Here is a 57,671-nt window from a genome sequence, read left to right on the forward strand (position 1 = left end):
GAGTCGGTCGCGCTCAGGCTGAGAGTGGTGGTGCTCGCGGTATCAGTCACCGAGGTGTCCGCCGACTTGCCGTCGACGTCCAGCTTCTCGTAGTTGCCGCCCGTAGCGCCGTCAATTTTGACGCTCAAGGAGCCGCCGCCGGCCAACGCATCATTTGGCGCAACGAAGTTGACAGAACCGCTACTCGAACCGACCGGGATGGTGATGGTCTGGCCATTGGACAGGGTCACAACCACCGGCGAACCGGTCACCGGCGCCGACACGGACGCGGTGTAAACCACGGTGCCGCCTTCGGCCACAGTGCTGGTCGCGGTGAGGTTCACGGTCGAGGTGTCGATGGTATCGGTCACGTCGGTGACCGCCGCCGCTGGATTGGTCGCCAGGTTTTCGAAGTTGCCGCCCGCAGCGTCCTTGATCGTGACTTCAACCTGGCCGGCGTCCTTGTAGACGTCGTCCTTCGGTGCGTCGACGGTCACGGAGCCGGTAGTTTTACCCGCTTCGATGGTGATCACGGCGCCGTTGCTCAGCGTCACGGTGACCGGAGTGCCGGCGGCGTTGGTCAGGGTCGCGGTGTAGGTGATCTGGCCACCCTCATCCACGGCACCGGTCGCAGTCAGCGACAGGTTGGTGGTGTCCGCAGTGTCGGTCACCGAGGTATCCGCCGACTTGCCGTCGACGTCCAACTTCTCGTAATTACCGCCCGTTGCACCGTCAATCTTGACGCTCAGCGAGCTGCCGCCCGCGAGGGGGCTGTTTGGTGCGACAAAGTTCACGCTGCCGGTGGTTTCGCCGACCGGGATGGTGATGCTCTGACCGTTGGACAGGGTGACGACCACTGGCGAACCGGTGACCGGGGCGCTGACGGACGCGGTGTAGACCACGGTTTCGCCTTCGGCGACATTCGCGGTGGCTGTCAGCGAAACGGTGCTGGTGTCGATGGTGTCATTGACGGTGGTCACCGCAGGCGTATTGCTGGTGACCAGGTTCTCAAAGTTGCCGCCGGTCGCGCCTTTGATGGTCGCTTCGACGGTGCCGTTGTCTTTATAGACGTCGTCCTTCGGTGCATCGATGGTCACGGAACCGGTAGTTTTACCCGCTTCGATGGTGATGACGGCGCCGTTGCTGAGTGTGACGGTTACTGGTGTGCCGGCGGCGTTGGTCAGGGTCGCGGTGTAGGTGATCTGGCCGCCTTCATCCACGGTGCCGGTCGCGGTCAGCGACAGGTTGGTGGTGTCCGCGGTGTCGGTGACCGAGGTGTCGGCCGACTTGCCGTCGACTTCCAGCTTCTCGTAATTACCGCCCTTGGCGTCGTCGATCTTGACGCTCAGGGATGTGCCACCGGCCAGGGCATCATTTGGCGCAGTGAAGTTGACACTGGCGCTGCTTGAGCCGACCGGAATGGTGATGGTCTGGCCGTTGGACAGGGTGACGACGACTGGCGAACCGGTGACCGGTGCCGACACGGACGCGGTGTAAACCACGGTGCCGCCTTCGGCCACAGTGCTGGTCGCGGTGAGGTTCACGGTCGAGGTGTCGATGGTGTCAGTCACCTCGGTGACCGCTGCCGCCGGGTTGGTCGCCAGGTTTTCGAAGTTGCCGCCCGCAGCGTCCTTGATGGTCACTTCAACTTGGCCGGCGTCTTTGTAGACGTCGTCCTTCGGCGCGTCGACGGTCACGGAACCGCTGGTGGCACCGGCGGCGATGGTGATCACGGCGCCGTTGCTCAGCGTGACGGTGACCGGAGTGCCGGCGGCGTTGGTCAGGGTCGCGGTGTAAACGATGGAGCCGCCTTCAGCCACGGAGTCGGTCGCGCTCAGGCTGAGAGTGGTGGTGTCCGCGGTATCAGTTACCGAGGTGTCCGCCGACTTGCCGTCAACTTCCAGCTTCTCGTAGTTGCCGCCGGTAGCGCCGTCAATTTTGACGCTCAGGGAGCTGCCGCCCGCCAGCGGGCTGTTTGGCGCGACAAAGTTCACGCTGCCAGTGGTTTCGCCGATCGGGATGGTGATGATTTGACCGTTCGACAGGGTCACGACCACTGGCGAACCGGTGACAGGAGCGCTGACGGAGGCGGTGTAAACCACGGTGCCGCCTTCGGCGACGCTCGCAGTGGCTGTCAGCGAAACGGTGCTGGTATCAATGGTGTCGTTGACGGTGGTCACCGCCGGTGTATCGCTGGCGACCAGGTTCTCGAAATTGCCGCCGGTCGCGCCTTTGATGGTCGCTTCAACGGTGCCGGCATCTTTATAGACGTCGTCCTTCGGTGCGTCGACGGTCACGGAGCCGGTGGTTTTGCCCGCTTCGATGGTAATCACGGCACCATTCGACAAGGTCACGGTGACCGGTGTACCGGCCGCGTTGGTCAGGGTCGCGGTGTAGGTGATCTGGCCGCCCTCATCCACGGCACCGGTCGCAGTCAGTGACAGGTTGGTGGTGTCAGCGGTGTCGGTCACCGAGGTGTCCGCCGACTTGCCGTCGACTTCCAGCTTCTCGTAGTTGCCGCCCGTAGCGCCGTCGATCTTGACGCTCAAGGAGCCGCCACCGGCCAACGCATCATTTGGCGCAACGAAGTTGACAGAACCGCTATTCGAACCGACCGGAATGGTGATGGTCTGGCCATTGGACAGGGTCACAACCACTGGCGAACCGGTCACCGGCGCCGACACGGACGCGGTGTAAACCACGGTGCCGCCTTCGGCGACGCTCGAAGTGGCAGTCAGCGAAACGGTGCTGGTATCAATGGTGTCGTTGACGGTGGTCACCGCCGGTGTATCGCTGGCAACCAAATTCTCGAAATTGCCGCCGGTCGCAGCTTGGATGGTTGCTTCGACAGTGCCGGCGTCTTTGTAGACATCGTCCTTCGGTGCATCGACGGTCACGGAACCGGTGGTTTTACCCGCTTCGATGGTGATCACTGCACCATTCGACAAAGTTACGGTGACCGGTGTACCGGCCGCATTGGTCAGGGTCGCCGTGTAGGTAATCTGGCCGCCTTCATCCACGGCACCGGTCGCGGTCAGCGACAGTTTGGTGGTGTCCGCGGTGTCAGTCACCGAGGTGTCCGCCGACTTGCCGTCGACTTCCAGCTTCTCGTAGTTACCGCCCTTGGCATCGTCGATCTTGACGCTCAGCGAGCTGCCACCGGCCAGCGCATCGTTCGGCGCGGTGAAGTTTACAGAACCGCTGCTCGACCCGACCGGGATGGTAATGGTCTGGCCGTTGGACAGGGTGACAACCACTGGCGAGCCGGTGACCGGCGCTGACACGGACGCGGTGTAAACCACGGTCCCGCCCTCAGCGACGGTAGACGTCGCGGTCAGGTTCACGGTCGAAGTGTCGAGGGTGTCGGTCACCTCGGTGACCGCCGCCGCCGGGTCAGTCACCAGGTTTTCAAAGTTGCCACCGTCGGCGTCCGTGATGGTCACTTCAACCTTGCCGGCATCTTTATAAACATCATCGGCAGGCGCATCGACGCTCACGCTGCCGGTGGTCGCGCCAGCGGCGATGGTGATCACTGCACCGTTGCTCAGCGTCACCGTGACCGGCGTACCGGCTGGATTGGTCAACGTCGCGGTGTACAGAATCTGACCACCTTCGGCCACTTCGGTGGACGCCGACAGGCTCAGGCCAGTGTCGTCTTTCGAATCGGTAATGGTAGTGAGTGCCGGTTCGATGCTCGGGGTCAGTTGCTCGAAATTGCCGCCGGTGGTGCCGGTGATCGTAGTGCTGACGGTGCTGCCATTGTTGTAGACGTCGTTGGCCGCGGTGTCGACAGTCACGCTGCCGGTGGTCTTGCCCGCTTCGATGGTAATGACCGAGCCGTTGCTCAAGGTCACGGTCATCGGCGTGCCGGCCGGGTTGGTCAGGGTGGCGGTGTAGGTGATCTGGCCACCTTCGACGACGCTGCCGGTGGCGCTGAGGCTCAGGCCGGTGTTGTCGATCGAGTCGGTGATGGTGGTGACGGCCGGCGTGGTGTTCGGTACGAGGTTCTCGAAGTTGCCGCCGGTAGCGCCAGTGATCGTGGTGCTGACGGTGCTGCCGTTGTTGTAGACGTCATTGGCCGGGGTGTCGACGCTCACGGAACCGGTGGTTTTACCGGCTTCGATGGTAATGGTCGAACCGTTGGACAGGGTCACGGTGACCGGTGTCTGCGCCGGGTTGGTCAGGGTCGCGGTGTAGGTGATCTGGCCACCTTCAGTGACGCTGCCGGTGGCGGACAGGGTCAGGCCAGTGTCGTCGACCGAATCGGTAATGGTGGTGACGGCCGGGGTCGGGTTCGGCACCAGATTTTCGAAGTTGCCGCCGGTAGTCCCGGTGATGGTGGTGCTGACGGTGCTGCCATTGTTGTAAACGTCATTGGCCGGCGTCGGAACGTTCACGCTGCCGGTGGTGTTGCCCGCGGTGATGGTAATGGTCGAACCGTTGGACAGGGTCACGGTGACCGGTGTCTGCGCCGGGTTGGTCAGGGTCGCGGTGTAAGTGATCTGACCGCCTTCGGTCACAGTCGAGCCGGCCGTCAGCGTGACGGTGGTGGTGTCGACCGAATCGGTAATGGTGGTGACGGCCGGGGTCGGGTTCGGCACCAGATTTTCGAAGTTGCCACCAGTCGCGCCGGTAATTGTGGTGTTGACGGTACTGCCATTGTTGTACACGTCATTGGCCGGCGTCGGAACGTTCACGCTGCCGGTGGTATTGCCCGCGGCGATGGTGATGGTCGAACCGTTGGACAAAGTGACGGTGACTGGCGTCTGCGCCGGATTGGTCAATGTCGCGGTGTAGGTGATCTGGCCACCTTCGGTGACGGTTGAGCCCGCTGTCAGTGTGACCGTTGTGGTGTCGACGGTGTCGGTGACCTGGGTCACGGCCGGAGCGGTAGGCGGGGTGACCACGATACCGCTGCCGCCCGTGGTGCCGGTGACGGTCACGTTGATCTGGGTTGGATCGTTATAAACAGTGTCGTTGGGTGCCAGCGGAACGCTGACGGTGCCGGTGGTTTGGCCGGCTGTGATCACGATCACCGCGCCGTTGGACAGGGTGATGGTCAGGTCGGTCAGCGGTGCCTGGGTCAGGGTCGCGGTATAAACCAGCACGCCACCGGCCTCGGTGATGGTTGGCGTGGCGCTCAGGCTCAGGGTCGATTCGCGCGGGGCGTTGGTGCTGGTATTGGCAGTCTGGCCGCCGGTGGTGTTTTGTGTTGCCAAAGCGGCAGTGCCGATGCCTGCGGTCGGGAAACCAATGGTCGGGTCGACCCGGCCAGCGGTTGCATCCAGCACCACGAAGCTGTGGCCACCACCGGCAGCACCACCCGTGCCCGCAGCCGCAGGGCCGGCGGCGGTGGCTTCAAGAGCGGTGGTCGGGTCGACGCCAGCGGCGATGGCTTGCTGCAATTCGTCAACCGATGGCGCGGCTTGTGCTGTGGCTTGCGCAAGGTCGGTGCTGGAGTCTGGATCGCTGCCGCTCCACTGAGTGTCGCGGCCCAGGTCCAGGGTTCGGCCGTCAGCCAGTTCGAGCGTAATAGCGCCGGCGGCACCAGTGTCTACCTGATCGCCGACGAGCAACCGGTCGCCTTCAACGAGTACGCGGCGAACGCCTTCTGGCGACACCGCGAAAACCTGACCAACAATGCTTTTGACGATGGCAACAACACTGCTCATTGAAGACTCTCCGGGTGTCACGTTCAGTTGGCTTCCATGAACCGGTCGGCGTGTTCGCCGATCGGGGCTGGACGTACTTTCAAAGATGTTTGATGCATAACTTTGACGCGGTAATCGTCAATAATTTGGCTATATTTTTTCGAAATTAACTTTATGCCAAACTATTGACCTTCTGGGTGCCATCCTAAACAATCGCCCCACTAATGTCACATTGATATTTAAGCGGCGACCTGTCCTACAACGTGTGATCCAGTTCCGATTTTGAACTTTCCGACATGCGGTCATTCCGGTTGCCATCATCCGATGCAGTGCCACGTTCTGCAGTGATTCCAAGACAAGAAGTCCCGGGAAATTCCAACTATGCGTTTGCACCTGTTCAAGGTTCTACCCTTCGCCCTTGCCACCAGTTTTGTTCAGGCACAAAGCCTTCCGCAAGCCATGCAGCAGGCGCTGGATGTCCATCCGGAAATCCAGGCAGGGGTCAACAGTCGATTGGCCGCGGATTATCAGTTAAAGGCCGCCAAAGGGGGATACCTGCCAAGGGTCGATCTGCTGGGCGGTTATGGTCGTGAAGGCACCGACAGCGTCACCACCCGTACCACCGGCAACAACAATCACTGGGAAACGCTGAACCGCAGCGAGTCAAGTTTACGTCTGTCGCAGATGGTTTTTGACGGTTTTGCGACGTCCAGTGAAGTGGGGCGTCAACAAGCCACCGTTAATTCCCGCGCTTATTCCTTGCTGGGCACGTCGGAACGTACCGGGCTGACCGTCGCTCAGGTCTATCTCGATGTATTGACCCGCCGCGAATTCGTGCGCCTGGCCGAAGACAATCTGAAGAACCACGAACGGATTCTCGACCAGATCAAGTTGCGCACCCAGCGCGGTGTCGGCAGCGGTGCCGACCTTGATCAGGCTGACGCGCGTATGGCGCAGGCCCGCAACAACCTGATCACTGAACAGACCAACCTGGCTGACGCTGAGACCAACTTCCTCAGTGCCGTCGGCCAGATGCCCGATCAACTGGAGCGGCCTGCCGATTTTATGGCGCTGTTGCCGGCCAACCTGAATGAAGCCCGGGCGCAGATGTTGGAAAACAGCCCGATCCTGCGCTCCGCCGAATCCGATATCGCCGCCGCCGAGAAGCAGTATGAAGCCGCCAAGTCGAGCTTCTACCCGCGCTTCGATGCCGAACTGGGTCGCACCGCCGATAACGATCTCGATGGTCAGAACGGTCACAACAACGAATGGCAGGCCATGCTGCGCATGCGCTTCAATTTGTTTGCCGGTGGCAGCAACAAGGCTGATCTGGAATCCAAGTCCTACCTGTCGAACCAGGCGCTGGATATTCGCAACAACGCCCTGCGTGTGTTGAACGAAGAACTGGGCCTGGCCTGGAACGCCCTGAACAACGCCAACGCCCAAGTGCCGATCGCCCAGCAATATGTCGATCGCAGCGCCAGTGTGCGCAGCGCGTATCAGAAGCAGTTCAGCCTCGGAGAGCGGACATTGCTCGACCTGCTCGACAGTGAAAACGAGCTGTTCAGCGCTTCCCGTCGGCTGGCCGAGATCAAAAACATTCAGTTATTTACTCAGTACCGAATCAAGGCGACCATGGGCGAATTGCTCAAAAGTCAGGGCGTAGTCGCACCGTTGGCATCCGTTGTGCAAAACGACGTGAAGCCCAAGGTTCAGCTGCCCGGGATGAATTGAGTCCTGCCCCATTTTAATCGTTAGCCAAGAGTGTCGAGCGTGGAATCAGAAGTCAGTCGAGTTCAACTCATTCATGATCCGCGCGCGCTGCATGACGATCCGTTACTGGACGGCCTGTTAGCCCTTTGCACTTTGCACCAGAAACCGGCCAGCGCCGCGATGCTGACCACCGGCCTGCCGCTGCCCAAACAACGCCTGAGCGTCGAACTGCTGCCCCGTGCGGCCGCTCGCGCCGGGCTGCAAGGGCGGGTGTTGCAACGCAAGCTGGAGCAGATTCCGGCGATTGCCATGCCGGCGCTGTTGCTGCTCAAGGACGGTCGCAGTGCGGTGCTGCTCGGTTGGCACGGTGAAGATCAGGCCCGCCTGCTGCTCAGCGAAAGCGATGGTGGCGAGGTCTGCGTCAGCCGTGAACTGCTCGCCGACGATTACAGCGGCAAAGTCTTCTTCGCCCAACCCCAACATAAATTCGACGTTAACCACGGCACGCTGATCCCGCGCGCACGCTCGTGGTTTCGCGACACCCTCAAGCGTTCGCGCTGGCTGTACGTCGATGCCATCGCTGCCAGTTTTCTGATCAACATCATTGCCATGGCCGCGCCGCTGTTCGTGATGAATGTCTACGACCGCGTGGTGCCGAACCAGGCCGAATCGACCCTGTGGGTCCTGGCCATCGGCATCACGGGCGCTTATGTGTTCGACCTGATCCTCAAGAGCCTGCGCAGCTTGTGCCTGGACCTGGCCGGCAAGAAAACCGACCTGATCATCTCGGCCACGTTGTTCGAGCGCATTGTCGGCATGGCCATGAAGTACCGCCCGGCCCGGGTCGGCAGCTTCGCCCAGAACATCCATGAGTTTCAGAGCCTGCGGGACTTCCTCGCGTCGCTGACCCTCACCAGCCTGATCGACCTGCCGTTTACGCTGCTGATCTTCATGGTCATCGCGATTCTGGGCGGGCATCTGGTGTGGATTCCGGTGCTGGCGTTCCCGATTGCCTTGCTGATCGGTTATGCCTTGCAGAAGCCACTGGTGGCGACCATGGAACGAACCATGGCCCTGGGCGCCGAGCGCCAGTCGAGCCTGATCGAAACCCTCGCCGGCCTCGATGCGGTGAAGGTCAACAACGCCGAAAGCGAACGCCAGTATCAGTGGGAGCAAACCATCGGCACCCTCAGCCGCCTCGAGCTGCGGGTGAAAATGCTGTCCGGTCTGGCGATGAACATCACCTTGCTGATTCAGCAACTGGCCGGGGTGATCATGATCGTCTTCGGCGTGTACCAGATCATCGACGGCCATCTGAGCATGGGCGGTTTGATTGCGTGCTACATGCTCAGCGGTCGTGCCCTCAGCCCATTGGCTTCGTTGTCCGGCCTGCTGACCCGCTACCAGCAGGCCCGCGTGACCATGACCTCGGTCGATCAGATGATGGAGCTGCCGCAGGAGCGCAATTTCGACGAGCGTCCGCTGAGCCGCAAGGTGCTGCAGGGCGCCATTGAATGCCGCCAGTTGAACTTCACTTATCCGGATCAGCAGAACCCCGCGCTGAAGAACATCAACCTGATCATCAAGCCCGGCGAGAAGATCGGCATCATTGGCCGCAGCGGCTCGGGCAAAAGCTCCCTGGCTAAATTGCTGGTGGGCCTCTATCAGCCGGACGACGGCGCGTTGCTGGTGGATGGTGTGGATATCCGTCAGATCGACGTCAGCGAATTGCGCCACAACATCGGCTACGTGCCTCAGGACATTCAATTGCTCGCCGGCACCTTGCGCGACAATTTGGTCTCGGGCGCGCGTTACGTCGAAGACGAATTGGTGCTGCAAGCGGCGGAACTGGCCGGCGTTCACGAGTTCGCCCGTCTGCACCCGCAAGGTTATGAGCTGCAAGTCGGTGAACGTGGGCAGAACCTCTCCGGCGGTCAGCGTCAGAACGTCGCCCTGGCCCGAGCGCTGCTGCTCAACCCGCCGATCCTGCTGCTGGACGAACCGACCAGCGCCATGGACAACACCGGTGAAGAACGTCTCAAGCAACGCCTCGCTGCAGTGGTTGAAAACAAGACCGTGGTGCTGGTGACGCACCGGGCTTCGCTGTTGTCGCTGGTGGATCGGCTGCTGGTGATCGACCGTGGGCAGATACTCGCCGATGGCCCGAAAGCCGCCGTGATGGAAGCGTTGAAGAAGGGGCAGATCAGTGTTGCTTAAGTCCGGGGTCAAAGAATCCATCCGCCGCTACTTCAAAGGCTCCGCATCGCTGCAAGGCCAGCCGCTTCCCGAGGTCAACAAAGCGCTGATCGAAGACGCCCCGCGTGTGGTGCGGTTGACGATCTGGGCGATCATCGGCTTCTTCGTGTTCCTGATGCTCTGGGCGAACTTCGCGGTGATCGATGAAGTCACCAAGGGCGACGGCAAGGCGATTCCGTCATCGAAGATCCAGAAAATCCAGAACCTTGAGGGCGGCATCGTCTCCGAGTTGTTCGTCACCGAAGGGCAGATCGTCGAGGCCGGTGCGCCGCTGATTCGTCTGGACGACACGCGGTTTGCCTCCAACGTCGGTGAAACCGAGGCCGATCGACTGTCGATGCTGCTGCGTGTGGAGCGCTTGAGCGCCGAGGTCGATGACCGTCCGCTGAACTTCCCCACCGACGTGCTCAAGGCTGTTCCCACTCAGGCTGCCAGTGAAGAGTCGCTGTACATCAGCCGTCGTCAGCAATTGCACGATGAAATCGGTGGCTTGAAGGAGCAATTGATCCAGCGTCAACAAGAGCTGCGCGAGTTCACTTCCAAGCAGGCTCAGTACCGCAGCGGCCTGGCCTTGCAGCGTCAGGAAATCAACATGTCCGAGCCGTTGGTGGCTCAGGGCGCGGTGTCACCGGTTGAGGTTTTGCGCCTCAAACGCGCCGAGGTTGAAACCCGCGGCCAACTGGATGCCACCACCCTGGCGATCCCGCGCGCCGAATCGGCGATCAAGGAAGTTCAGCGCAAGATAGACGAGACTCGCGGCAAATTTCGCAGCGAAGCCCTGACCCAACTCAACGAAGCACGCACCGATCTGAACAAGGCCCAGGCCACCGGTAAGGCGCTGGAAGACCGGGTCAGCCGGACGCTGGTGACATCGCCGGTGCGCGGCATCGTCAACAAGTTGCTGGTGAACACCATCGGCGGCGTGATCCAGCCGGGCAGCGACCTGGTGGAGATCGTACCGTTGGACGACACGTTGCTGGTGGAGGCAAAGATTCGTCCGCAAGACATCGCCTTTCTGCATCCGGGGCAGGACGCCACGGTGAAGTTCACGGCTTACGACTACACCATTTATGGTGGCCTCAAAGCCAAGCTGGAGCAGATCGGTGCCGACACCATCACCGACGAAGACAAGAAGACCACGTACTACATCATCAAACTGCGCACCGAGCGCAGCCACCTCGGGACGGATGAAAAACCGCTGCTGATCATCCCGGGGATGGTGGCGTCGGTGGATATCATTACCGGCAAGAAGACCGTGCTCAGTTACTTGCTCAAGCCGATTATTCGGGCTCGGGCCGAGGCGTTGCACGAGCGGTAGGACGCTAAACCTGTGGCGAGGGAGCTTGCTCCCGCTGGGGCGCGAAGCGCCCCCCTCTTTATCCAAAAAAAGGGACTGCTACGCAGTCCAGCGGGAGCAAGCTCCCTCGCCACAGGTTACTCGTCGCCTGTTCTGCCATATCGTTATTCTCTAACGGTATTTAAATTTCAATTCTTATACCTATAAAGTCACTCCCCTGCGTACCTGCCGACTAATCGGCGCGCCGCACGACACGAACCAACACGGGACCTCCGTGAGTTTCTGATCGACGCGCGCCTTTGAGCGTGCCGTGCGTGGGAGTGATTTTTATGTCAGCCGTCTCTTTTTCTCCAAAGCCTGCATCAACCAGCGCCGCCACCCTCGCGTCGCAAGTCTTCGAAGTCCGACCATTCAGCGGTGCCGTCGGTGCCGAAATCATCGGCCTGGACCTGTCCCGCCCGATCAATGACCAGGACTTCGCCCGCGTCCATCGCGCGCACCTGGACCATCACGTCGTGGTGTTCCGCGACCAGCGCATTACCCCCGAACAGCAGATCGCTTTCAGCCGCCGTTTCGGTGTGTTGCAGATCCACGTGCTCAAACAGTTCCTGCTGGCCGGGCATCCAGAAATCCTCATCGTTTCCAATATCATCGAAAACGGCCAATCCATCGGCCTCGGTGACGCCGGCAAGTTCTGGCACTCGGACCTGTCCTATAAAGAACTGCCGAGCCTGGGCTCGATGCTGCATGCCCAGGAGCTGCCGTCCGAAGGCGGCGACACGCTGTTCGCCGACATGCACAAAGCCTGGGACAGCCTGCCCGAGGCGCTGCGTAAAGCCGTCGAAGGCCGCTCGGCCGCGCATTCCTACACAGCGCGCTACAGCGAAACAAAGTTTGAAGGTAACTGGCGCCCGACCCTGACGCCGGAGCAACTCGCTCAGGTCGCCGAGGTGGTTCACCCCATCGTCCGAACCCACCCGGAAAACGGCCGCAAGGTGTTGTTCGTCAGCGAGGGCTTCACCACCCGCATCGTCGGTTTGCCGGAAGACGAGAGCAAACAATTGCTCGACGAGCTCTATGCCCACAGCGTGCTGCCGCAAAACATTTACCGCCATCAATGGCAGGCCCACGACCTGGTGTTCTGGGACAACCGTTCGCTGATTCACCTCGCCGCCGGATGCCCCAGCCATCTGCGCCGCAAGTTGTATCGCACCACCATCCAGGGCGACGCGCCTTTCTGATTTCGGAGAATTCCCATGTCCAAACGTCTTCCATTTGCACCCTTGGCTGCGGCCATTGGCCTGGGTTTCAGCCTGCTCGCCGGCAGCCTGGTAGCGCCGACCGTGGCTCACGCCGAAGGTGAAATCCGTATCGCCGAACAGTTCGGCATCGTTTATCTGCTGCTCAACGTGGTGCGCGATCAGAATTTGATCGAGAAGTACGGCAAGCAGGAAGGCATCGACATCAAGGTCGACTGGACTCAGCTCTCCGGCGGTTCGGCGGTCAACGATGCGTTGCTCTCCGGTTCCATCGACATTGCTGGGGCCGGCGTCGGTCCGCTGCTGACCATCTGGGACCGCACTCACGGCAAACAGAACGTCAAAGCCGTGGCCTCCCTGGGCAACTTTCCTTACTACCTGGTGAGCAATAATCCGAAGGTCAAAACCATCGCCGACTTCACCGAAAAGGACCGCATTGCGGTGCCGGCGGTCGGGGTCTCGGTGCAGTCGCGCTTCCTGCAATACGCGGCGGCCAAGCAATGGGGCGACAAGGAATTCAATCGCCTCGACAAGTACACCATCGCCGTTCCGCACCCGGATGCCACCGCGGCACTGATCGCTGGCGGCACCGAGTTGAGTGGGCACTTCTCCAACCCGCCGTTCCAGGATCAGGCGCTGGAAAACCCCAACGTGCACGTGGTGCTGAACACCTATGACCTGCTCGGCCCGAACTCGCCGACCGTGCTGTTCGCCACCGAGAAATTCCGCAACGAGAACCCTAAAACCTACAAAGCCTTCATCGCCGCGCTGACTGAAGCGGCCGAGTTCGCGCAGAACGATAAAGGTGCGGCGGCCGACACTTACATCCGTGTCACCAAGGCAAAAATCGACCGCGCAGCGTTGCTGAAAATCATCGACAACCCGCAGTTCGAATTCAGCATCACACCGAAAAACACCTACCCGCTGGCCGAGTTCCTCTACCGTGTCGGTGCGATCAAGAACAAGCCGGATTCGTGGAAGGACTACTTCTTCCAGGACGCCAAACCGCTGCAAGGGAGCTGACCGACATGAACGCCCCTTTGCAAGGCCACACGGTCAGCAAACCGATCGAGGCAGCTCAAGCGCTGCTGTCGGTCGACCAGGTCAGCCTGGAATACCGCACGCCTGCGCGTGTGGTTCGCGCGACCCATCAGGTCAGTTTCGAGATCGATCCGGCGGATCGCTTTGTTCTGCTTGGTCCTTCCGGCTGCGGCAAGTCGACGTTACTCAAAGCCGTTGCCGGGTTCATTCAGCCCTGTGAGGGTGAGATTCGTCTGCAAGGCCAGCGGGTCGATGCGCCAGGGCCAGACCGGATCGTGGTGTTCCAGGAGTTCGATCAACTGCCACCGTGGAAAACCGTCAAACAGAACGTGATGTTTCCGCTGCTCGCTTCCAAAACTCTCAAGCGCAAAGAGGCTGAAGAGCGGGCGCTGCACTATCTGGACAAGGTCGGTCTGGCGGCGTTTGCCAATGCCTATCCGCATACCTTGTCTGGCGGCATGAAAGCTCGCGTGGCCATTGCTCGCGCCTTGGCGATGCAGCCGAAGATCCTGTTGATGGACGAGCCCTTCGCCGCCCTCGACGCGCTGACCCGGCGCAAGATGCAGGAAGAGTTGTTGCTGCTCTGGGAGGAGGTGCGATTCACGCTGCTGTTTGTCACTCACTCCATCGAAGAGGCGTTGGTGGTGGGTAACCGGATCCTGCTGCTGTCGCCCCATCCGGGTCGGGTGCGGGCGGAAGTCCACAGCCATCAATACGACTTGCACAGCTTGGGTGGCGTGGCGTTCCAGGAGTCGGCTCGGCGGATTCATCGGCTGTTGTTCGATGAAGGTCAGTCGCCGGAAACCGAGCGTGAGCTGGATTTTACCGACATTCGCATTGCTTATTGAGCCATTGGAGGATTGCCCGATGAGCCATTCATCATCTGCGCGTAAAGAGTACGAAACTGTTTTGCAGCCGCTGACCAGCGTACCGCTGGAGCGTGAATTACCGCTCGGCCAGCGCCTCTGGCAGCAGGGCTGGCTGCGTAAAAGTCTGATCCTGATGTTGCTCGCGGTGCTTTGGGAAGCCGTCGCCCGCTATCAGAACAACGACCTGCTGCTGCCGAGCTTTTTGCAAACCGCCAGCGCGCTGCAGGATGGCCTGCTCAGCGGCGAACTGCTGAGCAAGGTGTGGATTTCGCTGGTTGTTTTGCTCAAGGGTTACCTGATCGGCATCGTTCTGGCGTTTGTCCTGACGACGCTGGCGGTGTCGACCCGATTCGGTCGTGATCTGTTGAGTACGCTGACCTCGATGTTCAACCCGCTGCCGGCCATTGCCCTGTTGCCGCTGGCGCTGCTGTGGTTCGGGCTGGGGCAGAACAGCCTGATTTTTGTACTGGTGCATTCGGTGCTCTGGGCGTTGGCCTTGAACACCTATGCCGGGTTTCTCGGTGTCTCGGAAACTTTGCGCATGGCCGGGCGCAATTACGGCCTCAAGGGCATGCGATTCGTGTTGTTCATCCTGATCCCGGCCGCGCTGCCGTCGATCCTCGCCGGGCTGAAAATCGGCTGGGCCTTCGCCTGGCGTACGCTGATCGCTGCTGAATTGGTGTTTGGCGCTACCAGTGGCAAGGGTGGTTTGGGCTGGTACATCTTCCAGAATCGTAATGAGCTGTACACCGACAAGGTATTTGCCGGGTTGGCGGTGGTGATCTTGATTGGGTTGCTGGTGGAGAATCTGGTGTTTGATACGTTGGAGCGGGTGACGGTGAAGCGGTGGGGGATGCAGCGCTGAGTTTTGCGGTGTCTGATCTGGCGTCATCGCGGGCAAGCCCGCTCTCACAGGGTTCTGTGTTGAACACATAGTCCGCATCCACTGAAGATCACTGTGGGAGCGGGCTTGCCCGCGATGGCGGCAGACCTGCCAATACATCAGTCAGAAGGATGTTTGCTAGCATTGCGTCTGAATCAATCCAGATCAGACATGAGTGCTCAGCATGCAACTCCCGGACATGAACCTGTTAGTCGCCCTCGACGCCTTGCTCGACGAGGGCAGTGTGGTGGGCGCTGCGCGGCGGATGAACCTCAGCCCGGCGGCGATGAGCCGGACGCTGACACGGATTCGCGAGGCCATTGGCGATCCGATTCTGGTGCGCGCCGGCCGAGGTCTGGTGCCGACGCCCAAGGCACTGGAGTTGCGCGAGCAGGTGCGGGACCTGGTGGAGCAGGCCGCTTTGCTGTTCCGCTCCGCCGATGACGTGGATCTGGGCAGTTTGCGTCGGCGGTTCAGTATTCGCGCCAATGATTTCTTTGTGGGCGTCTACGGCGGCAAGCTGTTCGACACGATGGAGCGCCAGGCCCCGCATTGTGAATTGCGCTTTGTCCCCGAGGGCGATGGAGACGACGAAGCCTTGCGCGAAGGACGCATCGATTTAAGCGTCAGCAACAACCGGCCGCTGATGCCTGAAGTGAAGGTGCAGAACCTGTTTTCCACTCACTTTGTCGGGCTGGTGCGTGAAGATCACCCGTTGTTCGATGAAGAGATCACCGCCGAACGTTACGCCGGTTTTTCTCATATCAGCATGTCCCGTCGCGGGATCGCCCGCGGGCCGATCGACACGGCGCTTAACGCCTTGGGGCTGGAGCGGCGGGTGGCGGTGATTGCACCGAGTTTCCATGCGGCGATGTTCGCCTTGCCGGATTCCGATTTGATTCTGCCGGTGCCCAAGGAAGCATTGCTGAGCGTGCGACGCCTGGGTTTGAAACTGCGCTCGTTTACCCTGCCGATTCCGTTACCGACCCTCATGCTGACTCAGGCCTGGCATCCGCGTTTCGACAAGGATCCGGCCCATCGCTGGATGCGCGAAACTCTCAAGACTTGTTGCGATGAGACATGGCTGGCCGCACAACCTACCTGAGTTGACGCATACCCCTTGTGGGAGCGGGCTTGCCCGCGAAAGCGGTGTGTCAGTCAGCGTTGATGTTGAAGGTGATGGCCTCTTCGCGGGCAAGCCCGCTCCCACAGGGATCTGTGTTGTTTTCCAGATCTAAATACTGCATGAAACGCACTTATAAGCTGCCAATAAGTCAATTTTCGTAAGCTTCCACTCTCCCTAATATGCTTCGGTATTCCCCTTCCGGAGCGTGTAGTACATGACTTCCCTCACGGTCACGGCGCGTCTCGCTGCGGCCAAACCAACGACCGCCATCACGCCACCGGTCTTCGGCCCGCGAATCATCATCGGCCTGGTGGGCGTGTTGCTGGCGGTGCTGGTGTCGGGCCTGAACGAGATGGTGACCAAGGTCGCCCTGGCCGATATTCGCGGCGCGTTGGCCATCGGTTACGACGAAGGCACCTGGCTGGTCGCCAGTTACACCGCGACCTCGGTGGCCGCCATGGCATTTGCCCCCTGGTGTTCGGTGACATTCTCGTTGCGGCGCTTCACGCTGTGCGCGATCAGTGCGTTCACCCTGTTGGGTGTGTTGTGCCCGTTCGCCCCGAATTACGAAAGCCTGCTGGTCATGCGCACCTTGCAAGGTCTGGCCGGCGGCGCGCTGCCGCCGATGCTGATGACCGTTGCCCTGCGGTTCCTGCCGGCCAATGTGAAACTCTATGGCCTGGCCGGTTATGCCCTGACGGCGACCTTCGGCCCCGGTCTCGGTACGCCGCTGGCCGGGTTGTGGACCGAGTACGTCGGCTGGCAATGGACCTTCTGGCAAATCGTCGTGCCGTGCCTGATTGCCATGGCGGCGGTGGCTTACGGTTTGCCTCAGGATCCGCTGCGGCTGGAACGCTTCAAACAGTTCAACTGGCGCGGCTTGCTGCTGGGGTTTCCGGCGATCTGCATGCTGGTGATCGGCATCCTGCAGGGCAATCGGCTGGACTGGTTCGAGTCGAGCCTGATTTGCGTACTGCTTGGCGGCGGGCTGCTGTTGCTGGTGCTGTTTCTGATCAATGAGTGGTCGCAACCGATTCCGTTCTTCAAGTTGCAGATGCTCGGTATCCGCAACCTGTCGTTCGCCCTGTTGACCCTGGCCGGCGTGCTGGTGGTGTTGCTCGCGGTGGTCCTCATTCCTTCCAGTTACCTGGCTCAGGTCCAGGGTTATCGTCCGGTGCAGACCGCGCCGATCATGCTGCTGGCGGCGCTGCCACAGTTGATCGCGCTGCCGTTGGTGGCGGCGCTGTGCAACCTGCGTTGGATCGATTGCCGCTGGGTGCTGGGAATCGGTCTGAGCATGCTGACGCTGTCTTGCCTCGGTGGTTCGCAGCTGACGTCGGCATGGATTCGCGACGATTTCTACGTCCTGCAATGGCTGCAGATTTTCGGTCAGCCCATGGCCGTGCTGCCGCTGTTGATGCTCTCCACCGGCAGCATCACCCCGATGGAAGGACCGTTCGCCTCGGCCTGGTTCAACACGGTGAAAGGCCTGGCGGCGGTGATCGCCACCGGTGTGATCGAGGCGCTGACCACTGTAGGGCTGCATTTCCACTCGACCATGCTGGTGGACAACCTTGGTAATTCGCCTCTGGTTGACGGCACTAGCGCTGGTCTCGCTCACCGACTGCATCAACAGGCCGTGGTGCTGATGTCCTCCGATCTTTATCTGTGCATGGCCGGCGTCGCCGTGGCGCTGATCCTGTTGATTTTCTGGCTGCCGACGCGGATCTATCCACCGCGCGCGCCGACTTGAATGCTTCACTGAAACAGAAGGTTTTTATGACGATTCAATCAAAGCAAAAAGTTGCTGTCGGCGTTGCCGCAGTGATGGCGCTCGGCGTATTTGTTTACCTGCTGGTGCCGGGCTTGTTCGGCAAGCGTACGCAGCAGAACACCAACGATGCCTTCGTCTCGGCGGACTTCACCCTGGTGGCACCGCGCGTGGCGGGGTTCATCAAGGACGTGCTGGTGGAAGACAATCAGCAGGTCAAGGCCGGACAGCTACTGGCATTGATCGACGACCGCGATCTACGTGCTGCCGCTGAGGCTGCCGACGCGCAAACCCTGGTGGCCAGGGCGCAACTGCAGAACGCTCGTTCAACCCTTGAGCGCCAGACATCGGTGATCGCTCAGGCCCAGGCCACGGTGGTTTCGGCGAAGGCAGAAATGGCCTTCGCCGAGCATGAACTGAACCGTTATAACCATCTCGCCGGGGTGGGAGCCGGCACGGTGCAGAATGCTCAGCAAGCGCGCACGCGTATCGATCAGGCCTCCGCTCGCTTGGCCAATGCCACGGCGGTGCTGGCGGCTGAACGCAAGCAGGTAGAGATCCTGACCGCCCAGCGTGATGCGGCTGAAGGTGGGCTGAAGCGAGCGCAAGCAGCGCTGGAAATGGCCAGCTATGAGCTGTCCTATACGCGCATCGTTGCGCCCCAGGACGGCATGGTCGGCGAGCGCGCGGTGCGGGTCGGCGCCTATGTCACGCCGGGCAGCAAGATTCTGGCCGTGGTGCCATTGGCGCGGGCTTATGTGGTCGCCAATTTTCAGGAAACCCAACTGACTGACGTACAGCCGGGGCAGAGCGTGCAAGTGCACGTCGACAGCTTCGGCGGCGAAGCTCTGCGCGGTCGCGTCGAGAGCATTGCCCCCGCCACTGGCGTGACCTTCGCCTCGGTCAAACCGGACAACGCCACCGGCAACTTCACCAAGGTTGTGCAACGGATTCCGGTGAAAATCGTTCTGGAGCCGGGTCAGGCATTGGCCGAGCGGTTGCGGGTGGGGATGTCGGTGGAGGCGAGGATTGATACTGCAAGCACCGGTGAGCATGAGGTTGCGCAACGATGAACTTTGTTAATCGCACATCCCTGTGGCGAGGGGGCTTGCCCCCGTTCGAGTGCGCAGCGCTCGCAAATTTTGGGTCCGCTGCGCGGCCCAACGGGGCGGTGCGGCGGTCCGACAAGCCCCCTCGCCACAGGGTCAGCATTCATTCAGTGGTTTTTGTGTTGAGTCTGCTTTCATTGAGTGCCTGCACTGTCGGCCCGGACTTCCAGAAACCTCAGCCGCAACAAGTGGCCCAATGGTCGAAACCAACCAAAGCCGCCGCCAGTCAGATCGCTCCCGCCGAAATGGACGAACGCTGGTGGGAAGTATTCCACGACCCAAAACTCTCGGCCCTGACCCAACGCGCCCTGACCGACAACCTCGACCTGAAACTCGCCAGCAGCCGCTTGCAGCAAAGCCGCGCCGCGCGCCAGGTGATCACCGCCAACCGCTATCCCAACACCGCCGCCACCGGCGGCTACGGGCGCAAACGCAACAGCGGTGAAGGCTTGAGCGATCCGTCGGGCAACAACGGCGACTCGGCGTTCAACCTGTGGGATGCAGGCTTTTCCGCCTCTTGGGAGCTGGATTTCTGGGGCCGTGTGCGCCGCGAAACCGAAGCCGCTGATGCCACTCTGGAAGTGGCGGAAAACGATCGTCGCGGCGTGCTGCTATCGGTGCTCGCCGAAACCGCTCAGGACTACATTCAACTGCGCGGTGTGCAAAGCACCCGGGCCGTCACCGAGCAGAACCTCGACGTCGCCCGGCACAGTTTGAAACTCTCGCAACTGCGTCGGGCCGATGGTGTGGCGACGGATCTGGACGTTGCCGAAGCCGCTGCGCAAGTCGCCGCCATCGAATCACGTTTGCCGGCGCTGGAGCAGCGTCAGTCGCAACTGATCAACGCTCTGAGTCTGTTAATGGGCGAACCGCCGCAAGCGCTGTCCGCCGAGTTATCCACAGACGCTCCCGTGCCGCAAACCCCGCGTCAGGTCGCCATCGGCTTGCCGTCGCAATTGGCCGAGCGCCGCCCGGACATCCGTCAGGCAGAAGCCCGTCTGCATACCGCGACCGCCAACATCGGCGTGGCCAAGGGCGACTTTTATCCACGGATCACCCTGTCGGGCAATATCGGTTCGCAAGCCATGCAATTGAGCGATTTCGGTTCCTGGGGCTCGCGCTCGTTCAGCATCGGTCCGCAGTTCAGCCTGCCGCTGTTCGACGGCGGTCGCCTGCGCGGCATGCTGCACCTGCGTGAAGCCCAACAACAGGAAGCGGCGCTGGCCTACCAGCAAACCGTGCTGCGGGCCTGGCATGAAATCGACGATCAACTCACCGCCTACAACGCCAGCCAACTGCGCCGCGACAGCCTCGCCGAAGCCGTGCGCCAAAACCAGATCGCCCTGCGCACCGCGCAACAGCAATACGTCGAAGGGGCGGTGGATTTCGTCAACGTCCTTACCGTGCAAGGCGAATTGCTGGCGACCCAACAGCAGTGGGTCGAGAGTTCGACCGGGGTGTCGTTGGCAATGGTTGGTTTGTACAAGGCGTTGGGTGGGGGATGGGAGTCGGTGTATCCGGTGGCAGAGACGGCGCAGCGCTGATCTGCTCGCAGAAAAACGAAAAAACCGGCCGGAGCCGGTTTCTTCACCCTGACTGCCAGCGAACTTAATCGCTGCGTACAAGGTTTAGTTCGGCGAGATTAAAGTGTCAGGTCTACGTCTGCAATCTGTGGCTGTCCGGCTATGGTATAGGAACCTTCTGGATGATTTGTAAGGCAATTAATACTGATCAGCGAGCACACTCTTTCAACCAATGATGGCCATCCGGCTTGACGCTCACCCCCGCTGTCATAGACTCCGCTCATCCGTCAGGGAGTTACGGTTATGCGGCGTGTTCGTATTTTGGTTATTGGATTGACCTTCGTAACGTGCGTAGTACAGGCGCAAACGCCTGCGCCGGACGATCCGTTGCTGGAAAACAGTGCGGTCGGTGGTAACGCGTCAGCCAGCAGTGAAGCCCGTGGTGTGCTGCGAGCCCGGGATCAGGCGGTGCTGGCCAGCGAGTTGTCGGGGCGGATTGTCGAGTTGCCGTTCAGTGAGGGCGAGTCGTTCAAAAAGGGCGACACCCTGGCACGGTTTGACTGTTCGGCTTATCTGGCCCAGCTCAACGCGGCTCAGGCCGCCAGCCGTGGTGCTGGTGAAGAGCTGGCACACAACAAACAACTGGCGGCGTTGAATTCAGTCGGGCGCTTTGAAGTGGCGCGGGCCGAGGCCAAGGTCAGCGAGATTCAGGCGCAGTCTCAGGTCTATCAGGTTCAGGTCAAACGCTGCAATGTGGTGGCGCCGTTCGATGGTCAGGTCGTCGAGCGCAAGGTCAAACGCTACGAAAGCGTTGCCGCTGGCGCGCCGTTGCTGGACGTGGTCGATAACCGCACCCTGGAAATTCACCTGTTGGTGCCATCACGCTGGATGGGCAAACTCAAGCCCGGCCAGACGTTCAGTTTTGTCCCCGATGAAACCGGCCAGCCGCTGGATGCCACGGTCAAACGCCTCGGTGCGCGGATCGACGAAGGCAGCCAGACCTTGCTGCTGGTGGCGACATTGCCCAATGCCAAGGGGCTGTTGGCTGGCATGAGCGGAACGGCGCGTTTCGCGGAGCTCAAATGAACGCGCCGGTGACCGGCGGCGCCGAGCAAGTGTTCGCAAGGTTTCTCGATCTCGAACGCCAGACTCGCGCCGCGCGCACGCCTTCGCAACTGGCTTACAGCCTGGTGAATGACGGCCAGGCGCTGTTCGGTTTCCGCCATGCCGCGTTGTTGATCGCCGGCAAAGTGCAGGCGGTCACCGGTGTCAGTGCCGTGGAACCGAATGCGCCGTTCGTGGCGTTTGTCGAGCAAGCAGTCGCACAGCTGTTCAAGCTTGAGGTGTTGAAACAGGCGCGGGTGATCACGCCCGATCTTCTCAGCGAATCGATTCTGGCCGATTGGCAAAGTCTGTCAGCCGCTCAGGTGTTCTGGCTGCCGCTGATCGATCATCAGGGCGAGGTGTTCGGCGGTCTGTGGCTGGCGCGGGATGTGCCGTGGAACCCTTCCGAACAAGTGCTGCTGTCGCAACTGGGCGACACCTACAGCCATGCCTGGCTGGCGCAGCAACCACGCAAACCCTGGCGACTGCGCTGGACGCGCAAGCGTCAGGTGGCGCTGGTTGCCGTGTTGTTGCTCGGGTTGCTGATTCCGGTGCGCCAATCGGTGCTGGCCCCGGCCGAAGTCGTCCCGTTGGGCGGTCGGGTGGTGGCGGCGCCGCTGGACGGGGTGATCGCCGAGTTTCTGGTCAAACCCAATCAGACGGTGAAAACCGGCGACCTGCTGCTGCGCTTCGAAAGCACCACGCTCAAGGCTCAGGCCGATGTGGCCGAGCGCGCCCTGGGCGTTGCCGAAGCGGAACTCAAGGCCAATTCCCAACGCTCCTTCGCCGATGCCGAATCCAGTTCGAAAATCGATCTGCTGGCGGCGCGAGTGGAGCAGAAGCGCGCCGAACGGGATTACGCCCGTGAGCTGCTCAAACGCAGCGAAGTACGCGCCGAGCGGGACGGTATCGCCGTGTTCGCCGACGCCGAACGCTGGACCGGAAAACCCGTGCAAACCGGCGAGCGGCTGATGGAAATCGCCGACCCGAACCAGGCCGAGTTGCGCATCGAACTGGCCGTGGGCGATGCGATTGCCCTGGAGCCGGGGGCGCAAGTTGCGCTGTTTCTCGACAGCGATCCGCTGCAGCGGCACTTGGCCAAACTCGAACGTTCGGCCTACGAAGCGCAGCCCACCGCTGCCGGACAACTGGCTTATCGGCTGGATGCAACATTTGACGCCGCGCCGCCACGTATCGGCCTGCGTGGTACCGCGAAAGTCTTCGGCGATCGTGCCCCGCTGGCGTTGTACCTGTTGCGTCGACCGCTGGCCGGGTTGCGTCAGAGCGTGGGTCTTTAGATGAGCCTGCCGAGCCTGCGGGCAGACCTGCAATTGTCGACGGCGGCCCCAGCCCTAGACGGGTCGCCGCGCTGGACCCTGGCCGACCCGGTGCGTGGGCGCTATTTCAAACTCGGTGCGGCGGCGATGCGCCTGCTGCGCCATTGGTCCCTGGGCGATCCGGAGCAAGTGCTGCGTGCCGCCAACCGCGAACCAGGGCTGCCGCTGGATGGCGTGGCGCTTGAGCAATTGCTGGAGTTTTTGCGCGGCCACGACCTGATCAGCGCCCTCGACCCGTCGCAGCGTGCCAGTTACAGCCTGAAGGCCGCGGCTCAGCGCCAGAGCCTGTGGCAAATCTTGCTGCATCAATACCTGTTTTTCCGGATTCCGCTGTGGCGCCCGGACGCCTTTCTCAATCGCGTCTGGCCGTGGCTGGAGCGTTTCGGCCCGCGTGCATTGCGCTACGGATTGCCCGCGACACTGGGGCTCGGGGTATTTCTGGTCTCACGGGACTGGCAGCGGTTTATCGCGACCTTTCCGCACCTGTTCAGCCTCGGCGGTGCGTTGGCATTTGGTGTGGCGCTGTTTTTCGCCAAGCTTTGCCACGAATTCGGCCACGCCTTCATGGCCAAGCGCGCCGGTTGTCGGGTGCAGAGCATGGGCGTGGCGTTCATGGTGCTGCTGCCGATGTTTTACACGGACGTCAGCGATGCCTGGCGCGTCAATGATCGCCGGGCGCGGTTGCTGATCGGTGCCGGCGGGGTGCTGGCGGAACTGGTGTTGGCGTGTATCGCGCTGCTCGCTTGGTCACTGCTGCCTGACGGCCCCGGGCGCACGGCGGCATTCATGCTCGCCAGTGCGACCTGGATCACCACCCTGGTGATCAATCTCAACCCGTTCATGCGTTTCGATGGCTACTTCTTGCTCAGTGATTTCTGGGAAGTGGACAACCTTCAAGGGCGGGCCTTTGCCTTGTGCCGCTGGCGGCTGCGTGAGTTTTTGTTCGGCTACGCGGCCCCGGCACCGGAGCCTTGGTCGCCGAAGATGCAGCGGCGTTTGTTGATCTGGGGGTATGGCGCTTGGCTGTGGCGCGCGGCGCTGTTTTTCGGGATTGCACTGGCGGTTTATCACCTGTTCTTCAAGGTGTTGGGGATTTTCTTGATGCTGGTGGAGCTGGTGTGGTTCATCTTTCTGCCGATCCTGAGCGAGTGGCGGCAATGGTGGAGCCGTCGCGAACAGGCGCATGCGCCTCGGGTACTGCTCAGCGGTCTGGCGTTGCTTGGGTTGTTGTTGCTGCTGGCGCTGCCATGGCGCAGCGCGGTGGAGTTGCCGACGATGCTTGAGGCCGGACGCGCCAGCGCCCTGCACGCGCCGGTGGCGGCGCGGGTCAAGACGGTGAATGTGCATGACGGCCAGATCGTCGCTCAAGGTGAGGTGCTGATCGAGCTGGAATCACCGGATCTGGACTCGCGCCAGGCCATCGTCCGTCGCGAAATCCAGATTCAGCAATTACAGATGCGTCGTCAGGCCGGCCGTAGCGAAACCGCCGCCGATGCCGGTATCGTCGAACAGCGTTTGGCTGAAGCCGTGGCCGAATATCGGGGCCTGGCCGCTCAGCGTGAACGTCTGCTGTTGCGCGCGCCCCACGGCGGCAAGGTGCGCGATCTGCTGCCACAGTTAACGGTCGGCCGCTGGCTTTCGACCAAGGATCCTTTGGCCCGGGTGGTCGAGGACGGCGCGCGGTTGCGCGGTTATCTGGCCGAGGCCGAACTCTGGCGTGTCGCCCCGGGTGCCAGCGGACGGTTCATCGCCGATGATCCGATGCACCCGGCGATCGCCGTGCAATTGAGCGAAATCGACACCAACGGCGTGGCTTATGTCGATCAGGAAGCGCTGACCTCCGATCATCACGGGCCGATCGCCGTGCGGCGTGATCAGCATCAGCGCGCCGAGCCGGTGCAGGCGCAGTACGGCGCACGGTTGAGCATCCTCGAAAATACGCCGACACCGGTGCAGCCGTTGCGCGGCATTGTGGTGTTGCAAGGCAGTGGCGAGTCGTTGCTGGGCGTTGCCTGGCGGCGCTTGGCGGCTTTGGGGGTCAGGGAAAGCGGCTTCTAAGGTGAATAGCTAAGGGAGAACAACGATGGCGAAAACCGATTCAGTGGCAGCGGACGGCTTGGTGGTCAGGCCTTCGCGGACCAGCGATGGACCTTTTCTGCACAGCCTTTACCAAGCGGCGCGGCCGGATCTGCAATGGATCGACGGTGAGCAAGAGGTGGTTGAGCAGGTGGTTGCCCAGCAATTCAAAGTGCAGGAACAAGGGCTGGGGGAGAACTTCCCCAATGCCATGCATTACGTGATCGAGAAACTCGACACGGCCATTGGCGCGTTGACCACCGACTTCGGTCCCAATGAAATTCGCGTGCTGTACCTGGCGTTCATCCCACAGGCCCGAGGCAAGGGTTACGGTCGGACGGTGCTGCAAGGTGTGCAAAAAGCCGCACAACAAATCCGCTGCCCGGTAGCGACGGTGGTCTGGGCCAATAATCCCCATGCGCGCCAGCATTACCTGGCGCTGGGGTTTCAGGTTGAAGAGCGCAACCCGGCTGCGGAGCGATTGGTGTGGTATCCGCAATGTTAAGAGCAATACAAAAAACTGTGGGAGCGGGCTTGTGTGGCGAGGGGGCTTGCCCCCGTTCGGCTGCGAAGCAGTCGTAAACCCTTTACATGCGGTTTAACTTTGAAATGCCGGGGTCGCTGCGCGGCCCAACGGGGGCAAGCCCCCTCGCCACAAACTCGCTCCCACAAAGTTCTCAATTGAACGCGATGTAGAAATACCCCAGTTGCGGATCACGCCCCATGGCCGGTACTCGCGAAACAAAAATATCTTCCACCCGGCCCAGCTCCGGCAACTCCAGCGCACACAAGCCATCGACAAAATCGGTGGGTTGCAGGCTGTTGAACTCGACGCTGAACGGCATACGCTCGCTGTTTGGCATCTGTGAGCGGGGCGTTTCTGCAAGAGTGTCGATATGGATCGGCAATTCACTGCGATCGGGCAGCCGCAGCGTCCCCGTCTTGCCCAACAGTGCCTGAAAGTGTTGGCTTTGAACCTGTTGCAGCATGGCATCACTCCATAAAGCAAAAGTGGCCGGGGGATTTGCATCCCCCGGCCAGACCCTCAGTTACGCGAAGGGAAAAGACCGTTCAGGGCGATGCTGAAGTTGAGCACCAGGAACGGGTTCATCACTTCCATGGGCAAGCCGTTGCCGGCGGACGAGATTTCCCCCGTTACCGTAGTGGCCACGCCCTTGAGCGGTACGGCCGCTGCACCTTGCTGATCGGAGTAAATACTCGCCGAGCCCGGCCCGCCTCCCGAGGCGCCGATGTACGAGTTGGTGGCGGTCGGGTTGGTGACCGGGTTGCTCGCCGGGCTGGCCAGTTGCAGGGTGGTGGTGGCCGTGAGCCCGGACAAGGCGTGGGTGTGGTTGGGCAGGTTAGTGATGGTCGCGGTGACGTTCTCGGTCCCGGAGACTTCGCCGATGACGCGCGGGGTCAGGCCCAAGCCGTTGCCCATGGCGACCGGCATGCGACCTTGCAGGTTGGGCAGCATGAAACTGGTGGTGCCATTGCCTCCGAAGTTGACTCCCAGTAGTGCGAAAACCGTGTTGTATTGCGCGATGCTCAGCGTCTGGCCGTTGCATAGGGCCCAGCCGTTGGGCGCGAAGTTAAAGGCGAAAGGCTGAATAGTGCCGATGAATACTTCCATAGTTCCTCATCCCTCAGGTTAGTGTCTGATACGTCACGTTGCAGACCCGGTTATCCGGGCAGTTCGCGTTGATCAGCCGACTCCTTTCATCTCCGTGGCTGGGTCACGCCACGCCAAAGCGTAGACGCTGATCGGAATGATTGCCGGACGTCGTCCGTCGCAAGGCCAGCATCGACGACGGGCCCGCGGCTGTCCTACAGTGCTTGTGAAGCTTCGGTTTTTACATGGCCGTTGCAAGGGGAGGTAATGGAGGCGCGCAGAGAAACCCCGCTGGGCGACACCCAGGATCCGCACGCGACGCCGCGGTCGTGGGCGGCTGCCCGCCGCTTGCTGCGCTGGGCGCGCGAGCACTGGCTGTTGCCGATCCTGGTATTGGCCGCGCTGGTGCGTTTTTACGACCTGACGGCGGCAGCGATCTGGGGCGACGAAGGGTCCAGCCTGTTGCTGAGCCAGTATTCCCTGACCGGGATCTGGGAGCACGCGGCTCATGATGTGCATCCACCCCTGTATTTCATGCTGCTGCACGGCTGGATCGGCCTGTTCGGCGACGGCATTTTTTCGATTCGCAGCCTGAGTGCGCTGCCGGGGATTGCCACGGTTGGGCTCGGCGTCTGGCTGGTGGACTTGCTCGCTACCCGCCGCGCCGCATTGCTGGCGGGGGTTCTGCTGGCGCTGCTGCCCACGGCGGTGCGTTACAGCCAGGAAGTGCGGATGTATTCCCTGCTGGGGCTGTGGCTGATCGGTGCCACGATCGCCTTGATGTATTGGATCAGGCGACCGCAACGGACACGCTATCTGGTGATTTACACCCTGCTGATGAGTGCGGCGTTCTACACCCATTACTTCACGGCGCTGTGTGTGCTTTGCCACTGGCTGTATCTGGGACTGATCCGCGTGCAATCAGGGTATCGATTACGGCACATTCAGCGCTCTGGCTGGTGGCTGGCCAATGCGACGATTGTGGCGTTGTACCTGCCGTGGGTGCCCAATCTGCTCGATCTGATCCAGCACATGGATCAGCTCAAAGCCAATGGCGATGTGGGGTGGGAGGTGCCGGTCACGCTCGGCTCATTACCTTCGATGATCTGGACGTTCCTGATCCAGGACGATGGCGAAAACCTGCCCACACTGGTTTTTATCGCGCTGCCACTGGCGCTGCTGAACCTGGCGGGCGTGGCGTTGGCGCGCGATCGCAGTGTTTTCCGTGGCAGTGCACTGGCGGTGATCTACACCGTTCTCCCGGTGTTGCTGGTGTTTGTGGTGTCGTTCATATCGCCGGTGTTTATCGAGCGTTACCTGACCGCTTATGCCCTGGGTCTGCCAATGCTTGTGGCGCTGGCCATCGATCGCTTGTACGCGGGCTCCAAGGTATTGGCGCTGGCAGTGCTGATGCTGTTTGTCGGCGTCGAGCTGGTGGGCTTGAAGAACAATGCCACAGTGGACACCGACGATCAGATCAGCGTCATGGTCAACTACGTGAACCAGCACTTCACCCCCGGCGATCAAATCGTCACCAGCGACATGCTTTGGTACCTGAGTTATGTCTATTACAACCGGACAGACGTCAAGCCGTTGCTGTACACGCCGCCATTGGCCGATGGCAGGTCGAGCCGGCCGAACGCTTACGGTTTCGGTACGCTGGTGACCCATGACATCTATCTGGATAGTCTTGGCGCCTTACCCAAAGGTAATGGTCGAGTTTGGCTGGTCGGCACCGTCGATGGACCGGACGAATTCGCCCCCTTGCCTGCGGGTTGGCAACGCATCCGCGAAACCCGGGCAGGAGGCGCGAAGGCAAGCTTGTACGTGCTGAAGTAACGTTGGGTTTCAAGGCTTAAACGATTCATCTTTTCTGAGCTTGTTAAATCGTGTTTTTCCAGTCGATTTAGCTCCGATTTGATATCAAAACACCGCTAGCTGTAAGGCAATTCATGGTCTACGCTCCGTCGTACAAAGGACTGTCGACGGGTGAATGGATTGCAACAATTCCACTTTATTTCCGGCTTGCCGCGTTCAGGTTCAACCCTGCTTTCTGCGATTTTGTTGCAGAACCCGCGCTTTCATGCCGGTATGACCAGCCCCGTAGGTGCGCTTTTTTCCGGTGTTCTGGAACAATGCAGCGCCGGCAGCGAGTTCGGTGCGGTGATCGACACCGACCTGCGTCGCCGTCTGTTGCGCGGCCTGTTCGATTCTTTCTACGCCGACAAGGCCGACAAACCGGTGGTGTTCGACACGAACCGCCTGTGGAGTTCGCGCCTGCCGGCAATCAGCGATCTGTTCCCTCAAGCCAAGATCATTGCCTGCGTGCGCAATGTCGCCTGGGTCATGGACAGTATCGAGCGCCTGTACCGCGCCAACCCCTTCGAAAACACCAAGCTGTTCGGCGATGCGGTCGAACGCAACACGGTCTATAGCCGCTGCGAAACCCTGGCTCAGCGTAATCGGCTGGTGGGGTTTTCCTGGGCCGCCCTCAAGGAAGCCTATTACGGCGAACACGCCGACTCGTTGCTGATCATCGATTACGACCTGCTGAGCCAGGCGCCGGAGCGGGTGATGCGGCTGGTCTACGACTTCATCGGCGAACCCTGGTTCGAACATGACTTCGATCATTTGGCCTACGACGCACCGGAATTCGATCAGGCCCTCGGCCTCTCGGGGCTGCACAAGGTGAAGGCCAAGGTTCAATTGCAATCCAGGCGCACGATCCTGCCGCCGGACTTGTTCAAGCAGTACGCCGAGTTGTCCTTTTGGCTCGATGGCTCCGCCAGCGCCGCCAATGTCATTCGTATGAAAGCCGACGCCGCGATCAGTTGATCGCGGCGTTTTCATTGATGCGTCTAAAAGTTCGAGTCCGGGTGAGCAGCATGTGGTGGAGCAAAGGCAAGTCGCGGGTTACCGAAGGCGCACGAGCGCTGGCCTCGCCAATGATCATGTCCCTGGAGCCACGCATGCTTTTCGACGGCGCGGTGGCCGCCACAGTTGCCGATACCGCCCAGGCTGACAGCCAGGCCGCTGCCGACGCGGTCAAGGCACCGACGGCCGATCAACCGGTCGCCAGCCAGGATACCCATGGCCAGGCCGATGCCACGCCAGCGCCAGCACCCACTGCGGTGCCGGGGCAGAGCGTGGTGTTCGTTGATTCGCGGGTCAAGGACGCCGACAGCTTGCTTCAGGGCGTTGCGCCCGGCACTCAGGTGATCCAGCTGGATGCCAGCAAAGATGGCCTGCAACAAATCGCTGATTATCTGGACGGCCATCAGGGCGTCAGCTCGGTGCAGATCATCGCTCACGGCAACGCCGGCGATCTGTGGCTTGGCGATAGTTATCTGTCGGCCGACAACGTCGCGGCCCGCAGCGCGGTGCTGGCGGAAATCGGTAAGGACATGAACGTCGGCGGCGACATTATGATCTACGGCTGCTACACCGCCGAAGGTGAGCGTGGCTTGAGTTTTGTCGACTCGCTGGCGCAACTGACCGGCCGCGATGTGGCTGCTTCCAGCAATCGCACTGGGGTCGGTGGCGACTGGAATCTGGAAATTGCCACTGGCAACATCGAAAGCGCCAACGTCCTCTCGACCACAGCCATGAGCGAGTATCAGTGGGGCCTGGCCACCTGGACCGCCACCAACAACGCCAACACGGGCATCGGCTCACTGCGTGCCGCCATCGCCTCGGCGCAGAATGGCGATATCGTCACCTTTAACAGCAGCATGACGGTGCAACTGACGTCCGAACTGCTGATCAACAAGAACATCACCGTTGATGGCGACTTGAACAACGACGGCGCGGCTGACGTGATTCTCGATGGTCAGTACAGGACCCGAGTCATTGAAGTGGCGTCTGGCAGTATCGTGACGCTCGATGGCCTGGTGATCACCCGAGGCTTGGTGTCGGGTACTGGCGGCAACGGTGGCTACGGTGCCTCGGGCGCGATGGCCGGGGGGATTTTCAACGCAGGGATTCTGACCCTGAACAACGTTACCGTGACCTCCAACGGCGCTTCCGGTGGCGGTGGCGGTGGTGGTGTCACGGGCCCTTTTTACGGCGGTGGCGGTGGCGGTGGCGGCGGTCTGGGCGGCCAGGGCGGCGGGCATGGCGGTTCGGCAGGGCCGGGCACCGGCACGTTGGGCGGCGGTGCGGGCGGCGGTGGCGTCGGTGGTTACGGCGGCGGTTATGACGCAACCCACATGGGCGGTCGCGGCGGTACCACCACTGGCGGTGCTGGCGGGGTGGGCGTTTCCTATTACAGCAACGGCGGTAACGGTGCGACGGCGACCAATGGCACGATTTCCATTGGCGGTGGCGGCGGCGGGGCCGGTTGGGACAAGGTGGGTGGCGCTGGCGGCAACGCGGTGGGCGGGATCTACAACGCCAGCAGCGGCACCATGACCATTGTTGGCACGTCATCCATTACCAATAACATTGGCGGTGGCGGTGGCGGTGGCGGCGGTGGTGGCTATGGCAGCAATGCCACCAATGGCGGCGTGGGCGGCCGGGGCGTGGGCGCGATCTGGAACAAAGGCACGCTGCTGATCACGGCAGCCAACTTCGCGGCCCTGGCAGGTAATGCCGCGGCCAGTGGGGCCGGTGGCGCTGCGCTGGGCGGGGGGACAACCGGCACCTCGCCAACCTCCGTCGCGACAATCTATAACGATGGCGGTGTACTCAACACCGCGTATTCGCCGCCGCCAACCGCGACCATTGTGGTCGCTGACACCACACTGAGCATCGGCGAAACGTCCTTGGTGACCATCACGTTCTCCGAGGCCGTGACCGGTTTCACCAATGCGGATCTGACCATCGCCAACGGCACGTTGACGGCAGTGAGCAGCGGCGATGGCGGTATCACCTGGACGGCAACGTTCACGCCGACCGCCAGTATTTCCGATACAACCAACGTCATCACCCTGGACAACACCGGGGTGATCAACGGTCTGGGCACCGCCGGCGTCGGTACGACCAACTCCAATAACTACGTGGTCGATACAGCCCGGCCAACCGCCAGCATTGTGTTCGCCGACACCGCCCTCAAGGTCGGCGAAACGTCGCTGGTGACCATCACCTTCAACGAAGCGGTCACCGGTCTCACCAATGCCGACCTGACGATTGCCAACGGCACTTTGACCTCGGTGAGCAGCGGCGACGGCGGCATCACCTGGACGGGGACCTTCACCCCGACCGCCAGCATCACCGATGCGACCAACCTGGTCACCCTGGACAATACCGGGGTCAGCGACCTGGCGGGCAACGCCGGGAGCGGCACCACCGATTCGAACAATTACGCCATCGATACCGTGCGACCAACGGCGACCATCGTGGTGACGGACACGGCGTTGAGAATCGGAGAAACCTCTCTGGTGACCATCACCTTCTCCGAGGCGGTAAGCGGTTTCACCAACGCCGACCTGACGATTGCCAACGGCACGTTGACCTCGGTGAGCAGCAGCGACGGCGGCATCACCTGGACCGCCACGTTCACCCCGAACGCGAGCATCAACGACACGACCAACCTGATCACCCTGAATAACACCGGGGTCAGCGACCTGGCGGGCAACGCAGGCAGCGGCACTACCGATTCCAACAACTATGCCATCGATACCCTCCGTCCAACCGCGACCATCGTGGTGGCGGACACTGCGCTGAGAATCGGCGAGACCTCTCTGGTGACGATCACCTTCAGTGAAGCGGTCAGCGGTTTCACCAACGCCGACCTGACCATCACCAACGGCACGTTGACCTCGGTGAGCAGCAGCGACGGCGGCATCACCTGGACGGCGACCTTCACCCCGACCGCCAGCATTTCCGACACGACCAACCTGATCACCCTGGACAACACCGGGATCAGCGACCTGGCAGGCAATGCCGGCAGCGGCACCACCGATTCCAACAACTACGCCATCGACACCGTGCGGCCGACGGCAACCATTGTGGTCGCGGACACGGCACTGAGAATCGGCGAAACCTCTCTGGTGACGATCACGTTCTCCGAGGCGGTAAGCGGTTTCACCAACGCCGACCTGACGATTACCAACGGCACATTGACCTCGGTGAGCAGCAGCGACGGCGGAATCACCTGGACCGCCACCTTCACGCCCTCCGCGAGCATCAACGACACCACCAACCTGATCACCCTGGACAACACCGGCGTGGCCGATCTGGCGGGCAACGCTGGCAGTGGCACCACCGATTCCAACAACTACGCCATCGACACGCTGCGCCCGACGGCGACAATCGTGCTGGCCGATACGGCGCTGACAGCGGGTGAAACCTCGCTGGTGACCATCACCTTCTCCGAGGCGGTGACCGGTTTCACCAACGCCGACCTGAGCATCGCCAACGGCACGTTGACCGCGGTGAGCAGCAGCGACGGCGGCATCACCTGGACCGCCACGTTTACCCCGACCGCAGGGATCATCAGCGCGACCAACGTCATCAGCCTGGCCAACACCGGCGTGGCGGATCTGGCAGGCAATACCGGCAGCGGCATCAGTTCCTCGGGCAATTACGCCATCGACACCGCCCCGCCGACCGCGACGATTGTGGTGGCCGACACTGCGTTGAGAATCGGTGAAACGTCACTGGTGACCATCACCTTCAACCAGGCCGTGAGCGGTTTCACCAACGCTGACCTGACCATCGCCAACGGCACGTTGACCTCGGTGAGCAGCGGTGACGGCGGCATCACCTGGACCGCCACCTTCACCCCGACGGCCAGCATTACTGACACGACCAACCTGATCACCCTGGACAACACCGGCGTGCAGGCTACCGCCACCGGCAACGTGGGCAGCGGCACGACCAGTTCCAACAACTACGCCATCGACACCGTGCGCCCAACGGCCACCATCGTGGTCGCAGACACCGCGCTGAGAATCGGCGAAACTTCGCTGGTGACGATCACGTTCTCCGAGGCGGTAAGCGGTTTCACCAACGCTGACCTGACCATTACCAACGGCACATTGACCTCGGTGAGCAGCAGCGACGGCGGGATTACCTGGACCGCAACCTTCACGCCCTCCGCGAGCATCAACGACACCACCAACCTGATCACCCTGGACAACACCGGCGTGGCCGATCTGGCGGGCAACGCTGGCAGTGGCACCACCGATTCCAACAACTACGCCATCGACACGCTGCGCCCGACGGCGACAATCGTGCTGGCCGATACGGCGCTGACAGCGGGTGAAACCTCGCTGGTGACCATCACCTTCTCCGAGGCGGTGACCGGTTTCACCAACGCCGACCTGAGCATCGCCAACGGCACGTTGACCGCGGTGAGCAGCAGTGACGGCGGCATCACCTGGACCGCCACGTTTACCCCGACCGCAGGGATCATCAGCGCGACCAACGTCATCAGCCTGGCCAACACCGGCGTGGCGGATCTGGCAGGCAATACCGGCAGCGGCATCAGTTCTTCGGGCAACTACGCCATCGACACCGCCCCGCCGACCGCGACGATTGTGGTGGCGGACACTGCGTTGAGAATCGGCGAAACGTCACTGGTGACCATCACCTTCAACCAGGCCGTGACCGGTTTCACCAACGCCGACCTGAGCATCGCCAACGGCACGTTGACCTCGGTGAGCAGCGGTGACGGCGGCATCACCTGGACCGCCACCTTCACCCCGACGGCCAGCATTACTGACACGACCAACCTGATCACCCTGGACAACACTGGCGTGCAGGCTGCCGCCACCGGCAACGTGGGCAGCGGCACCACCGATTCCAACAACTACGCCATCGACACCGTGCGGCCGACGGCAACCATTGTGGTCGCGGACACGGCACTGAGAATCGGCGAAACCTCTCTGGTCACCATCACCTTCAGTGAAGCGGTGAGTGGTTTCACCAACGCCGACCTGACCATTACCAACGGCACGTTGACCTCGGTGAGCAGCAGCGACGGCGGCATCACCTGGACGGCGACCTTCACCCCGAGCGCGAGCATCAACGACACCACCAACCTGATCACTCTGGACAACACCGGCGTGGCTGATCTGGCGGGCAACGCCGGCAGCGGCACCACCGATTCCAACAACTACGCCATCGACACGCTGCGCCCGACCGCGACCATCGTCCTGGCTGACCCTACCCTGAGTGCCGGCGAAACCTCGCTGGTGACCATTACCTTCTCCGAGGCAGTAACGGGTTTCACCAACGCCGACCTGAGCATCGCCAACGGCACGTTGACGGCGGTGAGCAGCAGTGACGGCGGCATTACCTGGATCGCGACCTTCACGCCAACCGCAGGCGTGAACGACGCCAGCAACGTCATCACCCTGGCCAATACCGGCGTGACCGATGTGGCCGGCAACACCGGCAGCGGCACCACCAACTCCGGCAACTACACCATCGATACGGTGCTGCCGACGGCCACCATCGTGGTCGCCGATACCTCACTGAAAATCGGCGAAACGTCGCTGGTGACTATTACCTTCAGCGAAGCCGTCAGCGGTTTCTCCAATGCCGACCTGACCATCGCCAATGGCACCCTGAGTGCCGTCAGTAGCAGCGACGGCGGCATCACCTGGACCGCAACCTTTACGCCGACCAATGCCATCACCGACACCAGCAACCTCATCACCCTGGATAACAGCGGTGTGCAAAACGGCTCGGGCAACGCCGGTAGCGGCACCACCGACTCCAACAACTACGCGATCGACACCGTGCGGCCAACGGCCACCATCGTGGTCACGGACACGGCGCTGAGAATCGGCGAAACCTCGCTGGTGACGATCACCTTCAGTGAAGCGGTCAGTGGTTTCACCAACGCCGACCTGACCATTGCCAACGGTACGCTGAGCGCGGTGAGCAGCAGTGACGGCGGTATCACTTGGACGGCAACCTTCACGCCCTCCGCGAGCATCAACGACACCACCAACCTGATCACCCTGGGCAACACCGGGGTCAGCGACCTGTCGGGCAATACCGGGTCCGGCACCACCGATTCCAACAACTACGCCATCGACACCGTGCGCCCGACCGCGACCATCGTCCTGGCCGACCCTACCCTCAGTGCCGGCGAAACCTCGCTGGTGACCATTACCTTCTCCGAGGCAGTAACGGGTTTCACCAACGCCGACCTGAGCATCGCCAACGGCACGTTGACCGCGGTGAGCAGCAGCGACGGCGGCATCACCTGGACCGCGACCTTCACCCCGACCGTCGGCGTGAATGACTCGAGCAACGTCATTACCCTGGCCAATACCGGTGTCACCGACGTGGCCGGCAACACCGGCAGCGGCACCACCAACTCCGGCAACTACACCATCGATACGGTGCTGCCGACGGCCACCATCGTTGTCGCCGATAATGCGTTGAGCATCGGTGAAACCTCGCTGGTAACCATCACCTTCAGTGAAGCGGTCAGCGGTTTCAGCAATGCCGACCTGACCATCGCCAACGGCACCCTGAGTGCCGTCAGTAGCAGCGACGGCGGCATCACCTGGACCGCGACCTTTACGCCGACCAATGCCATCACTGACACCAGCAACGTCATCACCCTGGATAACAGCGGTGTGCAAAACGGCTCGGGCAACGCCGGTAGCGGCACCACCGATTCCAACAACTACGCCATCGACACTGTGCGGCCAACGGCAACCATTGTGGTCGCGGACGCAGCGCTGGCGGTGGGACAAACATCGGTGGTGACCATCACGTTCTCCGAAGCGGTGACCGGATTTACCACGGCCGACCTGACGGTGAGCAACGGTACCCTGAGCAATCTGAGCACCAGCGATAACATCACCTATACCGCAACCCTGACGCCGACGGCGAGCGTCACCGATTCGACCAACCTGATTACCCTGGACAACACCGGAGTGATCGATGGGGCCGGCAACACGGGCGCCGGTACCACCGATTCGAATAACTACGCCATCGACAGCCTACGCCCGACCGCCACCATCGTGCTGAGCGATACGACCCTCAAACCGGGTGAAACCGCGCTGGTGACCATTACCTTCAGCGAGGCGGTGACAGGTTTCGACAACAGTGATTTGAGCATCGCCAACGGCACCTTGAGTGCAGTCAGTAGCAGCGACGGTGGCATCACCTGGACCGGGACCTTTACTCCGACTATCGGGATTACTGACGCCACTAACATCATCACCCTGGCCAATACCGGTGTGACTGATGTGGCCGGCAATACCGGGGCGGGCACCACCAACTCGGCCAACTATGTGGTGGAAACCCAGGTACCGACCGCTACCATCGTGGTTGCCGACAACGCCCTCAAGGTCGGTGAAACTTCGCTGGTGACGATCACCTTCTCCGAAGCGGTCAGCGGTTTCAGCAACGCCGATCTGACCGTAGCCAACGGCACTCTTAGCAGTGTTTCGTCCAGCGATGGCGGCGTGACCTGGACCGCGACTTTCACACCTGCGGCCAGCGTGACGGACACCACTAACCTGATCAGCCTGGACAACAGCGGTGTAACCAACGCGTCGGGCAACAGCGGCGTCGGCGTGACCGACTCCAACAACTACGCGATTGATACCGCCCGCCCGACCGCGACCATTGTGGTCGCGGACAATAAACTGGGTATCGGCGAGACCACCACGGTGACCTTTACCTTCAGCGAAGCGGTGTCCGGTTTCGACCTGTCGGACCTCAGCGTGGCCAATGGTGTGCTGTCCAACTTGGTCAGCAACAACGGCGGTTTGACCTGGACCGCCACGCTCACGCCGACCGCGAGCCTCAACGATGCGACCAACCTGATCCTGCTCGACACCGGCAATGTGCTCGACGCGGCGGGCAATGCCGGCGCCAGCATCGCCATTTCCAACAACTATGCGCTCGATGCGACTCGCCCGACCGTCACCATCGTGGTGGCCAACCCGATCCTGGGCATTGGCCAGACGACGCTGGTGACCTTCACGTTCAACGAGGCGGTAAGCGACTTCGATTTGTCGGACCTGAGCGTCACCAATGGCGAGTTGACCAACCTGGCCAGCAGCGACGGCGGCAAGACCTGGACCGGGACCTTCACACCTGCCGCGAACATCACCGACCCGAGCAACTTCATTGCGCTGGACACCAGCAATGTGACGGACCTGGCGGGCAACATCGGCGCCAGCGTCGCGGTCTCCAACAATTACACGATCAACACCGTGCCGGCGTTTGTGGTCCTACCACCTGTCACCGTGCCCGCTCAGCCCAATGTGCCATTACAACCGATCATCTTCACTCCGCCCACTGGCGATCTTGGCTCGCCGCTGACCTTTGCCCCGCTGTTTGAGCAACGGGTGATCGGCAACGGCATTCGGCCTCTGGGCGACATTTTCATGAACCACGGGGCGCTGGCGCCAAGCTTTATCGCGCAGGTATTCAGCAGCAGTGAAAACGGTGGCGATGGTTCAGGCCACGGCTTCCTCGGCTTCGGTGGTGGCGATGGCGGGGTTTTTGGCACCAGTACGCTGTCGAATCTGTTCAATCAGGACATTGGCAGCGAGGGGGATTCGCTGAGCACCTTCGGTAATAACTCAATCAGGACGGGAGATGCTTCCCAAGGGCTGCGCGGCGTGTTTGGCGCACCGAGTCTCGGCCAGCAATTGCAACAGCTCAAAGACACCGAGCAGCGGCAGGTTGAAAGCCTGGCCGCGGCTTTGCAACAGGTCGGCATCAGTGAAATGCAGGCCTGAAAAAACCATTAAAGCAGGGCAGCATCTGGGGGCTCCAAGGATGAAGAGAAGTCAGAAGTTATTCGGCGCCAGCCTGCTGGCGCTGGCGATCAGCGGGTGTGCAGTCACCAGTGAACCGATCGAACGCGGCGTCAGCCAACAGCGCGCCAAAAGCGATCTGCAAAAGATGTACACGGGTCAGGAGCCCCTCAGCGGCCCACTGACTCTGCACCAAGCCATGGCCCGCGCGGTGAAATACAACCTTGAAGGCCGACTCAAGATCATGGAAGAGGCCTTGGCCAAGCGCCAACTCGACCTCGCCAGTTTCGACATGCTGCCACGCATGGCGCTGGACGCCGGGTACGTGGGGCGTAATAACGTAAACGCTTCCAGCAGCCAGAGCGTGGAAACCGGAACCCAGTCCCTGGAACCATCGACCTCCCAGGACCGCGACCGTGAAGTGGCGGACCTGACCATGGTCTGGAACGTGCTCGACTTCGGCGTCAGTTACATCAGTGCCAAACAGCAGGGCGATCAGCGGCTGATCGTGCAGGAGCGTCGGCGCAAGGTGATCAATACCATCGTTCAGGACGTACGCTCGGCCTATTGGCGAGCCATGGCCGCCGAACGTTTGCTCAAGCAAATCGACAGCCTGATGGCCCGGGTCGAAACCGCTCGCAACAATAGCCAGAGCATGAGCGAACAGCGCATCGGCGATCCGATTCAGGCGTTGGGTTATCAGCGCTCGCTGATCGAAGCCACTCGGCAACTGGAAGAGCAACGCCGCGCACTGTCGCTGGCGAAAACCGAACTGGCGACCCTGATCAACCTGCCTCCGAGTACCAATCTGACGCTGGCGACCCAGGACGATTACGTCATTCCGGAACTCAAGGTCGACCTCGCCAGCCTGGAACAGGAAGCCCTGACCAGTCGGCCGGAGTTGCGAGAGCAGGATTACCAGACCCGCATCAGCGCCGCCGAAACCCGCAAAGCCATGCTGCGTCTGCTGCCGGGGCTGGAGTTTTCCGCCGGTGGGCATTACGACAGCAACTCGTTTTTGGTGGAGCAGGGCTGGGCGGATTACGGGGTGAAAGTCACCTGGAACCTGTTCAATGTGATTTCCGCACCCGCCGCGATCGACGTTGCCAAGGCCGGTGAAGAAGTCGCCACGGCGCGCCGACAGGCGATGTCGATTGCCGTACTGGCGCAGCTTTACGTGGCCAACGCCAACTATCGCGAGGCGATGCGGCAGTTCAAGACCAATCAGCAACTGTCAGACATTGATGGGCAAATCGTCGGCCAACTGCGCAATCGTTATCAGGCGGCCGGGCTTGGCGAACTGGACCTGATTCAGGGTGAGTTGAACACGTTGCAAGCGGATCTGCGACGCGACTTGTCTTACGCCGACCTACGCAACGCTTACGGGCAAATCTTCGCCAGCGCCGGTCTCGATCCGTTGCCTGACGAAGTGCAATCGACCGAAGTCCAGTCCATCGCCACCGCCCTGGCCAATCGCGAAGAGGCGTGGGCGGCGGGCAACATCTCAGTGCCGGTGGCCCATGTCCCGGTCCAATAACCTGCTGGCGCCGACGGCGAGCATCAGCCGCGCCCAAAGGGAGACCCGCAACGGTCATCGTGGCACGGCGATTCTGCTGACCGGTTTACCGGCCGCGGGCAAGTCGACATTGGCCCAGGCACTGCACGCCGAGCTGTTCGAACACGGTGTGCAAAGTGTGGTGCTCGATGGCGACGGATTGCGGGTGGGGCTCAATCGCGATTTGGGGTTTACCGACAGTGATCGCCTGGAAAACATCCGCCGCGCCAGCGAACTTGCGGCGCTGTTGGTCGAGAACGGGCAGATCGTCATTCTCGCGATGATCGCGCCTTTGGTGGAGTTGCGTGAAGTGTTCGCCCGACGGTTGGGCGAGGATTACCGCGAAGTCTGGTGCAGCGCCTCATTGGCAGTGTGTGAACAGCGTGACCCCAAAGGTCATTACGCCCGGGCTCGACGGGGTGAGTTGGCGGGGTTTACCGGTGTTTCCGCGCCTTACGAGCCACCGCCGTGCGCATCGCTGGTGCTCGACACGGGCGCGCAGTCGGTCGAGGCCTGTCTCGACCGTTTGCTGACTTGGCTCGGCGAGTGCGCGGTGTTGCCGAAACGATGAGTCGGCCGGCCTTCTCCCGCTTGCCGGTAACGGTGGATTTGCCGTTGCTGTTGCAGGCGCTGGCGGCAATAGGCGAGGGCGATTGGCACAGCCATTTCAATAGCGATTATTACGCTGGCGACTGGAGCGGTGTGGCGCTGATTTCCGCAGCCGATGCCTTGACTGAACTGTCGCCCGGTCGCGGTGAGCCTTTGCTGCGTGCCCCCTGGCTGCAAGATGTTCGATGGCAGCAAGGGTTGCGGGATCTGCCGCTGGAAGTCGTCTGCGCACGTCTGTTGCGGCTCGGCCCGGGCGGGCGCATTCACGAGCATCGCGACTATGACCTGGGCGAACCAGACGCTGATTTGCGTCTGCACATTCCGCTGCTCAGCCCACCCCGAGTGGACTTTCTGCTGGACGGCCAACGCATGCCGATGGCCGCTGGCGAATGCTGGTTTCTAGACCTGTCGCGGCCTCATCGCGTGGACAATCGCGATACCCAGGCACGGATTCATCTGGTGCTCGATTGCCGACCCGGTGCCTGGTTGGAGCAGGCGATTATCGACGGGCTGGCAACCACGCCGTCACCGCAAATCGGTCATGACGCTTTTGCGCAGTTTCAGACGTTGGTGGCCAGCGATCCGCAGCTGTGCAAGTCCTTGCGGGGGTTGCAGGACAACCAAGCCTTTATCGCCCGCACCCTGGAACTGGCCGCTGAGCGTGGACTTGCGTTCACCCGTGAAGAACTGCGCGCGGCGATGCGCGACGGTCGCCGTCAATGGAATGAACAATGGAGCGCCTGAACCTCGAAGGCTGGTTGCCGATCCGCGTCTGGAAAGTGGCCGGGCAATGGCAAGTCGACTGGTGCTGGTTCGGTGACACGCGGCTGCATCAGCCGTTTTTTCGTGATGCGGTGGAGGATGCGCTGCGGCTGCCGTTCAATCAGGCGTTTCGCCGAAAAACTGCATTGTCGACCCTTGCTGACTGGCAGGTTTGCAGTCCCGGCCTGACGCCGAGCGCCTTTATCTTTCACGCCTCTCGCTGCGGCTCGACCCTGATCAGCCAGATGCTGGCGCAACTCGATAACCACATCGTCATCAGCGAAGCACCGCCGCTGGATGCGTTGCTGCGCAGTGATTTGCCCGCCGTCGAACGCTGTGCCGCCATCAAAGGGTTGCTGTCTGCCTACGGGCAACGTCGGCTTGGCGTGGAGCAACGGCTGGTGATCAAACTCGACGCCTGGAACATCGGTGAACTGCCATTGCTGCGCGAGTGTTTTCCTGAAACGCCGTGGTTGTTTCTTTATCGCGATCCGCTGGAAATCGCCGTCTCGCATCTACGTCGCCCGGGCATGCACATGGTGCCGGGGATGATCGGGGCGAGTGTGCTGGATGAGGAATGTCCGTTCAGCAGCCGTGAGGATTTCATCGCCCGACGATTGGGGAGGTTGCTGACGGTGGGGGTGGCGCAATGCCGGGCGTTTGGGGGATGGGCGGTGAACTACAGCGAACTGCCGCAAGCCATGACGGGGCGGTTGGCGGCGTTCTTTGCTTTGGATATCGAACAATGCAAGCAGGTGCTCACGGCGGCGGGACAACATGCCAAGCAGCCGTCGCAGGTGTTTGTCGGCGACAGCGATGACAAGCGTCGCGAAGCCTCGGTGCTGCTTAACGAACGCATACAACAATGGGCGCTAGAGCCTTATGAGGCTCTGGAGCAATTGCGCAAAAAATAATCGCAATGGCCTTTGTGGCGAGGGAGCTTGCTCCCGCTGGGGTGCGAAGCGCCCCAAAAATCTACGACTGCTACGCAGCCGAGCGGGAGCAAGCTCCCTCGCCACAGGTCATCGGTGCATCAAGGTTTCGACGACAAATCCGCCATCCCCTTGAGCAACTCGATCGGCAGCGGGAAAACGATGGTCGAACTCTTGTCCCCGGCAATCGAACTCAGCGTCTGCATGTAACGTAATTGCATGGCACCCGGCTGGCGGCCGAGCATTTCAGCGGCTTGCATGAGTTTTTCCGAGGCCTGTAATTCGCCTTCGGCGTGGATCACCTTGGCCCGACGTTCCCGTTCGGCCTCGGCCTGTTTGGCGATGGCGCGAATCATCGATTCGTTGAGGTCCACGTGCTTGATCTCGACGGTGGCCACCTTGATGCCCCAGGCATCGGTCTGAGCATCGAGCACTTGCTGGACGTCGACGTTCAGGCGTTCCCGCTCGGCCAGCAACTCATCGAGTTCATGTTTACCGAGCACCGCCCGCAATGTGGTCTGGGCCAGTTGACTGGTGGCCATGAGAAAGTCTTCGACCTGAATGATCGCCCTTTGCGGATCGAGCACGCGGAAATACAGCACCGCATTGACCTTGACCGAGACGTTGTCGCGGGTGATCACGTCTTGTGGCGGTATGTCGAGCACCACAGTACGCAGGTCGACACGAACCATTTGCTGAACCACCGGAATCAGCAGGATCAGGCCAGGGCCTTTGACCTGCCAGAAGCGTCCGAGCTGGAACACCACGCCGCGTTCGTATTCGCGCAGGATGCGGAAGGTCGACCCCGCCAGTGCAATCAGCAATAGCAGCAGCGCGGCAAAACCCAGTTGCAGGCCCATGACTATCCTCCGCCATCATTGTTCATTGCGGGCACCGCGTCAGCCGCGGCCACTTTCAGCAGTAGACCCTTGCGTGCCACCACCCGGACCTGTTGACCCGGTTGCAGCGGTGTTTCGCTCAGTACCTGCCATTGTTCGCCTTGCAGATGGACCCAGCCGATATACGCATCGCCAGCCTGCAACGACGTTACCGGCGTCACGCTGCCGAGTAATTCGTCATCGCCGCTGACGTTGCGGCGCGGTCGGGTTTTCAAGGCGTGGATCAGCAGGAAAATCAGCAGCAAAGAACTGATCAATCCCAGGCCGATCATCAAGGGAACAGGGACCTCGGTATTGGTCAGAATCACCGCGCCGATCACGAACATCACAATGCCGCCCAGCCCGACCACGCCGTAATTGGGCAAGGCCGCCTCGGCAATCAGAAACGCTATGCCGAACGTGATCAGCCAGATCCCGATAGGGTTGGGAACCAGCAGGACGACGGTGTCCGCTGCGAAGACCGATCCGCTCAAGGCCAACAGCAGCGCAATTGCACAGCAACGAGTGTTCACTTGACCCTCCGGGAGAGTCATCCGTCCGCGAGCTGTTCGTAGCTCTGTATACAAGTCTAGTTGAGCCTGCACTTGTATGAATTTTGACCAGTTGTCGACAGCGTCCGACGGGCGGATTTCCCGCCGGATCCCACCAGCGGGCCTAGACTTTTAAGGGAGACCAAAAGCTAACCACCGTCCGCGATTCGTTGCTGCGGACACCGAGGTGCATCATGCGTATGGCAAAAACCGTGCAGAACAGCCTGGACAAGGCTCACTGCGAATATGACATCGTTTCTCACCCGCACTCGGCCAGCAGCCTTGAAACGGCTCGGCTCGCGGGCATTCCTGCCGAACGGGTCGCCAAATCGGTGATCCTCGACGATCGTCACGGGCATTACCTGATGGCCGTGCTGCCCGCCAGTCGTCACCTGGACCTGAGCAAAGTCCGTGGCAGCAGCGAATGGCAAGTCACCCGGGAAAGCAACCTGCCGCACTTGTTCGACGATTGCGAACGCGGCGCCGTGCCTGCACTGGGCGAATCCTACGGGATGGACATGATCATCGACCCACAGCTGACCCGGCAGAAAGACATCTACCTCGAAGCCGGCAACCACAACAATCTGGTACACATGAGCGTGCCGGAATTCTTGAAAATGGTGCCGCATGCCGAGGTGTGCGAGTTGAGTCTGTCGGCGTAGTGTTGTCGTCAATCGCGGGCAAGCCCGCTCCCACAGGAATTGCGAAAACCCTGTGGGAGCGAGCCTGCCCGCGATTGACCGCGTAGCGGTCACCCCCATTCAGCCATTACGAAGGAACCCGACATGGAATCCCCTACCCACAGCCTCCCATCTCTCTTCAAACAACTCGGCCTGCCTGATGACGCCGAAAGCATCGATAAATTCATCGCTACCCATTCACCGCTCAAACCCGAGCTGCACCTGGCGGACGCGTTTTTCTGGAGCGAGAGCCAGGCAGAGCTGCTGCGTGAGGAGATTCTGGATGATGCGGATTGGGCGGAGGTGGTGGATCAGCTGGATGTAATGCTGAGGAAGGGGCGGGGGGTGTAACAATCATCTTTCTGGTGGCCACTGTCGGGACGTATGCGCTAGAGCGAGTATCCAGATCGCAGCTGGCCCCAATTCATAAACGACGCGATAGCTCTGATGTGGAATTAACTCGCGGGTACCTGCAATGATTCCGACAGGGCCGCTTTCAGGGTATTGGGCAATGCGGGATATCGCGTCTTTGAAGCGGTTGTCCATGTCGATGGCGGCTTGCGGGTTGACGGCATGCAGGTAATCCCAAATGTCTGCACGATCCTGTGCTGCTGTTGGCGTCCAGATTATTTTCATTCTTGTATAGCTGCTCGCACTCGCCTGGCAGTGAATTCTGCTTCAACTTCTTCATTTGTCAGGCCATCCCCAGCGCGCATGGACACTCGGGCCTTGTCGACCTTACGTTGCAGGAATGCTTCGTACTCGCGCGATTCTCGTTGGGTTTGAACGAATTGACGCATCATTTCCCTGACGATTTGAGAGGCAGGACGATGAGAAGCTTCTGCTTCGGCCATGAACTGTTCACGCAATTCGGGTTCGAGTTTCATCGTAAAAACGGCTTGTTTCGACATGTCCAAGTCCTCGGAATATGTACTGACGAAGTATATACATCTTCACTACTCTCTTTGGTTCAAACGGGATTGTCACGACAGACGGCGGTAAATTGTTTCAAAACTTGACCAGCTTTCCCCGCCAATGCCATATTGATAGTTAGCAAACTAACAGTGTGTGCATCCCCTCGTGCCAAAGAACCTCGACGCTCTCCAGATGAACATCAGCAGCTCCATGGTGGTGGCCGCCAGGCATTGGCGGAAGATCTGTCAGACCACGCTGGTCAACTATGGAATCTCCGAAGCCTGCGCCGTCCCGCTGTTGATGATCGGGCGTTTGGGCGAGGGTGTGCGGCAGGTGACGGTCGCGCAAGCGGCGGGGATGGAGAGTCCTTCTCTGGTGCGTTTGCTGGATCAGCTGTGCCATGCCGGTTACGTGTGTCGTACCGAAGACACCCATGACCGTCGCGCCAAGTGCCTGAGCCTGACCGAGACCGGTCGCGAACTGGTGCAGGCAGTCGAAATCGAGTTGGTGCGTTTGCGCCATGAAGTGCTCGAAGGGATCGCCCCGAGTGATCTGGAAGCGGCGCTGCGGGTACTGAAAGCTTTCGAAGCGGCCAACCATCCTGCGGTGGCCCACCCTTGAGCGGATTCTTCACTAGCGTGCCCCCGGCGCGAGACTGGTTCTACGGTGTGCGCACGTTCGCGGCATCGATGATCGCGCTGTACATCGCCATGCTCATGCAAATGCCGCGTCCATATTGGGCGATGGCCACGGTGTACATCGTTTCCAGCCCGTTCGTCGGCCCTACCAGTTCCAAGGCGTTGTACCGCGCCATTGGCACTTTGCTCGGAGCGGCGGCAGCGGTTTTTTTCGTGCCGATGTTTGTGCAAAGCCCTTATGTACTGGTGGTGGTCATCGCGCTGTGGACCGGGATTTTGCTGTTCCTGTCCCTGCACCTGCGCACCGCCAACAGCTACGCCTTGATGCTCGCCGGTTACACCTTGCCGCTGATCGCCCTGCCGGTGGTGGATAACCCGCTGGCGGTATGGGACGTGGCCGAGGCGCGCACCGAAGAGATCTTTCTCGGCATTGCCTGTGCGGCGGTGGTCGGTGCCATGTTCTGGCCACGGCGGCTGGCGCCGGTGTTCAACGATTCGGTGAATAAATGGTTCGCCGATGCCTCGATTTACAGCCTGCGCTTCCTCGGTCGCAACGTGCAGCCGGACGAAGTCAGCGCCCTGCGTTCATCGATGGTGGCGAACTTCAACAGCCTGGAATTGATGATCGGTCAGTTGCCTCACGAGGGCGCGCAGCCGCAGACAGTGCGTAATACCAAGGAACTGCGCGGGCGAATGATCCACCTGTTGCCGGTGATCGATGCCCTCGACGATGCGCTCTATGCCCTTGAGCGACGCACGCCGGAGCTTGTGGATAAGTTCGCGCCACTGCTGGCCGCGACCACCGAATGGCTCGACTACAAAGACGCTGACCTCGACCGCTGGCAGGCCCTGAAAAACCAGCTTGAAGCGCTGCAACCGAATGCCGAGGCGCTGGAGGATCGCAAGCAGTTGCTGTTCTCCAACGCGCTGTATCGCCTCGGCGAATGGATCGATGTGTGGCAAGACTGCCGCAGTCTGCAATACGCCATTCAGTGCGAGAGCCAGGACAGTTGGCGCGCGGTGTATCGGCACTGGCGCCTCGGTCGGCTGTCACCGTTTCTCGACCGTGGGTTGATGCTCTATTCGGCCGCGTCCACGGTCACCGCCATTATCGTCGCCTCGGTGCTGTGGATTTTGCTCGGCTGGACTGACGGCGGCAGCGCAGTAATCCTGGCGGCGGTGGCGTGCAGTTTTTTCGCTTCGATGGACGACCCGGCGCCGCAGATCTTCCGGTTCTTTTTCTGGACCGCGATGTCGGTACTGTTCGCCAGCCTTTATCTGTTTCTGATCCTGCCGAACCTGCATGACTTCCCGATGCTGGTGCTGGCATTCGCCATCCCGTTCATCTGCGTTGGCACCCTGACGGTGCAGCCACGTTTCTACCTGGGCATGTTGCTGACCATTGTCAACACGTCGTCCTTCATCAGCATTCAGGGCGCCTACGACGCAGATTTCCTCAGCTTCGCCAACTCCAACCTGGCCGGGCCCGTGGGCTTGCTGTTCGCGTTTATCTGGACCCTGATCGCCCGGCCATTCGGCGCGGAACTGGCGGCCAAGCGCCTGACCCGTTTCAGCTGGCGCGACATCGTCAGCCTCACCGAGCCGGCTTCGTTGGCCGAACACCGGCAATTGGGCGTGCAAATCCTCGATCGTCTGATGCAGCACTTGCCGCGGCTGGCCATGACCGGCCAGGACACCGGGATTGCACTGCGGGAAGTTCGCGTGGCGTTGAATCTGCTCGACTTGCTGGCCTATACGCCGCGTGTGGTGGGCGTGCCGCAGGTGCTGCTGCAACAAGTGGTGGGCGAAGTCGGCGAGTACTTCAAAGCGTGCCTCAAGGCAGACGAACGCTTGCCAGCGCCGAGCCCGTTGCTGATGACCCTCGACCGCACCCGTCGCGCCCTCGATACCGAGTGCGACGACGGCGCCCGTTTGCATTTGCTGCACGCCCTGAGCGGCTTGCGCCTGGCCTTACTGCCGGGTGTGGAGTTCGTCGGCACAGGCGAGCTCGAAGAACCGCTTCCCCATGGCATCGATGGAGCGCCTTTATGATCGGTGATCTGGATATCAGCGGGGTGTTTCTGCCCACGCTGCTGGTGCTGATGGGCATTACCTACGTGTTGTACCTGTTGGTGCACGGGTTGCTGACGCGCCTGCACTTTTACCGTCTGGTCTGGCACCGGGCATTGTTCAACGTGGGTCTCTACGCCTTGCTCCTCGGCGCCGTGGACTCACTCAGTCGATACCTGATGACATGAAAAAACCTTTTTTGACCCTCGGCCGCGTGGTCCTGACGCTGTTGATCGTGACCTTCGCCGTTGTCGTGGTCTGGCGCATGGTCATGTATTACATGTTCGCGCCCTGGACCCGGGACGGGCACATCCGCGCCGACATCGTGCAGATCGCCCCGGACGTGTCGGGGCTGATCCAGCAAGTGGAGGTGCGCGACAACCAATGGGTGAAACGTGGCCAGGTGCTGTTCAGCATCGATCAGGATCGTTTCAAACTGGCGTTGCGCCAGGCAAAGGCTGCCGTCGCCGACCGTCAGGAAACCCTGGCCCAGGCCCAGCGCGAAGCCAAGCGTAACCGTGGCCTCGGCAACCTGGTCCCGGCCGAGCAACTGGAAGAGAGCCAATCCCGTGTCGCCCGCGCCGAAGTGGCGTTAATGGAGGCGCAGGTGGCGGTGGACAGCGCCCAGCTCAACCTCGACCGCTCGCTGATCCGCAGCCCGGTGGATGGTTACGTTAACGACCGTGCGCCGCGTTCCCAGGAGTTCGTCACCGCCGGGCGGCCGGTGTTGTCGGTGGTGGACAGCAATTCGTTCCACATCGACGGTTATTTCGAAGAAACCAAACTGGACGGCATTCATGTCGGCCAAGGCGTCGATATTCGGGTCGTCGGCGACCGCGCTCGGCTGCGCGGGCACGTGGAAAGCATCGTCGCCGGTATCGAAGACCGCGACCGCAGCAGCGGCAGCAATTTGTTGCCCAACGTCAATCCGGCGTTCAGCTGGGTGCGGCTGGCGCAGCGGATTCCAGTGCGAATCGCTTTCGACGAGGTGCCGGCGGACTTCCGCATGATTGCCGGCCGCACGGCCACGGTGTCGATCATCGACGATCAAACCCGGGAGCCGGCGCAATGAGCAGGGCCTCGGGTTTGGCGGTGGCCGGTTTAGGGCTGTTGCTGTCGGCGTGTCAGGTGGTCGGGCCGGATTATCACTTGCCGGACGAGGCCGCCGTGCACCGTGACGACTTTCAGGGTGATCTGGCGGTGAACGGCAAGAATGTCGTCTCGGCACCGGTGCCCAGCGATTGGTGGCGTTTGTATCAGGATCCGCGACTGGACCAATTGGTGCAGCAGGCCATGGCCTCCAACACCGATTTGCGGGTGGCGGCGGCGAATCTTTCGCGGGCTCGCGCTCAGGTCGACGAAGCGCAGGCGGCGGGCGGTTGGAGCGGCGGCGTGAAGGTCGGCGCCCAGCGTTTGCAGGAGTCCGGCGAAGCGTTCTTGCTACCGGAGAAAGTGCCAGTGGCCAACGTTGGCGATATCGGCATCACGACCTCGTATCAGTTCGACCTGTTCGGCACCTTGCAGCGCGGCATCGAAGCGGCCAAAGCCAATGCCGATGCGACTCAGGCGGCAGCGGACACCGCGCGTATCACGTTGGTGGCCGATGTGGTGCGGGCTTACACCCAAGTCTGCGCGGCCAACGAAGAGCGGGAGATCGCTCAGCATTCCCTCGATCTGCAAGCCCAGAGCACCACGCTGACCCAGCGCTTGCGCGATGCCGGACGCGGCGATGAAACCCAGGTCACCCGTTCGCAAACCCAATTCAAATCCTTGCGCGCCGAATTGCCGCGTTATGAAGCGGCACGTCAGGCCGGATTGTTCCGCTTATCGATGCTGCTGGCCAAACCGGTCGAGCAATTGCCGGCGGGCACCAGCGATTGCGCCGAGCTGCCAAAAATTGCGCAATTGTTGCCGGTGGGTGACGGCGCCACGCTGCTCAAGCGTCGACCCGACGTGCGGCAGGCCGAGCGCAGTTTGGCGGCGGCAACCGCCGGGATCGGGATTGCAACCGGCGAGTTGTACCCGGACATCAGCATCGGCGCGACCGTTGGCACGGTCGGGATTCTGGAAAACCTCGGCAAACCGGCGACCAATCGTTGGGGCTTCGGCCCGTTGCTGAGCTGGACTGTGCCGTCCAATGGCTCCCGCGCACGAATCCGTGAGGCCGAAGCAGCGACCCAAGGCGCGCTGGCGCATTTCGATGGCGTGGTGCTGAACGCCATCCGCGAGACTCAGACCGGCCTGGCGCAATATTCCGCGCAGCTTCAGCGCCGCGATGCGTTGACAGATGCCGAGCAATCGGCGCAACTGGCGGCAGATCAGACCCACCGCTTCTTTCAGGCCGGCCGCGCGTCGTTTTTGGCGGACCTGCAAGCCACCCGCACCTACACCGACGTACGGGCGCAACTGGCCTCGGCCAACACCCAAGTCGCCATGAGCCAGATCGATTTGTTCCTGGCTTTGGGCGGCGGCTGGGAAAGCGGACGAACGCAAGGGTCACAACCCGGCAAACCCTGAGGCCGTTGCTATGCTTTGAGTTGGTGGGGGCGCGCGGCGAACCCATCGATCAGGCTTGCGTTGGTCATGGGGATCTAATAATGAAAAACCCTTATGCTCCCGGCTTCTGGTGCGCCATTGCGGCATTGGTTTTGCTGTCGGCCACCTATTTCTACGGCGTCATGCTGGCCCACCAGCTCGATACGGCGCTGATATTCCTCGACAGCGCGGTGGCGTTGATCGCCGTGATGGCTATCGTGGTGGTCGCCTGGGCTTCATTACAGGGCCAGCGCATCAAGAAACGACAACTCGAACAAGGCAAGATTCTGGTGCAGATCTGGGACACCAAGGTGGCTTTGCGTCGTGTCGAAACGGTGTTCGATCGGTATTTCTGGGGCAGTTACTGGCAACCGGGGCGTACGTTCCAGGAAGTCATGGGCGAACTCACCGGTACGCCGCTGGAAAAAAGCCTCGAAACCTTGAAAAAACAATGCCTGGCGCTGGACAAGCAAGTGGCCGACGAGGGGTGGCACTGGCTCAACAATGCGCGAGAGTTGTCTGATGTCGCCAACGCCATGGCCCGTGAACGCTATCAGCTGGATTTCTGCGACCCGCGCGCGGAAGTGACCGGCGGGGCGGTGATCAATCGGGATTTTGAAGTGCTGGTGTATACGTGGACCGCTCGGTTGAAAAGCTTCGATCATCAGCTTGATGAAATTGAAGTGCAGTATTCGTGAATTGAGGTTGGCTGGACTGACGTCATCGCGGGCAAGCCCGCTCCCACAGGTTCAGCGCAATCCTTGTGGGAGCGGGCTTGCCCGCGATGGCAATCTTACAGCCGCCGAAACTCTCGCCTCTTCTGCGCGGTCGATAGACACTCTTTCACCTTTAATCATTGGGCCGCTTTGCGGCGCAAATGCTAATCTCCTTCCCACTTTTAGCGCAGTCGTGACCGCAACCCGTCATGGGTTCAGGGAAGACGACCACACTTTCAACAACGGACATTGACGGGTACTTCATGAATAAATCAGCAGGCGTGCTTCTAGGAATTGTCGTGGCTATCGGTGCAATCAGTGCCGGCGGTGCGTGGTACACCGGCAGCAAAATCGATGGGGTGCTGAACACCTCGATCGCCGACGCCAACAAAGAGCTGCAAGCCGCGCTGGCTGGTTCCAACGGCACGGCGTCGCTGGAGCTGGTGTCGCTGGACCGCCATGTGTTCAGCAGCACCGCGCACTACCGCCTCAAGGGCGAAGGCGAGATGTTTGGTGAAGCGCCGGTCGAGTTGCTGTTCGTCGACCGCATCGAACACGGTCCGCTGCCGTTCTCGCGTCTGGTATCGCTGAAATGGTTGCCGGTCCTGGCCACCAGTCACTACGAGTTGGAAAAGACTCCGCTGACCGAGAAGTGGTTCGCGGCCGCCAAGGACAATTCCCCGGTCAAAGGCGTGGTCAACATCGGCTACGACAACTCCACCAAGGGCACCCTCGAATTTCTGCCGCTGGAAGCAGCACTGGATGACAAGTCCAATCTGACGTTCTCCGGGTTGAAACTCGACGTGGCTGCCAGCGCCCAGGCGCAAAAGGTCAAGGCTGACGGTTACATGGACAGCCTGAAGCTGACCACCGTGGCCGAAGATCAGACCCCGGTGCAGGTCGAACTCAACGGCTTGACCCTGGCCAGTAACCTGAACAAAAGCACCTACGGCTATTACGTCGGCGACAACACCCTCGAGCTGACCAACAGTAAAACCACCTTTGGTCCCAAGCAATCGGTACTCGGTTTCAAGAATTTTGAAATGAAGAACAAGACCGAGGAATCGGGCACCAACGCTTCGGGGCGTGCCGATTACAAGGTCGGTGAAGTGTCCTTGAACGGCAAGGTTATCGGTTCCGCGCAGTTGGCCATGAGCCTGAAAAATCTCGACATCCCGTCGACGCTGTCGCTGATGCAGATCTACCAGACCAAACTGCAACCGTACGAGCGGGCCGCCGCTGAAGCCGCTGCCGCGGGTGAACCGGCGCCGGAGCTGAACCTGACCCCGGCCGAAGAGGCACAGGTCAAGACCGGCCTGGAGAAACTGCTGGCCGCCGGCCCGCAGGTGGCTCTGGAAAACCTGTCCTTCAATACCAGCAACGGCGAAAGCCGCGCCAATCTGGTGTTGGACCTGACCAAACCGCAGTCCATGGACCTGCCCCCAGACCAGTTGGTCAAGCAATTGATCGCGCTGCTGGACTTCAACGTACTGGTGTCCAAGCCAATGCTCGTTGACGTGCTCACCGTGCAGTCGCAAATCGACGGCCAGACCGACGCCAAGCTCATTGCCGATCAGGCGAGTGCAACCGCCGACATGTTCGGCAGCATGGCGGTCGGCACGCAACTGGCAAAACTGGACGGTAACAACGTCGTCACCAAACTGCACTACGCCAATAATCAGGTGGACTTCAACGGCCAGAAAATGACCCTGGAGGAGTTTGTCGGCTTCGTAATGAGCAAACTCGGCGGCACTGGCAACGTCACCATCCAGTAAATCGCAGGCTTCAGCGCAACGCCCGGCCTCTGCAACACGCGGACGCCGGGCGTTTTGCTGTCTGGGGTTTTCGAAACGAGGAGAGGGGGAGGAGGTTCCAATGCAGTCAATCAAGGCCCGCTCCCACATGGATTGCGCTGGACTGACTGGCACCAGAGAAAGCCCGAGCGTCAGGAATCTGAATAATTATTGTGTTCTAAATAATCGACTACGCTTGCATGCAAGACTGTGTCGATAAAGCTTGGCTGGGTCTTTCGACCTGGCTTTTCTCGTTACGAATGGGCAAGGGACATTGCGACCCGGCTAGCCATGTAAGGATGCTGACGAATGCCGTGTTTTGCTGGTCCCTTTATTCATCGTGGCTTGCGCCCCTTGTTTCGCGTTGCGCTCTGCGGCCAGTTGCTGTGGCCGATGCCGGCGCTCGCCGACACCCCCTACGACCAAATGGTTCGCGATGCCCGGGCCGGCAATTACACGCCTGCGCTAACCGCGCTGCGTCAGGTGCCGGTAAGCCAGGCCACCACTGGCCAGATCAGCGATCACTTGCAGATCGCCAGCTGGGCGGGGCTGGATGCCGAAGTGGTCCAGATCTATGAAACCCAGGGGCACAATCGGGCGTTGCCGGTTCAGGCCCTGACCGCCACCGCGCGCGCCTATCGCAACCTCAAGCGCTGGGACTCGGCGACCCAGGTGTACAACAAGGCTCTGGCTCTTGAACCGCAAAATGCCGACCTGCAGCTGGGGCTGGCGATGACTCAGGCCGACGCCGGTAAACCTGACGAGGCGGTTGCCCGCGCCAGGGCGCTGGTGGCGGCGAAACCGGATGATCCTTCCCGCCGCCTGGCCTTGGCCTACGCCTTGACCCGCGCCGGTGCCACCTACGATGCATTGTTTGAATACGACCAGGCCTTCATCCGCGCCGGCAGCAAGCCCGACGTCGCTCGGGAATACGTGATTGCCCTGCAACGCGCCCGTTTGCCGGAACCGGCTTTGCGCTTGGCGCGTCAGCGGCCGGGGTTGCTGGATCCGGTCACGCTGCGACGTCTTGAAGGTGATCTGGCCGCAGAGCGTGTGCGGTTGGCCGAGCTGGCCACTCGCAGCGAAAAAGAACGTTATGTGATCGCTGATCGGGCGCTGGCCGATTACGACCAGTTACTGGCGACCTGGACGCCTGATCCTCAGGCCCACGATGACGTCATCCGCTGGCGAATCGATCGCATGGGCGCCCTCAAGGCCCGTGCGCGCACCGCTGATGTGATCGCCGAATACCAGAAGCTGCTCGCCGAAGGCGTGAAGATTCCGACCTACGCCCTGCGTTGGGTGGCGTCGTCCTATCTGGACCAGCGTCAGCCAGAAATCGCCACCGATTTGTATCGTCAGGTGCTGGTGGCGCCGGATGCCGATGTCGGCGACCGCCTGGAAGACAGCACCGCGCTCTATTACGCCTTGCTCGAAAGCGATAAGGCCGATGAAGCGCGTCAGATCGCCGAAGACCTGGCCAAGACTCAGAAGCCGCGCGTCGAGCTCAAGGGTTTGCCGGTGGGCAATCCCAACGATGAATGGATGGACGCGCAGCAACTCGCTGCCCAGGCCGGCACCTATGGCGCTGACCTGCCGTCGGGTGAGCAGCGTTTGCAGACGCTGGTGGAGCAGGCGCCCGGCAACCTCGGCCTGCGTCTGGCCCAGGCCGATTTGTACCTGGCTCGGGACTGGCCACGACGCGCCGAAAATCAGCTCAAGGAAGCCGAGAGCATGGCGCCACGGGACATCGGCCTGGAAATTGCGCAAGGCCACACCGCCATGGATCTGCAGGAATGGCGGCAGATGGATGCGCTGACCGACGATGTGGTCGCGCGCTATCCGAACAACCGTCAGGTGCAGCGTTTGCAGCGTCAGCGTGCAGTCCATGACATGGCCGAGCTGCGGGTGGAGGCCTATGGCGGCAAGAGTTATGGCGGGGGCAACGGCGGCGCCGGGGCGGTCAACGGCAGTCGCGATTTCGGCATCGAATCCACGCTGTACAGCCCACCCATCGATGAAGACTGGCGTCTGTTCGCCGGTGCCGGTTATGCCACCGGCGATTTCCAGGAAGGTACCGGTCACCATCGCTTTCAGCGCGTCGGGCTTGAGCGTCGAACCCGCGACATGACCCTGGAAGCGGAAGTCTCCAACCATTCCTATGGCTTCGGTAACAAACAGGGCGCTCGCCTGGCGATTGCCCGAGACATCGACGATCACTGGCAGTACGGCGGCAGCCTCGAATACCTGTCGGCGCAGACGCCGCTGCGGGCGTTGAACAGCGACATTACCGCGAACGGCGGCAGCGGTTTCATCCGTTGGCGCGCCAATGAGAGCCGCGAGTGGAGACTGGCGGTCAGCCCCTCGCATTTCAGCGATGGCAACAATCGTGTCGAAGCCTTGCTCACCGGTCGCGAGGGTGTTTATCGAGCGCCTGGACTGCAGGTCGACCTCGGCCTGGAGGTCGGCAGCAGCCATAACTCCAGCTCCAGCGACGTGCCGTACTTCAACCCCAAATCCGACTTCAGCGTGCTGCCGACGGTGAACGTCAACCACGTGCTCTATCACCGCTACGAAACCTCCTGGAGCCAGCAGTTCCAGGCGGGTGCGGGCACCTATAGCCAGCGTGATCACGGGACCGGCGGCGTCGGCCTGCTGGGTTACGGCCAGCGCTACAGCTGGAACGACGTATTGGAGGTGGGCGGTCTGCTGAGCGTGATCAACCGGCCTTATGACGGTGACCGCGAAACCGATCTGCGCCTGCTCGTCGACCTCACTTACCGCTTCTAGAAGAGTTTGAAGATGCCTTTTATTTCGCGTTTCATCCTTCTGCTGGGAGCGCTGTTGATCAGCGCCTGCGCCCAGCAAGCCCCGGCCTTCGCACCGCCGTCCGAACGCCCGGTGGCGGCCAATGAAAAGCCGTGGCCGAAAAACCACGTACTCGGGATTGCTTATCACGATGTCGAAGACCGCGATCCCGATCAAGCGGTAGTGGCCGTGCGCACCGAGCGCATGATCGAGCAACTGGCGTGGCTGCGGGAGAACAACTACAAACCGGTCACCATCGACCAAGTCATGGCGGCTCGCAACGGCGGCCCTGAACTACCGCCCCGGGCGATCATGCTGAGTTTCGATGACGGTTACTCGAGCTTCTACACCCGCGTGTTGCCAGTGCTGCGCGCCTATAACTGGCATGCCTTGCTGGCACCGGTCGGTGTCTGGATCGATACGCCGCTGAACCAGCCAGTGGATTTCGCCGGTACACCGCGCAAGCGTTCGGACTTCCTGACCTGGGAACAGATCCGCGAGATTTCCCGGTCCGGTCTGGTGGAAATCGCCGCCCACACCGACGCCAGCCACAAAGGCGTGTTGGCCAACCCGCAAGGCAACCTGCAACCGGCGGCCGCGACCCGGCGTTATGACGCCACCACCGGACGCTATGAAACCGAAGCCCAATTTCAGGCGCGGATGCGTACCGACGTAGCGGCCATCTCGGAAAAAATCCGCAAGGTCACCGGTTACAAGCCGCGAGTCTGGGTCTGGCCATATGGCGCGGCGGATGGCACCTCGCTGCAAGTGATCAACGATCAGGGTTATCAGATGGCCCTGACCCTGGACGACGGCCTCGATGCTCTCGACAATTTGATGAGCAGCCCGCGCTTTTTGGTGGCTTCGGACCCGAATGGCGAACGCTTTGCCAACAGCATCGTCTCGGTGCAGACCGAATCACCGATGCGTGTGGTGCATGTGGACCTGGACAACGTCTACGACGCGGACCCGGCCCAACAGGAAATCAACCTCGGTAAACTGATCCAGCGCATGGCCGACATGGGCGCCAACACGGTGTTCCTGCAAGCTTTCGCCGACCCAGCGGGCGATGGCCTGGTGCGCTCGCTGTACTTCCCTAACCGGCACCTGCCGATGCGCGCCGATATCTTTGACCGCGTAGCCTGGCAGTTGCGCACTCGGGCTCAGGTCAAAGTCTATGCCTGGATGCCGGTGCTGAGTTTTGCCCTGGACTCGAAGTTGCCACGGGTCACTCGCTGGGACCCGAAAACCGCTACCACGTCGATCGATCCGGATCAGTACAAGCGCTTGTCGCCATTCGATCCCAACGTGCGGCGCATCATCGGTGAAATCTACGAAGACGTGGCACGTCTGACCTCGGTCGACGGCATTCTTTATCACGATGACGCCGTGCTCTCGGACTTCGAAGACGCCGGCCCTGAAGCTTTGAAAGTCTATGCCGCCAACGGTCTGCCCGGTTCTATTGCCGCCCTGCGCGCCGATCCGGCGACCTTGCAACGCTGGACGCGGTTCAAGAGCCGCTACCTGATTGATTTCACTCACGAGCTGACCGCCAAGGTCCGCGCCATTCGTGGCCCGCAAGTAAAAACGGCGCGCAATATTTTCGCCGAGCCAATGCTCAACCCCGAGAGCGAAGCGTGGTTCGCGCAGAACCTCGACGACTTCCTGGGGGCCTACGACTGGACGGCGCCAATGGCCATGCCACTCATGGAAAAACAGAGCCTCCAGCAATCCGGCCCTTGGCTCGAAACGCTGGTGGCGACGGTGAAATCGCGCCCCGGCGCACTCAACCGCACGGTGTTCGAATTGCAGGCCCGCGACTGGACGAAAAACACCAACGCCGACATCGGCGGCGAGCAGTTGGCTGACTGGATGGGCCGTCTCAAGCGTCAGGGCGCCACCAGTTTCGGCTACTACCCGGACAACTTCCTCGAGAACCAGC

Annotated in this window: 40 protein-coding genes (1 of these 40 running past the window's edge); 33 read left to right on the forward strand and 7 right to left on the reverse strand. The window is 61.2% G+C overall.

The window, feature by feature from the left end:
- Positions 1-5,651 (reverse strand): retention module-containing protein (locus ACZ3HH_RS03230; RefSeq protein ID WP_465802739.1); only part of this gene is annotated, 5,651 nt, incomplete at its 3' end.
- 360 nt (positions 5,652-6,011) lie between these two features.
- Between ACZ3HH_RS03230 and ACZ3HH_RS03235 the strand changes: the two genes are divergently transcribed.
- From ACZ3HH_RS03235 to ACZ3HH_RS03305, 15 genes are all read left to right on the forward strand, one after another.
- Positions 6,012-7,364 carry a TolC family outer membrane protein gene (locus ACZ3HH_RS03235; protein WP_465802740.1) on the forward strand — a complete coding sequence of 451 codons (1,353 nt, stop codon included), beginning with the start codon at positions 6,012-6,014 and terminating at the stop codon, positions 7,362-7,364.
- Between the two features lie 39 nt (positions 7,365-7,403).
- Positions 7,404-9,560 carry a type I secretion system permease/ATPase gene (locus ACZ3HH_RS03240; RefSeq protein WP_465802741.1) on the forward strand — a complete coding sequence of 719 codons (2,157 nt, stop codon included), beginning with the start codon at positions 7,404-7,406 and terminating at the stop codon, positions 9,558-9,560.
- Positions 9,550-10,917: an HlyD family type I secretion periplasmic adaptor subunit gene (locus ACZ3HH_RS03245; protein WP_465802742.1), complete on the forward strand. Its 1,368-nt coding sequence runs from the start codon at positions 9,550-9,552 to the stop codon at positions 10,915-10,917. Before ACZ3HH_RS03240 ends, ACZ3HH_RS03245 begins: the two co-directional genes overlap by 11 nt.
- A 308-nt stretch (positions 10,918-11,225) precedes the next feature.
- Positions 11,226-12,137: a TauD/TfdA dioxygenase family protein gene (locus ACZ3HH_RS03250; protein ID WP_465802743.1), complete on the forward strand. Its 912-nt coding sequence runs from the start codon at positions 11,226-11,228 to the stop codon at positions 12,135-12,137.
- Between the two features lie 15 nt (positions 12,138-12,152).
- Positions 12,153-13,178, forward strand: coding sequence for an ABC transporter substrate-binding protein (locus ACZ3HH_RS03255; protein WP_465802744.1), 1,026 nt, complete (start codon positions 12,153-12,155; stop codon positions 13,176-13,178).
- A 5-nt stretch (positions 13,179-13,183) separates the two neighbouring features.
- Positions 13,184-14,044 carry an ABC transporter ATP-binding protein gene (locus tag ACZ3HH_RS03260; RefSeq protein ID WP_465802745.1) on the forward strand — a complete coding sequence of 287 codons (861 nt, stop codon included), beginning with the start codon at positions 13,184-13,186 and terminating at the stop codon, positions 14,042-14,044.
- Positions 14,045-14,063: 19 nt separating this feature from the next.
- The gene (locus ACZ3HH_RS03265; RefSeq protein ID WP_465802746.1) at positions 14,064-14,930 is read left to right on the forward strand and encodes an ABC transporter permease; all 867 of its coding nucleotides are present in this window, start codon (positions 14,064-14,066) and stop codon (positions 14,928-14,930) included.
- 202 nt (positions 14,931-15,132) lie between these two features.
- On the forward strand, positions 15,133-16,053 hold the full coding sequence (locus ACZ3HH_RS03270) for a LysR family transcriptional regulator (protein WP_217855015.1): 921 nt from the start codon (positions 15,133-15,135) through the stop codon (positions 16,051-16,053).
- A gap of 235 nt (positions 16,054-16,288) precedes the next feature.
- Positions 16,289-17,827, forward strand: a complete 1,539-nt coding sequence (locus tag ACZ3HH_RS03275; protein ID WP_465802747.1) for an MFS transporter — start codon at positions 16,289-16,291, stop codon at positions 17,825-17,827.
- 26 nt (positions 17,828-17,853) lie between these two features.
- Complete coding sequence (locus ACZ3HH_RS03280; RefSeq protein ID WP_465802748.1) at positions 17,854-18,918, forward strand: HlyD family secretion protein; 1,065 nt, start codon at positions 17,854-17,856, stop codon at positions 18,916-18,918.
- Complete coding sequence (locus ACZ3HH_RS03285; RefSeq protein ID WP_465802749.1) at positions 18,915-20,498, forward strand: efflux transporter outer membrane subunit; 1,584 nt, start codon at positions 18,915-18,917, stop codon at positions 20,496-20,498. The genes ACZ3HH_RS03280 and ACZ3HH_RS03285 overlap by 4 nt, the downstream gene beginning before the upstream one ends.
- A 282-nt stretch (positions 20,499-20,780) precedes the next feature.
- Positions 20,781-21,563, forward strand: coding sequence for an efflux RND transporter periplasmic adaptor subunit (locus ACZ3HH_RS03290; protein ID WP_465802750.1), 783 nt, complete (start codon positions 20,781-20,783; stop codon positions 21,561-21,563).
- Positions 21,560-22,879 carry an efflux RND transporter periplasmic adaptor subunit gene (locus tag ACZ3HH_RS03295; protein WP_123357204.1) on the forward strand — a complete coding sequence of 440 codons (1,320 nt, stop codon included), beginning with the start codon at positions 21,560-21,562 and terminating at the stop codon, positions 22,877-22,879. The genes ACZ3HH_RS03290 and ACZ3HH_RS03295 overlap by 4 nt, the downstream gene beginning before the upstream one ends.
- Positions 22,880-24,976 carry a site-2 protease family protein gene (locus ACZ3HH_RS03300; protein WP_465802751.1) on the forward strand — a complete coding sequence of 699 codons (2,097 nt, stop codon included), beginning with the start codon at positions 22,880-22,882 and terminating at the stop codon, positions 24,974-24,976. It begins immediately after the preceding gene.
- A 25-nt stretch (positions 24,977-25,001) separates the two neighbouring features.
- Complete coding sequence (locus tag ACZ3HH_RS03305; RefSeq protein ID WP_305504060.1) at positions 25,002-25,499, forward strand: GNAT family N-acetyltransferase; 498 nt, start codon at positions 25,002-25,004, stop codon at positions 25,497-25,499.
- Between the two features lie 172 nt (positions 25,500-25,671).
- On the opposite strand, the gene ACZ3HH_RS03310 is transcribed toward ACZ3HH_RS03305, so the two are convergent.
- Positions 25,672-25,983 carry a DUF6916 family protein gene (locus ACZ3HH_RS03310; RefSeq protein WP_465802752.1) on the reverse strand — a complete coding sequence of 104 codons (312 nt, stop codon included), beginning with the start codon at positions 25,981-25,983 and terminating at the stop codon, positions 25,672-25,674.
- A 56-nt stretch (positions 25,984-26,039) separates the two neighbouring features.
- Complete coding sequence (locus tag ACZ3HH_RS03315; RefSeq protein ID WP_048395974.1) at positions 26,040-26,627, reverse strand: phage tail protein; 588 nt, start codon at positions 26,625-26,627, stop codon at positions 26,040-26,042.
- 246 nt (positions 26,628-26,873) lie between these two features.
- On the opposite strand from ACZ3HH_RS03315, the gene ACZ3HH_RS03320 reads away from it, so the two are divergent.
- From ACZ3HH_RS03320 to ACZ3HH_RS03350, 7 genes are all read left to right on the forward strand, one after another.
- A complete protein-coding gene (locus ACZ3HH_RS03320; protein WP_465802753.1) occupies positions 26,874-28,445 on the forward strand; it encodes a glycosyltransferase family 39 protein in 1,572 nt (523 codons plus the stop codon).
- Positions 28,446-28,595: 150 nt separating this feature from the next.
- Positions 28,596-29,441, forward strand: a complete 846-nt coding sequence (locus tag ACZ3HH_RS03325; RefSeq protein ID WP_230174075.1) for a sulfotransferase family protein — start codon at positions 28,596-28,598, stop codon at positions 29,439-29,441.
- 50 nt (positions 29,442-29,491) lie between these two features.
- The gene (locus tag ACZ3HH_RS03330; protein ID WP_465803386.1) at positions 29,492-38,269 is read left to right on the forward strand and encodes an Ig-like domain-containing protein; all 8,778 of its coding nucleotides are present in this window, start codon (positions 29,492-29,494) and stop codon (positions 38,267-38,269) included.
- A 40-nt stretch (positions 38,270-38,309) separates the two neighbouring features.
- Positions 38,310-39,824 carry a TolC family protein gene (locus ACZ3HH_RS03335; RefSeq protein WP_465802754.1) on the forward strand — a complete coding sequence of 505 codons (1,515 nt, stop codon included), beginning with the start codon at positions 38,310-38,312 and terminating at the stop codon, positions 39,822-39,824.
- Positions 39,808-40,413: an adenylyl-sulfate kinase gene (cysC, locus tag ACZ3HH_RS03340; protein ID WP_465802755.1), complete on the forward strand. Its 606-nt coding sequence runs from the start codon at positions 39,808-39,810 to the stop codon at positions 40,411-40,413. Before ACZ3HH_RS03335 ends, cysC begins: the two co-directional genes overlap by 17 nt.
- A complete protein-coding gene (locus ACZ3HH_RS03345; RefSeq protein WP_465802756.1) occupies positions 40,410-41,195 on the forward strand; it encodes an aspartyl/asparaginyl beta-hydroxylase domain-containing protein in 786 nt (261 codons plus the stop codon). The genes cysC and ACZ3HH_RS03345 overlap by 4 nt, the downstream gene beginning before the upstream one ends.
- Positions 41,183-42,127, forward strand: coding sequence for a sulfotransferase family protein (locus ACZ3HH_RS03350; protein WP_465802757.1), 945 nt, complete (start codon positions 41,183-41,185; stop codon positions 42,125-42,127). Before ACZ3HH_RS03345 ends, ACZ3HH_RS03350 begins: the two co-directional genes overlap by 13 nt.
- Positions 42,128-42,246: 119 nt before the next feature.
- Here ACZ3HH_RS03350 and ACZ3HH_RS03355 read toward each other — a convergent pair whose 3' ends face one another.
- Together ACZ3HH_RS03355 and ACZ3HH_RS03360 are read right to left on the reverse strand one after the other, a co-directional pair.
- Complete coding sequence (locus ACZ3HH_RS03355; RefSeq protein ID WP_258618729.1) at positions 42,247-43,005, reverse strand: slipin family protein; 759 nt, start codon at positions 43,003-43,005, stop codon at positions 42,247-42,249.
- A gap of 2 nt (positions 43,006-43,007) precedes the next feature.
- Positions 43,008-43,556, reverse strand: a complete 549-nt coding sequence (locus ACZ3HH_RS03360; protein WP_465802758.1) for an NfeD family protein — start codon at positions 43,554-43,556, stop codon at positions 43,008-43,010.
- A 212-nt stretch (positions 43,557-43,768) separates the two neighbouring features.
- On the opposite strand from ACZ3HH_RS03360, the gene ACZ3HH_RS03365 reads away from it, so the two are divergent.
- Together ACZ3HH_RS03365 and ACZ3HH_RS03370 are read left to right on the forward strand one after the other, a co-directional pair.
- Entirely contained in the window at positions 43,769-44,236 is a 468-nt protein-coding gene (locus tag ACZ3HH_RS03365; RefSeq protein WP_465802759.1) for an aminoacyl-tRNA deacylase, read from the forward strand.
- A gap of 123 nt (positions 44,237-44,359) precedes the next feature.
- Complete coding sequence (locus ACZ3HH_RS03370) at positions 44,360-44,605, forward strand: DUF2789 domain-containing protein (RefSeq protein ID WP_007899563.1); 246 nt, start codon at positions 44,360-44,362, stop codon at positions 44,603-44,605.
- Between the two features lie 3 nt (positions 44,606-44,608).
- Here the strand turns inward: ACZ3HH_RS03370 and ACZ3HH_RS03375 are convergent, their stop codons facing one another.
- Positions 44,609-44,890 (reverse strand): type II toxin-antitoxin system RelE/ParE family toxin, encoded by a 282-nt coding sequence (locus ACZ3HH_RS03375; protein ID WP_465802760.1) that lies wholly within the window; start codon positions 44,888-44,890, stop codon positions 44,609-44,611.
- Positions 44,887-45,165 (reverse strand): hypothetical protein, encoded by a 279-nt coding sequence (locus tag ACZ3HH_RS03380; RefSeq protein ID WP_008068580.1) that lies wholly within the window; start codon positions 45,163-45,165, stop codon positions 44,887-44,889. The genes ACZ3HH_RS03375 and ACZ3HH_RS03380 overlap by 4 nt, the downstream gene beginning before the upstream one ends.
- Before the next feature lie 196 nt (positions 45,166-45,361).
- Between ACZ3HH_RS03380 and ACZ3HH_RS03385 the strand changes: the two genes are divergently transcribed.
- The 9 genes from ACZ3HH_RS03385 to pgaB all read left to right on the forward strand — a co-directional run.
- Positions 45,362-45,790, forward strand: a complete 429-nt coding sequence (locus tag ACZ3HH_RS03385; protein WP_465802761.1) for a MarR family winged helix-turn-helix transcriptional regulator — start codon at positions 45,362-45,364, stop codon at positions 45,788-45,790.
- Positions 45,787-47,859, forward strand: a complete 2,073-nt coding sequence (locus ACZ3HH_RS03390; RefSeq protein WP_465802762.1) for an FUSC family protein — start codon at positions 45,787-45,789, stop codon at positions 47,857-47,859. The genes ACZ3HH_RS03385 and ACZ3HH_RS03390 overlap by 4 nt, the downstream gene beginning before the upstream one ends.
- Complete coding sequence (locus ACZ3HH_RS03395) at positions 47,856-48,065, forward strand: DUF1656 domain-containing protein (protein ID WP_030128598.1); 210 nt, start codon at positions 47,856-47,858, stop codon at positions 48,063-48,065. The genes ACZ3HH_RS03390 and ACZ3HH_RS03395 overlap by 4 nt, the downstream gene beginning before the upstream one ends.
- Complete coding sequence (locus ACZ3HH_RS03400; RefSeq protein ID WP_465802763.1) at positions 48,062-48,949, forward strand: efflux RND transporter periplasmic adaptor subunit; 888 nt, start codon at positions 48,062-48,064, stop codon at positions 48,947-48,949. The genes ACZ3HH_RS03395 and ACZ3HH_RS03400 overlap by 4 nt, the downstream gene beginning before the upstream one ends.
- Positions 48,946-50,394, forward strand: coding sequence for an efflux transporter outer membrane subunit (locus ACZ3HH_RS03405; RefSeq protein WP_465802764.1), 1,449 nt, complete (start codon positions 48,946-48,948; stop codon positions 50,392-50,394). The genes ACZ3HH_RS03400 and ACZ3HH_RS03405 overlap by 4 nt, the downstream gene beginning before the upstream one ends.
- An 80-nt stretch (positions 50,395-50,474) precedes the next feature.
- Positions 50,475-51,110 carry an NADH:ubiquinone oxidoreductase subunit N gene (locus ACZ3HH_RS03410; RefSeq protein ID WP_465802765.1) on the forward strand — a complete coding sequence of 212 codons (636 nt, stop codon included), beginning with the start codon at positions 50,475-50,477 and terminating at the stop codon, positions 51,108-51,110.
- 281 nt (positions 51,111-51,391) lie between these two features.
- Positions 51,392-52,903, forward strand: coding sequence for a YdgA family protein (locus ACZ3HH_RS03415; RefSeq protein ID WP_465802766.1), 1,512 nt, complete (start codon positions 51,392-51,394; stop codon positions 52,901-52,903).
- Between the two features lie 327 nt (positions 52,904-53,230).
- Entirely contained in the window at positions 53,231-55,711 is a 2,481-nt protein-coding gene (gene pgaA / locus ACZ3HH_RS03420; RefSeq protein WP_465802767.1) for a poly-beta-1,6 N-acetyl-D-glucosamine export porin PgaA, read from the forward strand.
- 12 nt (positions 55,712-55,723) lie between these two features.
- Positions 55,724-57,671, forward strand: the 5' portion of a protein-coding gene (pgaB, locus tag ACZ3HH_RS03425; protein ID WP_465802768.1) for a poly-beta-1,6-N-acetyl-D-glucosamine N-deacetylase PgaB. It continues 50 nt past the right edge of the window; the window shows 1,948 of its 1,998 coding nt (coding positions 1-1,948); the start codon lies at positions 55,724-55,726; its stop codon lies beyond the right edge, outside the window.

It is taken from the genome of Pseudomonas sp. PME37.24/025, from assembly GCF_055556615.1.

What these genes read in the sequence shown, in the direction of transcription:
- ACZ3HH_RS03250 (WP_465802743.1), top strand. Translation starts at nt 11,226, where the DNA reads ATGTCAGCCGTCTCTTTTTCTCCAAAGCCTGCATCAACCAGCGCCGCC.
- ACZ3HH_RS03370 (WP_007899563.1), top strand. Translation starts at nt 44,360, where the DNA reads ATGGAATCCCCTACCCACAGCCTCCCATCTCTCTTCAAACAACTCGGC.
- ACZ3HH_RS03350 (WP_465802757.1), top strand. Translation starts at nt 41,183, where the DNA reads ATGGAGCGCCTGAACCTCGAAGGCTGGTTGCCGATCCGCGTCTGGAAA.
- ACZ3HH_RS03410 (WP_465802765.1), top strand. Translation starts at nt 50,475, where the DNA reads ATGAAAAACCCTTATGCTCCCGGCTTCTGGTGCGCCATTGCGGCATTG.
- ACZ3HH_RS03405 (WP_465802764.1), top strand. Translation starts at nt 48,946, where the DNA reads ATGAGCAGGGCCTCGGGTTTGGCGGTGGCCGGTTTAGGGCTGTTGCTG.
- ACZ3HH_RS03270 (WP_217855015.1), top strand. Translation starts at nt 15,133, where the DNA reads ATGCAACTCCCGGACATGAACCTGTTAGTCGCCCTCGACGCCTTGCTC.
- ACZ3HH_RS03305 (WP_305504060.1), top strand. Translation starts at nt 25,002, where the DNA reads ATGGCGAAAACCGATTCAGTGGCAGCGGACGGCTTGGTGGTCAGGCCT.
- ACZ3HH_RS03365 (WP_465802759.1), top strand. Translation starts at nt 43,769, where the DNA reads ATGCGTATGGCAAAAACCGTGCAGAACAGCCTGGACAAGGCTCACTGC.
- ACZ3HH_RS03315 (WP_048395974.1), bottom strand. Translation starts at nt 26,627, where the DNA reads ATGGAAGTATTCATCGGCACTATTCAGCCTTTCGCCTTTAACTTCGCG.
- ACZ3HH_RS03415 (WP_465802766.1), top strand. Translation starts at nt 51,392, where the DNA reads ATGAATAAATCAGCAGGCGTGCTTCTAGGAATTGTCGTGGCTATCGGT.
- cysC (WP_465802755.1), top strand. Translation starts at nt 39,808, where the DNA reads ATGTCCCGGTCCAATAACCTGCTGGCGCCGACGGCGAGCATCAGCCGC.
- ACZ3HH_RS03260 (WP_465802745.1), top strand. Translation starts at nt 13,184, where the DNA reads ATGAACGCCCCTTTGCAAGGCCACACGGTCAGCAAACCGATCGAGGCA.
- ACZ3HH_RS03380 (WP_008068580.1), bottom strand. Translation starts at nt 45,165, where the DNA reads ATGTCGAAACAAGCCGTTTTTACGATGAAACTCGAACCCGAATTGCGT.
- ACZ3HH_RS03285 (WP_465802749.1), top strand. Translation starts at nt 18,915, where the DNA reads ATGAACTTTGTTAATCGCACATCCCTGTGGCGAGGGGGCTTGCCCCCG.
- ACZ3HH_RS03400 (WP_465802763.1), top strand. Translation starts at nt 48,062, where the DNA reads ATGAAAAAACCTTTTTTGACCCTCGGCCGCGTGGTCCTGACGCTGTTG.
- ACZ3HH_RS03375 (WP_465802760.1), bottom strand. Translation starts at nt 44,890, where the DNA reads ATGAAAATAATCTGGACGCCAACAGCAGCACAGGATCGTGCAGACATT.
- ACZ3HH_RS03395 (WP_030128598.1), top strand. Translation starts at nt 47,856, where the DNA reads ATGATCGGTGATCTGGATATCAGCGGGGTGTTTCTGCCCACGCTGCTG.
- ACZ3HH_RS03265 (WP_465802746.1), top strand. Translation starts at nt 14,064, where the DNA reads ATGAGCCATTCATCATCTGCGCGTAAAGAGTACGAAACTGTTTTGCAG.
- ACZ3HH_RS03235 (WP_465802740.1), top strand. Translation starts at nt 6,012, where the DNA reads ATGCGTTTGCACCTGTTCAAGGTTCTACCCTTCGCCCTTGCCACCAGT.
- ACZ3HH_RS03335 (WP_465802754.1), top strand. Translation starts at nt 38,310, where the DNA reads ATGAAGAGAAGTCAGAAGTTATTCGGCGCCAGCCTGCTGGCGCTGGCG.
- ACZ3HH_RS03255 (WP_465802744.1), top strand. Translation starts at nt 12,153, where the DNA reads ATGTCCAAACGTCTTCCATTTGCACCCTTGGCTGCGGCCATTGGCCTG.
- ACZ3HH_RS03300 (WP_465802751.1), top strand. Translation starts at nt 22,880, where the DNA reads ATGAGCCTGCCGAGCCTGCGGGCAGACCTGCAATTGTCGACGGCGGCC.
- ACZ3HH_RS03295 (WP_123357204.1), top strand. Translation starts at nt 21,560, where the DNA reads ATGAACGCGCCGGTGACCGGCGGCGCCGAGCAAGTGTTCGCAAGGTTT.
- ACZ3HH_RS03385 (WP_465802761.1), top strand. Translation starts at nt 45,362, where the DNA reads ATGAACATCAGCAGCTCCATGGTGGTGGCCGCCAGGCATTGGCGGAAG.
- ACZ3HH_RS03330 (WP_465803386.1), top strand. Translation starts at nt 29,492, where the DNA reads ATGTGGTGGAGCAAAGGCAAGTCGCGGGTTACCGAAGGCGCACGAGCG.
- ACZ3HH_RS03275 (WP_465802747.1), top strand. Translation starts at nt 16,289, where the DNA reads ATGACTTCCCTCACGGTCACGGCGCGTCTCGCTGCGGCCAAACCAACG.
- ACZ3HH_RS03310 (WP_465802752.1), bottom strand. Translation starts at nt 25,983, where the DNA reads ATGCTGCAACAGGTTCAAAGCCAACACTTTCAGGCACTGTTGGGCAAG.
- ACZ3HH_RS03345 (WP_465802756.1), top strand. Translation starts at nt 40,410, where the DNA reads ATGAGTCGGCCGGCCTTCTCCCGCTTGCCGGTAACGGTGGATTTGCCG.
- ACZ3HH_RS03320 (WP_465802753.1), top strand. Translation starts at nt 26,874, where the DNA reads ATGGAGGCGCGCAGAGAAACCCCGCTGGGCGACACCCAGGATCCGCAC.
- ACZ3HH_RS03355 (WP_258618729.1), bottom strand. Translation starts at nt 43,005, where the DNA reads ATGGGCCTGCAACTGGGTTTTGCCGCGCTGCTGCTATTGCTGATTGCA.
- ACZ3HH_RS03290 (WP_465802750.1), top strand. Translation starts at nt 20,781, where the DNA reads ATGCGGCGTGTTCGTATTTTGGTTATTGGATTGACCTTCGTAACGTGC.
- ACZ3HH_RS03280 (WP_465802748.1), top strand. Translation starts at nt 17,854, where the DNA reads ATGACGATTCAATCAAAGCAAAAAGTTGCTGTCGGCGTTGCCGCAGTG.
- pgaA (WP_465802767.1), top strand. Translation starts at nt 53,231, where the DNA reads ATGCCGTGTTTTGCTGGTCCCTTTATTCATCGTGGCTTGCGCCCCTTG.